45 protein-coding genes and 1 tRNA gene (2 of these 46 only partly in view) are annotated in these 57671 nt (G+C 61.3%); 13 read left to right on the forward strand and 33 right to left on the reverse strand.

Translation table 11 applies throughout. The features are described 5' to 3' along the window. From HG800_RS14570 to HG800_RS14580, 3 genes are all read left to right on the forward strand, one after another. Positions 1–1359, forward strand: partial view of a right-handed parallel beta-helix repeat-containing protein gene (locus HG800_RS14570; RefSeq protein WP_169977359.1) — the 3' portion only. The gene continues 9 nt to the left of window position 1, outside the view; 1359 of the gene's 1368 nt are visible here — the last part of the coding sequence; its start codon lies beyond the left edge, outside the window; it ends in the stop codon at positions 1357–1359. Between the two features lie 63 nt (positions 1360–1422). Beyond that, on the forward strand, positions 1423–2628 hold the full coding sequence (locus HG800_RS14575) for a M20 family metallopeptidase (protein WP_169977360.1): 1206 nt from the start codon (positions 1423–1425) through the stop codon (positions 2626–2628). Between the two features lie 6 nt (positions 2629–2634). Continuing rightward, positions 2635–4020, forward strand: coding sequence for an aminotransferase family protein (locus HG800_RS14580; protein WP_235963694.1), 1386 nt, complete (start codon positions 2635–2637; stop codon positions 4018–4020). 59 nt (positions 4021–4079) lie between these two features. On the opposite strand, the gene HG800_RS14585 is transcribed toward HG800_RS14580, so the two are convergent. The 10 genes from HG800_RS14585 to HG800_RS14630 form a co-directional block, all read right to left on the reverse strand. Next, positions 4080–5555: a DUF1501 domain-containing protein gene (locus HG800_RS14585; protein ID WP_169977361.1), complete on the reverse strand. Its 1476-nt coding sequence runs from the start codon at positions 5553–5555 to the stop codon at positions 4080–4082. A 30-nt stretch (positions 5556–5585) separates the two neighbouring features. Then, positions 5586–8276, reverse strand: a complete 2691-nt coding sequence (locus tag HG800_RS14590; RefSeq protein WP_169977362.1) for a PSD1 and planctomycete cytochrome C domain-containing protein — start codon at positions 8274–8276, stop codon at positions 5586–5588. Positions 8277–8728: 452 nt separating this feature from the next. Further along, positions 8729–9547, reverse strand: a complete 819-nt coding sequence (locus tag HG800_RS14595; protein WP_169977363.1) for a DUF4198 domain-containing protein — start codon at positions 9545–9547, stop codon at positions 8729–8731. Between the two features lie 76 nt (positions 9548–9623). After that, positions 9624–10760, reverse strand: a complete 1137-nt coding sequence (locus HG800_RS14600) for a tetratricopeptide repeat protein (RefSeq protein ID WP_169977364.1) — start codon at positions 10758–10760, stop codon at positions 9624–9626. Between the two features lie 35 nt (positions 10761–10795). Then, the gene (locus HG800_RS14605; protein ID WP_169977365.1) at positions 10796–12205 is read right to left on the reverse strand and encodes an ABC transporter permease; all 1410 of its coding nucleotides are present in this window, start codon (positions 12203–12205) and stop codon (positions 10796–10798) included. A gap of 20 nt (positions 12206–12225) precedes the next feature. Continuing rightward, positions 12226–13641 carry a DUF3526 domain-containing protein gene (locus tag HG800_RS14610; RefSeq protein WP_169977366.1) on the reverse strand — a complete coding sequence of 472 codons (1416 nt, stop codon included), beginning with the start codon at positions 13639–13641 and terminating at the stop codon, positions 12226–12228. 33 nt (positions 13642–13674) lie between these two features. Then, a complete protein-coding gene (locus HG800_RS14615; protein ID WP_169977367.1) occupies positions 13675–14379 on the reverse strand; it encodes an ABC transporter ATP-binding protein in 705 nt (234 codons plus the stop codon). A gap of 861 nt (positions 14380–15240) precedes the next feature. Continuing rightward, positions 15241–16302, reverse strand: coding sequence for a WD40 repeat domain-containing protein (locus HG800_RS14620; protein WP_169977368.1), 1062 nt, complete (start codon positions 16300–16302; stop codon positions 15241–15243). Then, on the reverse strand, positions 16290–17639 hold the full coding sequence (locus HG800_RS14625) for a CobW family GTP-binding protein (protein WP_169977369.1): 1350 nt from the start codon (positions 17637–17639) through the stop codon (positions 16290–16292). The genes HG800_RS14620 and HG800_RS14625 overlap by 13 nt, the downstream gene beginning before the upstream one ends. Positions 17640–18477: 838 nt before the next feature. Beyond that, positions 18478–18759: a hypothetical protein gene (locus HG800_RS14630; protein ID WP_169977370.1), complete on the reverse strand. Its 282-nt coding sequence runs from the start codon at positions 18757–18759 to the stop codon at positions 18478–18480. 53 nt (positions 18760–18812) lie between these two features. Between HG800_RS14630 and HG800_RS14635 the strand changes: the two genes are divergently transcribed. Beyond that, positions 18813–19208, forward strand: a complete 396-nt coding sequence (locus HG800_RS14635) for a Fur family transcriptional regulator (RefSeq protein WP_169977371.1) — start codon at positions 18813–18815, stop codon at positions 19206–19208. 145 nt (positions 19209–19353) lie between these two features. Here HG800_RS14635 and HG800_RS14640 read toward each other — a convergent pair whose 3' ends face one another. The 3 genes from HG800_RS14640 to HG800_RS14650 form a co-directional block, all read right to left on the reverse strand. After that, positions 19354–23094: a prepilin peptidase gene (locus HG800_RS14640; RefSeq protein ID WP_169977372.1), complete on the reverse strand. Its 3741-nt coding sequence runs from the start codon at positions 23092–23094 to the stop codon at positions 19354–19356. After that, the gene (locus tag HG800_RS14645) at positions 23084–24412 is read right to left on the reverse strand and encodes a DUF58 domain-containing protein (protein WP_169977373.1); all 1329 of its coding nucleotides are present in this window, start codon (positions 24410–24412) and stop codon (positions 23084–23086) included. Before HG800_RS14645 ends, HG800_RS14640 begins: the two co-directional genes overlap by 11 nt. 306 nt (positions 24413–24718) lie before the next feature. After that, positions 24719–25060, reverse strand: a complete 342-nt coding sequence (locus tag HG800_RS14650) for a hypothetical protein (protein ID WP_169977374.1) — start codon at positions 25058–25060, stop codon at positions 24719–24721. A 329-nt stretch (positions 25061–25389) separates the two neighbouring features. Here HG800_RS14650 and HG800_RS14655 point away from each other — a divergent pair, with 329 nt between their 5' ends. Beyond that, positions 25390–26262 (forward strand): SDR family oxidoreductase, encoded by an 873-nt coding sequence (locus HG800_RS14655; protein WP_206352272.1) that lies wholly within the window; start codon positions 25390–25392, stop codon positions 26260–26262. A 517-nt stretch (positions 26263–26779) separates the two neighbouring features. Here the strand turns inward: HG800_RS14655 and HG800_RS14660 are convergent. From HG800_RS14660 to HG800_RS14705, 10 genes are all read right to left on the reverse strand, one after another. Continuing rightward, positions 26780–27433 carry a GAP1-N2 domain-containing protein gene (locus HG800_RS14660; RefSeq protein WP_169977375.1) on the reverse strand — a complete coding sequence of 218 codons (654 nt, stop codon included), beginning with the start codon at positions 27431–27433 and terminating at the stop codon, positions 26780–26782. A gap of 40 nt (positions 27434–27473) precedes the next feature. Continuing rightward, a complete protein-coding gene (locus HG800_RS14665; protein WP_169977376.1) occupies positions 27474–28361 on the reverse strand; it encodes a TRAFAC clade GTPase domain-containing protein in 888 nt (295 codons plus the stop codon). A 96-nt stretch (positions 28362–28457) separates the two neighbouring features. After that, the gene (locus tag HG800_RS14670; protein ID WP_169977377.1) at positions 28458–29453 is read right to left on the reverse strand and encodes a formylglycine-generating enzyme family protein; all 996 of its coding nucleotides are present in this window, start codon (positions 29451–29453) and stop codon (positions 28458–28460) included. Positions 29454–29498: 45 nt separating this feature from the next. Continuing rightward, positions 29499–29906 carry a hypothetical protein gene (locus HG800_RS14675; RefSeq protein WP_169977378.1) on the reverse strand — a complete coding sequence of 136 codons (408 nt, stop codon included), beginning with the start codon at positions 29904–29906 and terminating at the stop codon, positions 29499–29501. 131 nt (positions 29907–30037) lie between these two features. Beyond that, positions 30038–30931 (reverse strand): hypothetical protein, encoded by an 894-nt coding sequence (locus HG800_RS14680; RefSeq protein ID WP_169977379.1) that lies wholly within the window; start codon positions 30929–30931, stop codon positions 30038–30040. A 73-nt stretch (positions 30932–31004) separates the two neighbouring features. Continuing rightward, a complete protein-coding gene (locus HG800_RS14685; protein ID WP_169977380.1) occupies positions 31005–32540 on the reverse strand; it encodes a response regulator in 1536 nt (511 codons plus the stop codon). Positions 32541–32549: 9 nt separating this feature from the next. Beyond that, positions 32550–35483, reverse strand: coding sequence for a hybrid sensor histidine kinase/response regulator (locus HG800_RS14690; protein WP_169977381.1), 2934 nt, complete (start codon positions 35481–35483; stop codon positions 32550–32552). Next, a complete protein-coding gene (locus HG800_RS14695) occupies positions 35480–36658 on the reverse strand; it encodes a methyl-accepting chemotaxis protein (protein ID WP_169977382.1) in 1179 nt (392 codons plus the stop codon). Before HG800_RS14695 ends, HG800_RS14690 begins: the two co-directional genes overlap by 4 nt. A gap of 42 nt (positions 36659–36700) precedes the next feature. Continuing rightward, on the reverse strand, positions 36701–37222 hold the full coding sequence (locus HG800_RS14700; protein WP_169977383.1) for a chemotaxis protein CheW: 522 nt from the start codon (positions 37220–37222) through the stop codon (positions 36701–36703). 15 nt (positions 37223–37237) lie between these two features. Next, the gene (locus HG800_RS14705) at positions 37238–37681 is read right to left on the reverse strand and encodes a hypothetical protein (RefSeq protein WP_169977384.1); all 444 of its coding nucleotides are present in this window, start codon (positions 37679–37681) and stop codon (positions 37238–37240) included. 278 nt (positions 37682–37959) lie between these two features. Between HG800_RS14705 and HG800_RS14710 the strand changes: the two genes are divergently transcribed. The 8 genes from HG800_RS14710 to HG800_RS14745 all read left to right on the forward strand — a co-directional run bounded on the left by HG800_RS14710 (position 37960) and on the right by HG800_RS14745 (position 47509). After that, positions 37960–40617 (forward strand): ATP-binding protein, encoded by a 2658-nt coding sequence (locus HG800_RS14710; protein ID WP_169977385.1) that lies wholly within the window; start codon positions 37960–37962, stop codon positions 40615–40617. Between the two features lie 123 nt (positions 40618–40740). Continuing rightward, positions 40741–41919, forward strand: a complete 1179-nt coding sequence (locus tag HG800_RS14715) for a P1 family peptidase (RefSeq protein WP_206352273.1) — start codon at positions 40741–40743, stop codon at positions 41917–41919. A 163-nt stretch (positions 41920–42082) separates the two neighbouring features. Further along, complete coding sequence (crcB, locus tag HG800_RS14720) at positions 42083–42574, forward strand: fluoride efflux transporter CrcB (protein ID WP_169977386.1); 492 nt, start codon at positions 42083–42085, stop codon at positions 42572–42574. Next, a complete protein-coding gene (locus tag HG800_RS27460; protein ID WP_169977387.1) occupies positions 42574–42933 on the forward strand; it encodes a DUF190 domain-containing protein in 360 nt (119 codons plus the stop codon). Before crcB ends, HG800_RS27460 begins: the two co-directional genes overlap by 1 nt. Beyond that, complete coding sequence (locus HG800_RS27465; protein ID WP_169977388.1) at positions 42933–43265, forward strand: DUF190 domain-containing protein; 333 nt, start codon at positions 42933–42935, stop codon at positions 43263–43265. Before HG800_RS27460 ends, HG800_RS27465 begins: the two co-directional genes overlap by 1 nt. 130 nt (positions 43266–43395) lie before the next feature. After that, complete coding sequence (locus tag HG800_RS14735; RefSeq protein WP_169977389.1) at positions 43396–44925, forward strand: fucose isomerase; 1530 nt, start codon at positions 43396–43398, stop codon at positions 44923–44925. 623 nt (positions 44926–45548) lie between these two features. Beyond that, positions 45549–47378: a DUF1570 domain-containing protein gene (locus HG800_RS14740; protein WP_169977390.1), complete on the forward strand. Its 1830-nt coding sequence runs from the start codon at positions 45549–45551 to the stop codon at positions 47376–47378. Between the two features lie 58 nt (positions 47379–47436). Continuing rightward, a tRNA-Ala gene (locus HG800_RS14745) sits at positions 47437–47509 on the forward strand. A 117-nt stretch (positions 47510–47626) separates the two neighbouring features. Here HG800_RS14745 and HG800_RS14750 read toward each other — a convergent pair. The 10 genes from HG800_RS14750 to HG800_RS14795 form a co-directional block, all read right to left on the reverse strand. Beyond that, on the reverse strand, positions 47627–48601 hold the full coding sequence (locus HG800_RS14750; protein WP_169977391.1) for a sulfite exporter TauE/SafE family protein: 975 nt from the start codon (positions 48599–48601) through the stop codon (positions 47627–47629). 42 nt (positions 48602–48643) lie between these two features. Further along, on the reverse strand, positions 48644–49846 hold the full coding sequence (locus HG800_RS14755) for an NAD(P)/FAD-dependent oxidoreductase (RefSeq protein ID WP_206352284.1): 1203 nt from the start codon (positions 49844–49846) through the stop codon (positions 48644–48646). Between the two features lie 31 nt (positions 49847–49877). Then, the gene (locus HG800_RS14760) at positions 49878–50615 is read right to left on the reverse strand and encodes a DUF1641 domain-containing protein (protein WP_169977393.1); all 738 of its coding nucleotides are present in this window, start codon (positions 50613–50615) and stop codon (positions 49878–49880) included. 60 nt (positions 50616–50675) lie between these two features. Next, positions 50676–52079: an MBL fold metallo-hydrolase gene (locus tag HG800_RS14765; RefSeq protein ID WP_169977394.1), complete on the reverse strand. Its 1404-nt coding sequence runs from the start codon at positions 52077–52079 to the stop codon at positions 50676–50678. Between the two features lie 254 nt (positions 52080–52333). After that, a complete protein-coding gene (locus tag HG800_RS14770; protein ID WP_169977395.1) occupies positions 52334–53728 on the reverse strand; it encodes a sigma-54 interaction domain-containing protein in 1395 nt (464 codons plus the stop codon). Positions 53729–53766: 38 nt separating this feature from the next. Further along, positions 53767–54183, reverse strand: a complete 417-nt coding sequence (mce, locus tag HG800_RS14775; RefSeq protein WP_169977396.1) for a methylmalonyl-CoA epimerase — start codon at positions 54181–54183, stop codon at positions 53767–53769. Between the two features lie 49 nt (positions 54184–54232). Next, positions 54233–54622, reverse strand: coding sequence for an acetyl-CoA carboxylase biotin carboxyl carrier protein subunit (locus HG800_RS14780; protein WP_169977397.1), 390 nt, complete (start codon positions 54620–54622; stop codon positions 54233–54235). Next, entirely contained in the window at positions 54619–54936 is a 318-nt protein-coding gene (locus HG800_RS14785) for a hypothetical protein (RefSeq protein ID WP_169977398.1), read from the reverse strand. The genes HG800_RS14780 and HG800_RS14785 overlap by 4 nt, the downstream gene beginning before the upstream one ends. Positions 54937–54957: 21 nt before the next feature. Next, complete coding sequence (locus tag HG800_RS14790; RefSeq protein ID WP_220487816.1) at positions 54958–56520, reverse strand: acyl-CoA carboxylase subunit beta; 1563 nt, start codon at positions 56518–56520, stop codon at positions 54958–54960. A gap of 21 nt (positions 56521–56541) precedes the next feature. Then, on the reverse strand, positions 56542–57671 hold the 3' portion of the coding sequence (locus HG800_RS14795) for a methylmalonyl-CoA carboxytransferase subunit 5S (protein ID WP_169977399.1). Its footprint extends 385 nt past the window's final position; only the last 1130 of its 1515 coding nucleotides appear in the window; its start codon lies beyond the right edge, outside the window; its stop codon occupies positions 56542–56544.

Genomic DNA, 57671 nt, shown 5'->3' on the forward strand with positions numbered 1-57671 from the left:
TTGAGTCGCGTTAAGAGATGGATCGGAAGGACGGCGGCAGTGGTCGGAGCGGCGCTGGCAGTGACCATCGCCTCGGGAGACGAGGTTGCTCCCGGGCCTGATGAGCAGCAGTTACCCTTTGCGATGCACTCGGAGATGACGGATCGGCCAACGATCACCGTAGGGCGGTCCGACGCCGATCTGATCGGAACCGACAATCGGGTGTTGCAAGCGGCAGTGGACTATGTGGCGGGCCTGGGGGGAGGTGTCGTATCGATCGGGGAAGGGGAGTATCTGATGCACGACTCGCTCCACCTTCGGAGCGGTGTCACCGTGCGAGGGGTGTACGGGAAGACGGTCTTGCGCAAGGCCAGGGCGGCGGTGTCTCCGCTGGTGCTGGATGGAGATTTCGGCGAGCAACAGATCACGGTGGAACAGCCGTCGGGGTTTGGGGTCGGCCACGGAGTGGCGGTCTGGGACAGCCGAGCAGGAGGGTTCCACACCACCGTCGCTCGGATTACGGGAGGACGCGAAAACACGTTTTCGATTGACAAGCCTTTGATGGCGGATTGCATGGTGTCGAACGGTGCGATAGCTGCCACGGTGTTTCCCGTGGTGAGTGGAGTGGAGATCGAGGGGGCTCGGGTCGAGGACTTGGTGATCGAAGGAAATAAAGAAGAAAATCTTTACTTGAATGGTTGCAGAGGTGCGGGAATCTATTTGTATCGAGGGTTTGGAACAGTGCTCCAGGGGTGCATGGTTCGAAATTATCATGGCGATGGCATCAGCTTTCAACAATCGAATGATGTGTCGGTCATCAATTGCATCAGCGAGGAGAACACACATCTCGGCCTTCATCCGGGCAGTGGTTCGCAACGGCCGGAGGTGAGGGGATGCTTGGCCAGGAAGAACGGGACGGACGGCCTGTTTCTGTGCTGGCGGGTGCGACATGGGACGTTTGAGGACAACGTGCTGGAAGAAAACGGCCAGTTCGGGATCTCGATCGGTCATAAAGACTCAGATAATCTGCTGCGAGCGAATCGTGTGGTTCGGAATGCGGAGAATGGCGTGTTCTTCCGGAACGAGTCGGAAGGGATGTCGCCTCACCGAAATCGGCTGGAAGGAAATGTGATCGAGGATAACGGTCGAGAACCTGGGACAGCGGGAATTCGAATTCGTGGAGAGCCGTCGGGACTGATTTTTGAACAGAATGTGATCCGAGACACGCGTCCCGACGCTGAGCGAACCCAGACGGTTGGGATCCTGGTGGAGCCTCAAGTGGGTCCGATTCACGTGGGATCAAATCGGATCGAGGCGGCCACGGTGATTGATGATCGTCGCGATTCGCTCGACGGCACACCGGACCCTTCGGTACCATGATCGCTTGGGATCACGATGAGTGCCGAAGATAAGAATCAGAAACGTTGCGAAAGCCGCCAAGCAATGAATAGTGTGAATGGGATTCCGCTGGAACAATGCACGCGATTGCGCAATCGCGTGAGCGAGGCCGTGATCCGAGATCGGCTGCTGACGATTGCGTCTCGCTTGATCTCGGTTCCAAGCCCGACGGGGGAGGCCGGAGCCGCGGCGGATGTCCTGGCCGAAATCCTGGGGGAGGAAGGCTTCGCCGTGGAACGCCCCGAGGCCGGACATCCGGCGGCCCCGGCGGTGGTCGCTCGGCTCGAAGGAAAGCGGCCGGGCAAGACCCTTCAGTTCGACGGACACCTGGATACGGTGCATCTCCCTTTCGTGCCGTTCGCGGTGGAAGGAGGTCGAATCCGGGGAAGCGGATCGTCGGACATGAAGGGAGGGCTGGCGGCGGCAGTGGAGGGAATGCTCGCCGCCCGGGATGCAGGGGTGCTGGAGGCGGGGACAATTCTGCTGACCGCCCACGATTTACATGAAGCACCCTGGGGATTCGGTCTGCAGTTTGATCGGATGTTAATGGACGGGATCGTGGGAGACGCGGTCCTGATTCCTGAACCACTCTGTGGACACTTGCCGGTGGCGGGTCGAGGTCAGGCCTGCTGGAAGATCACGATTCGGCGTGACGGCTCGCCAGTTCACGAGGTCATGCGCGATCCCGAAGCGCCGAGAGTCATTCCGGTTGGCGCAGAGCTGGTACGGCGGCTTCACGCGCTGGATGATCGCCTTGCTGGTCAGGTGGACGCAGTTGCCGGTCGGTCGAGCGTCTTCGTAGGACAGTTGCACGCAGGGGAGATTTACAATCAAGATCCGGCGATCTGCTGGTTGGAGGGCACCCGGCGCTGGGTTCCCGGTTGTGATCGGCACGAAGTGGAAGCCGAGTTTCGAGGGATGCTGGCCGAACTGGCCGCGGAGACCGGAACGCAGATCGACTCGGAGTTTCAACTAGTTCGGGATGCATACGCGCTCGATCTCAATTCCACGTTTGTGAGTGTGTTTCAAGCAGCACGTGTCGCAATCGATGGCGAACCCCTGCCGACGGGGCCGAAAGCGTTTGTGGATGACGGGAATAGCGTGTCGGCGCTGGCCGGCGTGCCGAGCATTACGCATGGCCCTTTCGCGGGAGGGCAGCACACGGTCGAGGAGTGGGCTTCGATCGAGGATCTGATGCGTGTGGCCACGCTTTACGCGCTCACAGCAGCCTTGTTCTGTCCCCAAGGATGACAACCTATGGCGACCGCGTCTCAGTCAATGCCCGACCTGATCACCGAAGCCCAGGCGTACGAAGAACGCTTCTTGCGGCAGATATTCGTGCGAGACCAGATGGCGGAGTGGTCGAAACATCCCTTGATCATGGCTCGAGCCGAGGATGTTTCGTATTGGGATGTGAATGGAAAGCATTACCATGATGCCTTGTCGGGCATTTACGTGGCCTCGATTGGACACAATAACCGCAAGGTGATTGATGCGATCAAGGAACAGTTTGACCGCTTGACATTCTCTCCCGCCATGCACGGGACAAATCCTGTGGCGGTGCAATTGGCGAACCTGCTGGCCGAACTGGCTCCTGGTGATCTGGAGGCGGTGAAGTTTCAGTGCGGTGGGTCGGAAGTGACGGAGGCGGCGATCAAGCTGGCCCGACAGTATCACCGGCTGACCGGATCACCGGGGAAATACAAAATCATTAGTCGGTATCAGTCGTGGCACGGATCGACGCTGGGGGCACTGTCGGCGTCGGGGCTAAAGGCCCGAAAAACCGTCAACGAGCCGATGGCGCCGGGATTCCTACACGTGTTCCCGCCAACCTGCTACCGATGTCCATTCGGCAAGACTTATCCGAGCTGCGAGCTCACTTGCGCGACGATCATCGAACAGGTGATCGCGATGGAAGATCCGGAGACGGTTGCGGCGATCATGGTTGAGCCGATCGGGCACACGGGGGGCGTGATCGACCCGCCCGAAGAATACTTGCCGATGTTGAGGGAGATCTGCAATCGTCACAACATTCTCTTGATCTTTGACGAAATTATTACCGGATTTGGCCGGACGGGGCATCTGTTTGCGGCGGAGACATTCGGCGTGGTGCCCGACGTGCTGTGCGTGGCCAAGGGAATGAGCGGCGGCTATGCACCTCTGTCGGCGATGATTTGTCGAAGGCCGATTGCCGATGCGTTCTGGGGACCGATCGAGTCAAACCCCGGTTTTGTGGAGGGGCATACGTTTGAGGGGAACCCGATCTCGTGCGCGGCGGGAATCGCAGTGATCCGAGAGATTCTGGATCGTGACCTTTGCGGCAATGCGCGGGAGCAGGGGGCTCGGCTCCGGGCAGGGTTCGAGCGACTGGCGGAACGTCATGGAGTGATTGGGGACATCCGGGGGAAAGGCTTGTTCCAGGCGATCGAGTTTGTTCGAGACTCGGTGACAAAGGAGCCGCTGCCCGACGCGTTTGGCGTGCGGGTGGGGCGTCGAGCGTTGGAGCATGGATTGCTGTGTCGGTTCGACCCGAACTGGATCGCGTTCGGTCCACCGTTGATCGTCACTGCGGAACAGATTGACTCGATGGTGGCGATCCTCGACCGGAGCCTTGGCGAGGTGCTGGCCGAGACCGGAGCATAAGGGAATTGGGAGACCGGGGCCTTGTTGCACGGCAAGGCCCTGGTCGGTGGGTTCGGGGATCAAGCAAGGATCTCGCGGATTGGCTTGCCGTGGTCGATGTCGAGCCGCTTGAAGCCAGGCACTTCAAGCTTGCGAGAGTCGAGGCCGAGCTGGTGCAGGACAGTGGCGTGGATGTCGGTGACGTAGTGGCGGTTCTCGACGGCGTGGAAGCCAAGTTCGTCCGTCGCGCCATGCACGACGCCGCCCTTGACACCGCCGCCAGCCATCCAGGCGGAAAAGCCGAAGGGGTGGTGATCGCGGCCGTCGCCGTTCTGCGAGCCGGGGGTTCGGCCGAACTCGGTCGCCCAGACGACGAGGGTGTCGTCGAGCAGGCCACGACGTTTCAGGTCTTTGAGTAATCCACCGATTGGTTGATCGACCTGGCCGCAGAGCTTCGAATGGCCCGATTTGAGGCTTGAGTGGGCGTCCCAGGCCCCTGCGCCACCGTTGGAGCCGTGGAAGATCTGGACGAAGCGAACACCGCGCTCGACCAGTCGTCGGGCGGTGAGGCACTGCTGGCCGAAGGTGCGGGTTTCGTCGCGGTCAAGGCCGTAGAGTCGTTGCGTCTCGGGTGTCTCGGAGGCGAAATCGACCACTTCAGGAACAGACATCTGCATGCGGAACGCCAATTCATACGACTTGATGCGAGCGCGAAGCTGGGCGTCGTCGGGGTACTGAACGGCGGAGATGCGGTTGAGACGGTCGATGAGGCTGAAGGCGTCGGCCTGTTCCTCGCGGTAGACGTCGGGGCCAGGGGCGGCAAAGGGGAGGGGATTCTTCGGGTCGATTTCAAGCTGGACCCCGTCGTGCTCGGGACCGAGGTAGCTAGCGCCGTGGCCGTTCAGGCCGCCGCAGCAGTCGGCGATGGGAGTTCCGAGGACGACGAATTGAGGGAGTTCCTCGTTGAGCGAACCGAGACCGTAATGAACCCACGAGCCGATGGTCGGGAAGGGGCCTTCGAGGGAGTGGCGGCCGGTGTGGAATTGAAGCTGAGCACCGTGGTTGTCGTTGGTGGTCCAGAGGGAGCGAATGACCGCGAGATCGTCGATGCAGTCCCCGACCTCAGGCCACCAGTCGCTGACCTCGATGCCACTTTCACCTCGCTTGGAATAGCCGACCTGAAGCGGATAGAGTTCGTGGCGGATGTGGCCGTTCGCGTCGTTCTGGATGGCGATTCGGACGTTCTCGGTATAAGGAGATTCGAGCACGTCCTGATAGGGTGTTTCGCTGATAGTTTTGCCCGCGAAGCGATTCAGGGCGGGTTTGGGATCGAAGCTTTCCAGATGGCTCGTGCCGCCGATCATGAAGAGCCAGATGACGCGCTTGGCCTTCGGGGCGAAGTGAGGGAGGCCGTCGGGCGGGGCCCACGAGCCGAACTCGTCGGCCCGGGCAATGCCGTCGCGATAGAGCATTGCACCAAGGGCAAGGCCGGTGAAGCCCATGCCGAGGTCGGCCAGGAAGGCACGTCGAGAGGTGTTCGGGGTGAAGGGGTTCATGATCGGGGCCTCCCGGACCGCGTGGGCGGTTCAGCGGATCGTGAGGAAGTCGGAGTGGTTCATCAGCACATGGACGAGGTTTTGCCGGGCGCGCTGATGGGGGTCGGTCGAGGGGGGTACGGCACTTTCGGGGCCGCTTTCGAAGGGGGTGAGGGCTTCGGCGTCGGCGAGCCGATCGGGCTGCGTCTGGAGGTAGTTCAGGCAGGCGTCGCGTTCCTCGGGGCTTGGGGCGCGGCCGAGAACCTGCTCGAAGGCGAGGGCGATGAAGGAAGGGTCGGTGTTCTCGCTCAACTCCTCCGAGAGCTTGCCGGCGAGGAGCCGGGCCTGGCCGAGGGTCAACGAACTGTTCGAGAGCGCAAGCGCCTGCTGAGGCGCGACGCTCACGTCGCGACGGTAGCAGGAGGTGACGTTGGCCGAGTCGAAGAGTTTTAGGAACGTGGACCGCTTTTCCTTGGCGTGTCGGAAATAGAGACTTCGGCGCGGGGTGTCAAGGGCCGACTCGGGAGCAAGGTCGGGTCCGCCGAGTGTGGGGTCGAGCGATCCGGCAACCCGGAGCACGTTATCGCGGACCAATTCCGATTCCATCCGACGGGGGTTCATGCGCCAGAGGAATCGGTTTTGGGAGTCGATGCGTGTGTTCGGGTGGTCGGGGTCGGACCAGGACTGCATCCGATAGGCTTGCGAGGTGACGATCAGGCGATGCAGATGCTTGAGGCTCCACCCGGATTCGATCAGCTCGACGGCAAGCCAGTCGAGCAGCTCGGGATGCGAGGGGGCAGACCCGTTGATGCCGAAGTCGAAGACGGACTCGACGAGCGGTTCGCCAAAGTGGCGCATCCAGATGTGATTGACCGCAACGCGAGCTGTGAGAGGGTTATGCCGATCGGTGATCCAATGGGCCAGGGCAAGACGCCTGCCGGTGCTGGTCGCGGGTCGTACGGGACCGAATGGGGAGTAAGAGGAGGGCAATGGGCCGTCGAGGGCCCTGGCGGCCTCGTCGGCGGCGTTGATTGCGTTGGTGAGTGTCTTCTCGGCAGCGGTGACGGCCTGGGCGGTCTTGGGGTCGTCTTCGGACAGTGCGGCACGGGCGTCGGCGAGTGCCTTTTCGGCGAGGAACTTGTCGCGTTCGGCCCGAGCCAGGGTGGCTCGACGTTCGGACAGGCCAGCACGGATGGTCAACAGTTCAATCTGGCGAGTGTCGGGGTCGTTTGCGTATCGGGCGTCGTCGGCTGCGAGGCGAGCCTCGACGGCGTCGAGGTCGGCCAGGGCGGCTTTCAGCCCTTGTTCGGAGAGCCGGAGGGGGGAGAGGGGAGCCTCCGAGGTTTCAGGATTCTCTTCGGCAGAATCGGCCTGTACCTGCTCCAGCGCCGTCCGAGCGGTTTCGACGGCAGCTCTCGCGCTGTCGAGCGTTTCGCGGCGCACGTGATCGCGGAGACCAGGATAAAAGGCGGTCGATGGTAACGAAACGGAGGAGATTTCAGGACCCTCGCCAAACATCCGAGGGATGGCGGGTTCGAGGCGGCGGCTCTCGACCGGCATCGATTCCTCGCCACGCTCGAACAGATAGGTGGGGCGGTCAGCGTGAGCGTCGAAGACGCGGACGAGGCCGTCTTTCGAGGTATCAGGCTGGCCGGGGATGGGGTCGGTGGCGATCTCATGAGGTTCGAAGAGGGCTCGAAAACGGTAGTAGTCGACCTGGGGGATGGGGTCGTACTTGTGATCGTGGCACTTGGCGCAATTGATCGTCAGGCCGAGGAAGGCCTTGCCGGTGTGCTCGACGGTGGCGTCGAGCCAGATGTTGCGGTTGAACTTGTACCAATTGCGGACGAGGAAGCCGGTGGCGCGGAGGGTATCGGGGTCGTCGGGGGCGATCTCGTCGGCGGCGAGCATGGCCTGGACCATCTGGTCGTAGCCGAGGTCGTCGTTGAGCGATTCGACGATCCAGTCGCGCCATCGCCAGATGTGCGGCTGGCTTTCGCGGACTTCCTGGCCGTAGCCGTCCCAGTCGCTGTAGCGCCAGACGTCCATCCAGTGACGGCCCCAGCGTTCGCCGTAATGGGGGCTGTCGAGGAGGCGATCGACGGCGCGATCGTAGGCATCGGGGCTCGGGTCGGTGAGGAAGGCGAGCAACTCGTCTCGGGCCGGTGCCAGGCCGGTCAGGTCAAGCGCAAGGCGGCGGAGCAAGAGGGCGGGGTCGGCCTCGGGCAAGGGGGAGAGACCAAGGCGCTGATGCTCTGCGGCAAGAAAGGCGTCAATTGGGTTCGATCCCCATTTTGGGGAGGGGGCGTCGGGCACCTCGGGCCGGACGGGGGCCTGGAAGGCCCAGTGATCCATCGGGTCTTGCTGGGGGGCTTCATCGTCCGGGGCGGGGGCCCCAGAGGCGATCCAGGAACGAAGGTGAGCGATCTGCTCGTCGGTAAGTGGTTCGCCCTCGGGGGGCATCCGGAGACCGTCCTCGGTGGTGAGGACGTGGAGGAGGTAGCTCTCCTCGACGTTGCCCGGTTCAATGACCGGGCCGGCGTTGCTCCCGACCAGCATCAGCGCGACCGTATCGAGCCTTAGCTCGGCTTCTTGCTTCAGGGCACCGTGGCAGGAGTAACACCGTGCGGTCAGCACTGGCTTGATGTCGCGGAGGTAATCAACCTCGACCTCGTCCGCTCCTGCCAGGGGCGGCATCAAGAGCCCGGTCAGAATGACCACAGCCGAGAGACGCAACACCATTCGCTCTGCCTCCGGAGAGGAATTCGGATGGCCAGTGGGCCAGTACCTCCGGTCTGTCCGCATGGGTGGACAACAATTGTTAACATTACCGCACGATCGGCTGGGGGCACAAGTCGCGATCGAGTTGCGCCAAGGAGCGTTCAGGCCGCTTTCGGTTCGTGACAGCCCCGTCCCGAACCGAAAGCCTGTCGATTCGCTCGCTTGAATCGGGTGAACGAGATAGCGTCTTGGGGATGCGCGCCGACGACTCGGTTCCTGGACGGGATTGGGAGGTTCTTGGTGACGGTGTGCGTCCGGAAGCGATGCACGGAGTATCGACGCGGGGTCAGGTCGGTTGAGGGCGAGGAAGGAGAGAGGACAGGACGGGAGGTGCCGCGGCGAAGGGTAGGAGCTGGTGGGGGCACCGACTCCGGACACTCGAAGGGCCGGAGTCGGTGGGCGGATTGCGAGGATTATTCGTCGGCGGCAACTGGGATGGTGAACGAAGCCAGGAAGGATTCGGTGTCGTACGAGTCTCGTTGGTCTTCCGGAGCCTCGGCTCGGTGCGAGGCTTGCAAAACCCACGTACCCGGCTCGAAAAGGTCGAGGGCGACCCGACCTTCCTCATCGGTCACGGCGGAGAGTTCGGGGCTGCCGTCGGGGTTCAGTGAGGTGCTGGCGGCGAAGACGTTCACTCCGGCCAGAGGCTTCCCCTGGAACAGGACCCGGGCCCGTACCGGTTCATCGAGTGAGAACCCCTTCATGCCTGGAGTCGAATCGAGAACGATTTCCAGTGCATGGCCCAGGGGAGGGCATGCTGCAACGCTCTCGGAACTGCCGGAGAGGATCAGGGCCTTGCCGAACTGGCTGCTTCGGGCCGAGAGGTTGATCTGGGCGCCTTCGGGGAGTTTCAGCTCACTTTTGGGGCCGCGAGCATGGACTCGTTTCCCGGAGGCCTCGGTGTACATGGTGAAGACCGACGGGGCTCGCACAACGGTCACCTGATGGAGGCCCGTCTCGTCAAGGACGATCTCGTTGGCTTGAAAGGAACGATCGTCACGCTTGAGCGGAACGACGGTGCCGCTTGGCGAGTGAAGTTGGTACTGCTCCAGATCGTTCCCTGAGACGAGTTCATCGACCGGGAGGCGATGTCCCCAGGCGAGGAAGACGGTGACTTTTCCACCCGGTGTCGTGGCCGGGTTATTGGCGATCACGGCGATGGAATGGGCCTGGGCCGATCCGGAGATCAGAAGAAAGAGGCTCAGGGTGAGCAGGGAACGTCGAGCGTGCATGATTCGGAGTCCTTCATTGAAGTGGGTTGAGACGTTTAGGGAATCATCCGGTAGGAATCATAGGAACAACCCTCGATCATTCTGCGTTTCCGAGGGTGCTCCGACTCATCGGAGAAGCGATCGGGTCGAAGTTGGGGTTGATGGCGAGTGCTTGCTTCAGGAGACGACGGGCGTCGTCGGTCTGACCGCGAGCATGAGCGATCATGCCGGCGTGAAAGAGGATCAACGGGTTCTGGGTGCCGACCTTGAGGGCCTCGTCAAGGATTTCGGCAGCCCGGTCGTGCTCACCCTTGCAGTACAAGATCCAGGCCAGGGTATCGCGGGATTCCGTGTTCGGGCCGTCCGCAAAGGCGGCTTCGGCGATCGCGAGCGCCGTATCGAATTCACGTCCGGCATCGGCTAGTGCGAGCGCGAGGTCTCGGCGATGCTTTGGAGCATTTTCGGCCTGAGCGATCAGCCGATTGAGCAGTGCCTGGGCGGAGCGGTCATCCCCTCGAGCGAGGGCGAACGCAGCCAGATCGCGAAGGGTTGCGGGGTCATTGGCGCGGCCGACAATGGACCGGAAGGTCCGCTCGGCGCGGCGATCGTCACCCTCGGAGGCGAAGAGTTGAGCCATGCCCGCGGTCGCCGGGCCGGCAAACATACGTGGGTCGTTCTCGTCGTGTGGGATGCCCAACTCGTGCATCTTCATGTGAGCGGTTGAAACAAATGTGATCGCCGCTCGAAACTGGTCACGGGCTAGGTCGGTTCGACCGTAACGCAGGGCGAGTCGTCCGTAATCAGAGTGGAGGCGGGCCAGCGTGTTCGCGCCATCGAGCGATTCGGGCGAGGCAATCGTCTTGGTTTCGGCGGCGACTGCCTGGGCCATGAGGTTGAGCGATTGATCGATCTGGCCCCTGGCCTCGGCGATCTTCGCCAGAGCTTCCAGACGAGCGGATTCGTTGCCCGAGGCGTTCGGTGATTCAAGAGCGGCTGCTGCCTCGTCGTACCGGCCGAGACCGATCAAGGCGAGACCCCGCAACAGCGAAGCGTCGGGGGCCTGAAGGTCGATCGCTTCCAGGGCATCGTGAAAGCGGCATTGCTCGATCAAGGTCGCCGGAGTTTCGACCGGAGGCTCTGTGGTTTGGGCGATGATCGGAGCCAGGCAGGCAAGAATCGCCGCCAGGGCAATGGCAATGGAGAGACGAGTTGGAAGGTCGAAGTGCAAGAGCATGAGCGTGATGACTCCTTGTTGAACAAGAACTGAGGTCAGGACACCACCGTGAACCGGCGAAGCAAGGGAACACTGATTGCTGCCAGGGCAGCCGCGGGAATGACAAGTCCGATCAGACCGATCGTCACGCGCTCGGTCACCTGAGAGATTGGTTCTTCTTCGTAGGTGAATGTTGGAATGCGTTCGAGTTCGTCGGCCTGGATGGGTTGGGCTCGAAGAATCAAGGGGTGGAAATACGCACGCCATTGCGCGTGGAACGATTCCACCTGACTCATGAAGTGGCGGTAGCGAGCGGAGCCGGTCCCCGCCGCGTCCTGCAGTGCCTCGAACGCAGCAATGGCCGGCGAAAGGAATCGGAGACGATCGACGAGCGTTTGTTGACGACGGAGCTGATTTTCAAAGTGATCGAGTGTCTCGGCGATGCTGCGCTCGATGGCATTCTGAGTGGCAAGTGACTGAATGGCGAACTCGGAGTAATCGGCCTCGGCACCAACCAGTTCGGGGTGATCTTCGAAGTAGCGGGCTTTCAGCCGGGTCCCTTCAGTCTGAGCCTCGTTCGAGGCATTGCGAATCGCCTGAACCAGCTCGACCCGAGACGGTACCGGATAGGTTGCTCGGACAAGCACGTTCACCAGGGCGGGGACGACCGCGACTAGCAAGAGCCAGGTACCGGCCAGAGCGACCGCGTTAGTTGCCGAGCTTCTCCCGAGCGCATTGATGGCCACAGCGAGGGCAAACCAGAAGGCGCCATACGACACGACGATCGCAAGCCAGAGGGCAAGTCTTGATGTGAAATCGCCTTCCGCCGCGTCTTGCCCTGAGAGAGCTATACTTCCGATCGAAACGACGATTGCCAGCCCAACGACCGCGATGGCTCGGGTCAACACCTTTCCCGCGACCAGAGTTCGCAGTCGGAGCGGCTGGGAAAGCAGCAGGACGAGCGTTCCCTGTTCTTTTTCGTTGGAGAGCAGGTTATAGCTGAGCGCGAGAATGATCAGAGGATATAACGTGATGATCACAAAGCCGAGGTCGAATCGTCCGGTGAGTAAATGCACTGGATTCTCGATCTCGTCTGCGGCGGCGAACGATTGGCGTCCTTCAGTCGAGACCTTCACATATGAAGGGTAAAGGTCAGATTGGCCGATCACAAAGGCCGCCAGCGGTCCGGAGGGCAAGGCAGCGTATCGAGCACCAAGTGAGGTGCCGACCTGATCTGCAGGCACACCAGTACCCGATCCGGGCGAGCCGAGACGCTCGCGGAGTTGCCTGTAACGCTCCTGCTCCTCGGCAGCGATGCCATCGCGGGTCGATTGCTGAAATGCCACCCAGGACGCTCCGTTCGCGACTCCGTAGGCGACAATTGCCACCAGCACAAGGGAAACGGCGATTAGCGTCCGATCGGCGATCAGCAGACGCGCCTCGTGTTGAGCAATGCGAAGAACCATTCAAGCAATCCTCTGATGGGTCAATCAGCGCGGAGCGAACGGGCCGATCGGTTCAGCAGTTCGATCGAGAGAGCAAGCCAGAAGATTAGGGCCAGGCATGCGAATGCCTGTCGAAAGAGGACCGAGCCGATTTCGGGCATCTCGTAACGAAATAAAGGCATGGATTCCCAGAGTTCCGGACCGGCCTGGTACATGAATCCGAGGTCGGCGCCGTTGATTTCCAGGTCCTTGTTCAAGGTTCGGACAATGATGCGTCGATGGGTCTCAGCGGCCTCGCTAAACTCGTGATATTGCGACGTGTCAGTGCCGGCCAGGCCCATGGAAAGTTCGCGAATGGCCAGGGTGGGCAAGACAAATCCAAGCCCCTTCCGAAGTGCGTTCTGCAACCAAAAGCGTTCCCAAAGGGTGTCGTGGTGGCGGTCGAAGACGGCGTTGCCGTACTCCTCGCTGGCCTGGAGGGCGATACCTTGAAAGTTGACGGGCAGGTCTTCCACGAAGTCGACGTCGTATTGCGTAAGGAGATCTTCTTCGAGACGACGAAGACGCTCGTCTGCGGGATCGTGACCGTCGATTCCCTGCCGAATATCTCGATCAATCGCCGCGTGGAATTCGAGCGAGGAGGGAGTTGGGAGCCAGCGGCGAGAGAGGTCGGTTGCCAATCGGGGCGCGATCATCGTATTGACGATCCAGAAGGCGAGCAGAGTGATTAAGGCTGCCCGCGACGATCGAGCCCGAGCCGAGACGGTCAGCGAAAGCAGCAAGAAGATACCCAGATACACGAGATACCCGGTTGCCATCGCCAGAGCATGCGGCCATGTTTTCTCGGCGTCGGGGCCGCTTTGGATGAGGAGGTAGACCCCGATTGCCACGGCGGGCACGGCGATCAATCCCAGGCTGACCGCCAGCCCTAGTGCCTTGCCGGCGACCAGTTGACCGGGCTGGACGCCTAGGCTCAAGACCTGGCGGAGTGTACCTTGCTCGCGTTCGGCGGCGATGCTCGGAAAGGTCAGGACGACGATGAGCAAAGGCATCAAGAACTGAAGCACCGCCGCCGCGGTTAGTTCCCCAAAGCGTTGCAGCGCCGTGGCATCTCGAGCCGGACGATGCTGGAGGTCGTTCCGTTGGTGAGCTTCCAGGTAGACGGAAACACCGGTGTAGGGGTCGATCCCCGGATCAACGAATGCGAGGGGAAGTTTAGGTTTGAAGAGATAGAGCCCGTAGTGGGCCGCAGCATGGGGGTTCTTCTCTTCCTGACACTCGAAGTGCTCTCGGGCCTCGGCCTGGGCGCGGGTGTGCTCCTCGCTGACGTCTCTCCAGGATCGCCAGCCCACAGCCGTGGCGCCGATCAGAAGCACCGCGATGATCGCCGCAGAGGCTCGGAAGCGGCCGTCACGGAGTTGTTCGGTCAGTTCCTTTCGGGCAATTCGGACAATCATTGAGTGAATTCCTTATGATATTTCTATTGAAAATCAATCATGCATATGTTCAAGATAAATTCGTTCCAGGTCTGCGTGGCCGACCTCGGCGGTGTCGAGGGCGGCGACGAGGTGGCCGTGTTTCATAATGCCAACCCGGGTGCCGGTTTCCTTGGCCCGGAACAGGTCGTGAGTGGCCATCAGGATGGCCACTCCCTGTTCGCGGAGCATCAGGAGGAGGTCGGAGAACTCGTTCGACGCCTTGGGATCGAGCCCGGAGGTCGGTTCGTCGAGCAGCAAGCCCCTGGCTCTCTTGGCAATCGCCACGGCGATACCGACTTTCTGCCGCATCCCTTTCGAGTATGTGCGTACCCGGCGTCGAGCGGCATCCTCGGGCAAGCCAGCCTGGCGAAGAAAGCCAAGGAATTCGTCGTTTGAATAAGACGAATGCCCGGCCAGGGCCGCAAAGTAGGAAAGGTTTTCGAGGCCCGTCAGGTTTCCGTAGAGCATGACCTGTTCGGGAATGTAGGCGAGGTGCTTCTTCGTCTCCAGCGGATGTTCGGCCACGTCCAGGCCATTGATTTTCGCCGAGCCGGATGTGCGAGGAATGAAGTCGAGAAAGAGGTTGATCGTCGTGGTTTTCCCTGCGCCGTTGGCGCCGAGCAGACAGTAGACTTCTCCGGGACGCACCGTGAGATTCAGGTGATCCAGGGCTGTGTGAGAGCCATAGGCTTTTGTCAGATCGGACGCCTCAAGCATAGGAAGTGAACCTCTCCGAATCAGAATTGCACGATGGAAAGCAGTCGAACCCATGACCAGTGTGGTCGGGCACGTTTGCTCGGAGTTCTCGAATCAGCTCGGTGGCGAAGCTCAACACGGTTTTTTGGCGAGTGGGCACCTGAACCGTATCAAGGCATCAGTCATCGACATTACCCGTTCTCGACTCTGCGCACGGTCAGAGGTCCTGTCCGGAATCGGAAGGAACCTTGCCCAACGCCTCGACCGAGCGGAGCGTCTGTCGGATGGAATGCAATGGTCCGTCTGGCCGATCGGCTGGGTTCGATCGAATGCGTTCGGAACGCCGATCCCACTCCAATCGCTGCTCCGGGGTGTTCAGGAAGCGTTCGGCGGGCCTCGAGGAGGATGTGGTTGTGAACGCTCGGTCGAGTCAGGTGAGGTGGGGCCAACAGATGAGTGTGGCCGAGTGACCGAGCTCTCGTGTCGAGGGCCCGCTTCGGCGGTCAGTTGGGGTTGGGCGAAGAGTTGGCAGAGGGTGCACTCGTCGTGTGCCGCGGCAAGGCTTCCGTGATCGTTGGTGGAGGTGTCATGGTCGTGTTCGAATCCTGGAAGGAGGTGGAGTCCCGGTCCGCCGGCCAGTAGGGCCGAGGACGCAATCGCTATCCAGGTCAGTCCGATCACGGTCGGGAGCTGATGCATTGGCACGCGGAACGCTCAGAGGAATGATCAGGGAGTATTACGAATTTACCAAGCGACACACCGGATTCCCAAGAGAAAACCCGGTGTTTTGTCAAAATGAGTTGGGTTTTCTTGCAAGGATCGACGGATGCTCACGGAGCAGCGAGGAGGCTCGGTTGGTGTCACGGTGAGGCGATAGATGAATCACCGTTTCTGGTCGGAGAAGCATGCGATGCCGCCTCCTTCGGTGGCGAGTGCCAGTCGACGTCCTTGAGGATCCCAGGAGAGGCAAGAAATTCCACTGTCGATGGCAAACCTGTCCAATTGGGTCGCCTGGCGACCGAGTTTCCAAACCCCGATCGCGCCGTCAGCGAACCCAGCGGCAAGGCGAGCCTCGACTCGAGGTCGAAATGCCAATGACGTAATCCGAGATCCCGAGAGTCCGAATTGAAGCGGCGTGGTGCCTGCAGGGCCCTTTCCGGAGAAGTCCCAGACACACACCTCGGTCCCACCTCCCGTTGCCAGGAAGCGACCGGACTCATCCCAGGCGAGTTCCTGGACCTTGGTCGGATAGCCCCACATCTGAAGGTCGTCTCCGGTACGGAGGTCCCAGAAGTGGACAGTGGAATCCTGGTTGCCGGTGGCAAGGTAGCGTCCACTGGGACTCCAGCAGATGGTCAGCATCGAGCCTTTCCAGAAAAACTGCCGAAGGGGCTCGTCTCGATCGGGAGTCCAGATGGCCAGTTGCCCGTAGGATGCGGAGGCCAGTTGCTGCAGCTTCGGATGCCAGCGGATGTCGGCGATGGTGCTCGGGTGAGCGGGATAGGATCGCATCAGGTCGCCATCGGCATTCCAGAGCCGGAGACTCCGGCCTGCTGACGTTGCGAGCAGTGGAGCCTGAGCGCACCAGGAGAGGCGTTCAACCCAGGCCGCACCCCCGTCGACTGCCGCGATTTGCTGGCCCGAGGCCGCATCCCAGAATCGCACCTTACCGTCTTGTCCGGCACTGGCGAGTCGATCTCCTGTCGGGCTCCAGGAGATGGAGGTGGTCCCGAATCCATGACCGTCGAGCTGGTGCACCCATTCACCGGTCTGACCGTCGATCAGAGCGATCGGTCCGGCAATGGAGGCTCCGGCGAGTCTTCGACCGTCAGGTGACCATTCGATTGCGATGACATGATCATTCATCTCCTCGGCGGCCCAGAGCGGCTCGAAGACGGGAGTCGACGGTCCTCGGTTCCGCGCTCTCGGGTTCAAACGAGACATGCGCGGAACTCCTCGTTCAGTTCCTTTCGGTCGAGGTTACGGCCGATGAAGATCATTCGGTTGTGTCTTGGCTCAGTTCCCCAGTCGCGATCGGGGCGGCCGTCGAAAAGCATATGGACCCCCTGGAAGACAAATCGCCTGGGGTCTCCCGCGATGCTCAGGACTCCTTTCATCCGGAAAATGTCGCTTCCACGATCGCGGAGGAGGGTTGAGAGCCAGGTGTTGAGTTTTGTTCCATCAAGGTCGCCGGGAATGCTGATGCCGACCGAGGAGACCTCCTCATCATGTTCGTGGTCGGGTTTGTACTCGTGCGGTTGACTGGGTGTTATCGGCCCGTCCGGTCCTTCGAGGCGTGCGTTGAACTCGTCGGGATGGTGTTCCGAGAACATTACATAATGTCCGGGCGTTTCGATGCGAACCCCAAAAGAGGTCGTTTCCGACCCAAGTTTCAAGTGGGCCAGGTGGGGGCCAGAGACGAAAGCGTTGCCGGGACTGACCTCGCGGCCATCGTCAGAAAAGGTCAGAACCGCATTCATCAAGACGGTTTCTGAGGGCTCGGTTGCGTCGCCGAGAGGCAAGAGCGCCACGGCCATCGCGGGATCGGGGCCTGGTTCCATGACCCAGCGGTAGTCCCCTCGATCGAGCCGATAAACACCGCTCCATTCGAACGGATATTCCGGCTCCATGAATTTCGGGTCGACCTCCAGGGCCCGCTCGAGGTTGAAACCGCCGATGTTCAGGATGCGGTCCATCTCGACCACCGCGTCCCTCGTCCGGTGGATCTTTGCGGCGGCGTTCATCGCCTTGAGCCGAGACTCCAGTCGCTCCAGTTCCTCGGGTGTCACCAGGTCGACCTTGTTCAACAGGATCACGTCGGCGAAGGCGATCTGCTCTTTCACTTCGTCCGAGTCGTCGATGTGCTGCCAGACATGCTTGGCGTCGACCAAAGTGACGATCCCGTCGAGCATGAGCTTCCCTTGCATCTCGTCGTCGACAAAGAACGTCTGTGCCACGGGTCCCGGATCGGCCAGGCCGGTTGTCTCGATCAGGATGGCATCGAAGCGATCCCGGCGCTTCATTAAGTTGCCGAGAATGCGGATCAGATCGCCGCGAACGGTGCAGCAGATGCATCCGTTGTTCATCTCGAAGATTTCTTCCTCGGCGTCGATGACCAATTCGTTGTCGACGCCGACTTCACCGAACTCGTTCTCGATCACGGCGATTCGTCGGCCGTGCTGTGCGGTGAGAATGTGGTTTAACAGGGTTGTTTTGCCGGCGCCGAGGAAACCGGTCAAGACCGTCACGGGCACGCGTCGCTCATCGGTGGCAGTTGTCACGGCCGAGGCCTCGTCATCGAAGGGAGGAGATGGAATGGAAATACGGCTCGACACAGAACGGGCGTTACCGTCTGGGGTCCGACTGCGGGGAAGGGGCGAGACGTTTTACGTCGGCTTCGGTTACGAGTTCGAGGGGTGAGTGAATCGTGACCTGAACTGTTGGAGTTCGTTCATTGAGGATTGCGATCACCGTCTCCAGCGGAGGGCAGCCTGGCTCTGAGCATCGAAGCTCTGTAACCAAGACGGTGGCCTCTTCAGGGAGTTGAAAGGTGTCCATGACCCATTGTTTGATTTCCGAAACGCGAGCCCGATTCGACGGCTTTGGTGCGAAGTTCACAGGACCCATCATGGTGTGATTGCTCCGGCAGGAGTGTCAGCTGAGACATCTGGCGAGGTGGTCTGGCACCTGGGAGCAATCGTTGGGTCTGGCTCGGAGACGAACCACTCGAATCGTCTCGATTCAAAGGAAGGGGGGAGAGGGATGACACGGCCTTGCGTTCGGCACTCCTCAGCCCAGGAAATTATCGCGTCGTAATCAGCATCTCCTCCGAGTTGGCCATACCAGAACGTGCCGTTTGGGGTCACCACGACGGCGACATTGGTCACGTCACAAGGGCCGACACATCCAGAAATGGTCAGTTGAACGGATTTGTTCAAGGCCCCGGCTTTCCAGGCAGCCTTCAATCGATCGACAGGAACCTCTGGGTGTCCTCGGTCCGTGCGGCCGCAGCAGCAGCCCTTGCAGAGAATTAATTGCGCAAACGCCCGGCGGCGGGAGATGACCGGGCCTGGATCGGTCAGGGGCTGGTCCATCGTCCGGTTCCTCATGGCCGACAGTTCAGGAGGTTTTGGGATCGACACCCCGATTCGTCGCTCGACCGCGACGGGCCAAGAGCTTGGTGCCGAAACCGGCACCGACGAGAACCGAGAACAGCAACCCGTACGCTCCGAAGGCGAGGACATGGTCAAGCGTCGACTCCGGCTCCAGGCCCAGGAAGTCGATTTTCTCCAGCAGATGACCGGTGTGGTGGGCAAGGAGGTAGACCACGAATCTCTCTTTGGCATGATGGTGAGTGAAAAACCGCCCCAGATGGCGGTCGATCTGATAATGAGTTATCATTACCATTGCGGGTCGTCAAGGGACTACCCCCGCGACATTGTGAGGTGAGAACGATGAATTTGCGCAAAACACGACAGGGGCAAGCGATTCGTCGCGTGATTGCCGAGTCGGGTCGGCCGCTCAGTCCGGCCGAGATTCAGGAGGCGGCGAAACACGACATTCCGTCACTGGGGCTTGCGACGGTTTACCGGGTCATCAAGCGAATGGCTGAGGATGGGGAAGTGGCCGCGGTTCAGCTTCCGGGAGAGCCGCCGCGTTATGAAGATCAGCGTGTGGCGGCGAAGCACCATCATCATTTTCACTGCAATGACTGCGGACGGGTCTTCGACGTGCCTGGATGTCCGGGTGGGCTCGATGCGCTGACGCCGCCGGGATTCCAGGTGGACCATCATGAACTGGTGCTGTATGGGCAGTGTGCTTTGTGTCGACGAGAGCCGACGACCTCGTGACCGAAGTGAGAATTCCTCACCTGATTCAATCGAGATTGGATCGATCAATTAGCAGAAAGGGTACGCGTCGGTTGCCTTGGTGAGTTGGGCTGAAGGGATGTCGCAAATGCAATAAACCGGAGCCGTCAACGACCGGGGTCGGGCTTCAGAAACGGCTGGGAGGCTGGTACGGGATCGGACTCAACCGTTCGGTTTCCTTAAGTTCGCCCGGGGAGATGGAATGCTGAGGGTCATGGGGAGCGAGGCTTTCGGGTGCGAGGAAGTGATTGGTGCCGAACTGTTGCCGTTGTTGCATGACACGAGTGAGGGACGAGAGTCCGGCGATGATCGTGACGGCACCAATCATTGCGATCGGCGACGACAGGTGCGACGGCCAGAAGGCGAGTCCGGAAAACCACCTCCAGCAGAGCGTCTGAACCAGAATCGCCATTGCTGCCGTGAAGGCCGGAGGAATGGCTCGCAGGCCGGGCAAAACAGTTGAGGAACCAAACTGGACCATGAGCATGGCCAGCGCTGTGAGCAAGGCGATCGAGATGGCGGCCTGCCAGCCAAGGAAGATTCCGGCCAGCATCAGCACGGCGACCAGGCTGGCGCGTTGATCGGTGGCCAGGCAAAGGATTCCGCCCAGGAGCAGACCGGTGAGCTGCCCGAGTCCACTGTTGAGCAGTTCAGCGGGTGAGAATCCGGATCTCGGAAGCCAATCGGGTCGGGGGAGTCGGAAGGGAACCGGGTGCAGTTCGGCCATGAGGATCGGGCCGAGGAAGCCCACGAGAATCGTCATGATGAGGAGTCGCCTCGGAATCCGGTGTCCATCGAAGGCGATCAGGGCAAGGCAGAGGGTCGTACAGAGCAAGATGAGATGATAGGCATAGAGGCTGATCAAATCCCACTTTGGATACCAGAGGATCCAGACGACTCCTGCGTAAAAATTGGGTTCACGAACCGGGACCGAGCCTCCTCCGGAAAGCAATTGCACTTCAAGTAGGGCCAGAAAGATGGCTCCCGTGACGGTTTCGACGATCGGGTAACGTGGCGAAATGGGTGTCTGACAGGATCGGCACCGTCCCCGCAGCCGGAGCCATCCGAGAATCGGAATGTTTTCCCGGAAGGTCAGGGCGGTGTGACAGGATGGACAGTGGGAACTCCTTCCCCAGATCGGCAACCCCTTCGGCATACGATACACCACGACATTGAGGAAGCTCCCGACCGAGGCCCCCAGGACGAAGAACCAGCAGGCGGTCATTCCCTTCAAGATCGCCATGGTTTGCTGATCGGACTGAGACAGATCCTCAATGGTCTCGATCCCGAGCGACCGCATGGTCAATTCGGAAGGGGAAGAGGCGGCCTGGGTTTCCTCGGAACGTTCCGAGTCGCTCGGTTTCATGCCCGCGAAGATTTCCGGGTAGGGTGGCAGTGTGGGCAACGCGTTCCCGTCGGCCTGAGCCGTTGAGCTTTCCAATCCGAGCGTGGCAAACAGAATCATCGCCGCACCGACCCAGGAGACGCGGCGATTGCCCTTGCTGGCTCGCTGCTTCGACGAGACGGAGACGGGCCGGAAGGCCGATTGGGTGCAGAGGCGAACCGCGTCGCGGCACTGAGATCGGATGACCTCGGTCTCGCCTTCTCCCGGATTCGCGATCGAGCTGGGTGCGTAGATGGCCCAGTCGGCCAGGGGGATGAGACGGCGGATCGCCTCCCGGGCTGAGGGATCCTCGAGCCGGTCGGCGGCGAAGCGATACCAGTCTCGGAGGGTCGTGGAACCGGCACGGCCGATTCCGGAGAGCTGGGCGCGACGCTCCAGAAGTCGAACCGTGACGATCACCGAGTGTCGAGCCCCGCCGTGGAACGTGAGCCGCCAGATGAGCGTGGCGATGACCCCGGCCAGCCAGGAGCGAAACCCGACCAGAAGCCCGACCACAGCGAGAGTGCCCAGCGTTCGGACGGGGTGTTGGACGATCCAGTAGAAGACTCTGCTCACCGCCTCACCCAACCGGGCGAGCAGCGCCGGTTCCGGCCCAAGGACCTCAAAACCGGGAGTAGCCTCGACGACGATCCATTCCTGAGTCGGCAATTGCACCTCGACCCAGGTATGCAGATCGGCGGGCCAGAAGACCGGCGTCCAGCGTGAATCGGGATCGTACCGATCGGGATTCGCGTAGAGCCCCTGGACGAATCGAGCCGGGTATCCGAGGCTTCGTAACAGGAGGCAAGCGGTGCTGGCGAAAATGTAGTCGTCGCCACGGCGTTGCTCGAAGAGAAAATGGGCGATTGGGTCGTCGACCTCGGAGGGGATGACGGCGTTCTCATCCCATTCGTAATCGGTCCGCAGGTGGTCGGTAATCGCCTCGACTTGCGACCAACCGCGGTCAAGGCCTTTGGTCCATTGCTCGGCGAGGGCTCGGATGCGCGGGTCGAGTGGGCGGTGGTCGGGAGCGTCGGGGGAGCCGACAGTCATGCTGGTTCGGAGGTATTTCGGCAGGGAGTAAGATCGGCCTGGCGGCATCGAGCAAGCTCGGAGCCGAACGGGGTCGATCGTAGGGGTGTGCGTTTCGAGCTTTGTTTGCTTGGGCAAGGCATCGGCGCGGTATCGGAGGATGCCTTCCTGGGCCAGGGCGAAGAAATTCGGTCGGTCGATCCGGTCGATCCGAAACCGGTCGCAACCGGGGGGGAGGGGGAGCTGTGGAGCCTCGATCTCTCCGACCACAATTTCGTGGGAGATTGCCCCGGCGTTGATCGACTGGTCGGTCCGGGGCAGCTCGATCCATCCTGCGAAGCCGAGTTGAAGCTCGATGGAATCGGCCCCCAGGGTCGGCTCGACCCAGGATCGGCCGTCGAACTCGTCGAAGGCCAGCATTCGGAGATGAAGCGGGGTCTTCCCCCGAACCGAATAGGCTTCGCCGGCCGATTGATCGGGGCGTTTGGAATCGCGTCGAGGACCTCCCCGGACCACCGAGAACTCTCGGGTCGGGTTTGACTGGCGCGATTGTTCCTCCTGAAGCTCGCCCGACTGGTTCTGGATGGCCACAGCCAGACTGCGGCGATTGTTGAATTCTTCGGGATCGCCGTAGCGTTCGGTGCTGGCGTCGTAGAGGGAGGTGTCCTTAGTTTCGAGGAAGATGTCGGAATCGACGGGACCGGAGGTGGTCGGGTCGTTGATCCCCTGGGCGAGGTTCGGGCCATCTCCCACGCCAGATTGAGCGGAGGCATCGGCGATGGTGGTTCCGCCGGAGGTCGGCATCAATTCACCCAGCACGCCGATCGTTCGACGGGGACCGACCACGAGCACGGTCATCGCTCCGACGAGCAACCCCCAGACGAGGATAGCAAGAACCGGGGGGCGATGGTTCGTTCCCTCCAGCAGCTTGATCTGGATAAAGCTCCAGTAGAGCAGGATCAACCAGTAGCTGCCGAGCAGGGCATAGGCCGTCGCCAGGACGTAGAGCAGGCGGTGCTCTCCCAGAACCGAGCTGAATAGCATGAGCGCCAGAGACAGGCCGCCGGAAAGTCTCAGGCAGATGGGATTGCCCGCCAGCGCGATGACCGAGAGGGCGGCGTCTCGCAGCAAGAGGACCAGCATGGTTTCGTAGGCAAGCGCGGGCATCCCTGCGATGGTCACGCCGAGGTCCACCCCCCAAAGCACAGCGACCATGGCGCAGGAGAGGAGCATGGTGGCAACCGAGGGAACGTCTTCCGATTGCCTCCTGCGGGAGAGAAAGGCATGGACGATCACCGCCCAGCCGGTCAGCAAGGCGACCTGAAGGACCCGAAAGGCACCATGCACGCCGGGACGATCGAGCGTGTATTCGGCCGTGAGCACGGAGATCGCCACCAGAACGAAGCCGAGCCGGACGAGTTGCCGACCGGCCCGTGTTTCCTCAGTTCGCATTGAGGACCTCCCGCCAGCCGCGCCGGAATTGTCCGGCAACGTTGTTCGCATCGGTAATCTCGATCCAGGGGCGGACAAGCAAGGGCCGATCGTGGCGTTCCGGTTCGGCCACGGCGCCGAAGGAGGCGGCGCGGAGGATGATTGCTTTGCCTCCATGCGGCCAGGCATCTGCCCGCTGGAGCCCTCGATCGGTGGTGATCACGACCTGCAACCCATCACGGAAGCGTCGGACAGGAGAGGAGGAGAGGACCTCGCCGATCGTTTTTGACGTTTTCGGCGGAATCTTCGCGAGCGTATCGAGCAGGCGTTCGCGATGCGAGGTGCCCGATCCGGTCGCGACCGAACGGTCGTCGACGACGAGATGAACCAGGGCTCCTCGGTTCAGGAAGGCTTCGATCAAAGTTGCTGCGATCCGGATGGCCCATTCCCGAGAGCTGTACGGTCCGTTTCCGCCGTGAACCGAAGGGAGGACGTCAAGCACGACCTGAAGATGCAGGTTCGCGCTGGCCTGTCGCTCGCAGACGATCAGGCGATCGTAACGGGCCGACTGTGGCCAGTGAATCCGGCGGAGTGAGTCGCCTCGGACATAGGGACGCACACCGAAGAAGTCTCCAGAGTGGCCCGCACGGTTCTGGAAGACGAGTCCTTCGCGGGTCCGATCACTCGCTGCGGCCTCGGGAATGTCGTCGAGTGGCAGGGATCGGGGCCAGACAAGCAGGCTCCCAGTGGTTGCGAGTGATCGCTCGGCCTCCCAGAGGCCAAAGGGAAAACCGGTTCGGAGGGCTGCCGAACCGCGCGGATACTCGCCTCGCAAGGGAGGGACGTACGGAAATTCGAACTCGGTGGTCCTCCATCCAGGGACGACCGCGAGATTGACGACCGAGCCAGAACCGGCATCTTCGTGTCCCCCCCGGAGGCGAAGCCCCCAGGAGCCGATCGGCAGGTAGTTTGATACGACCAGGCGGGCTCTCGTGCCTTTGCCCTCAACAGTCCGGCGGTCCTCGAACTTCAGGTGACCCCGGATCGCCAAGAGGCTGACCTTTGGCCAGATTACCCCGAGGACGATGACCGAGCCCACCCCGATCAGGAGTAAGTATGCCCTGGCATGGACGAACCAGCCGCAGAGAGCCGCCGCCACTGCCGCCATCGCCAGACTTCCCAGCGGATAGCGCCAGGGAAGATACGCATTGACGAAGGAGAAATGATCGGCCTCGACCAGGAGATGACGCATCCCGAGCAGCCAGCGCTGCAACCGAGAATCGCCATCGTGATGGTGAACCCGTTCAGCGTTCAGTTCGCGATCGTCGAGGATCATCATTTCGGACACTCCCTGCTCCCATCGACCTGGAAATCGCGTGAGGGATTGGCCGTGGCGCGGCGCTTGAATTCCCAGTGTCGAGAAGCGGTCCCCCTCGTTGGAGGAGCCAATTCAGGGCGATGTCGCCGCCTTGCCGGGATGAGTTCCGGGGCGGCTCAGCCTGGGAAGGGTTCACGCAAGTCCCCGAAAACACCGGTCGTCCAGCAACGGAGTCGGCGAATTCGTGGCAGCGTTGATCAAGAGCAACGCGCGAACGGGCAACTGGCGATTGAGCCCTTCGCGGTACGAAGCCCGAGGCTTCGGTGATCAGCAGGAGGTGCCAGGAGGGGCGCGAGGCTCACCCGTCTTGAAGTACGGGGTCCGGATGGAGAGAGGAGCCGACACGATCGAGAAGGAATGAACCTGGAACCCGAGCGAGACGCCCTGGTGCAGCAAATCGAGCTGAGCCTGCCCGGAGAATTCGCAGACGGGACAATTAGACTCGGCGTCGAGCGGCGGAGAGGAGGGAATCTCCGAGCCGTCTGAAGAGCACGTGGAGTGTCCTCCATCGTGAATCAACTCGTGGACGAACGGCCCAAGGGTGGGCAGCCACCCGTAGGTCAGCAGGAGAAGCGTCGCGATTGACTGAAGGAACGGTCGCGACATCATCAATGACGAATCGAGTGAAACGAGGTTGGGACGAGTGGTTGATGCGATCGGAGATTCCAATCTCATTTACGCTACGCGGTGTTGGCCCCCCTCGTCAATGGTAAGTTGGGCATTCGTGGTCCTTCCTTTGCGTTCGAAATGGATCTCGACAATCAAGGCAGACCGCCAGATCGACAACTTCGCCTACAATCGCAACGAGGACGACAATCGATCGAGCATTGCCCTGGTGCGGCATTGGTAAGATGCCCGATGCTTATCCCCTGGCTCTCGGTTGATGAAGCATCGTTTTCGGACTGATAGCGAAGAGGACGGACAGGAGTTTTCTGGCGATGGCGGACAATCTGGGTCGCATGGATGGGAAACGTTGCCTGGTGACCGGGGCGACTTCGGGAATTGGGGCGGTGACAGCCGAAGAGCTTGCCCGACTGGGGGCTGAGGTGATTCTCGTCGGACGCGATCCGAAGAAGTGCGAGGAGATGCTTGAGCGTCTCCGACGGCAAACGGGCAACACTGCGATTCATTCAATGGTTGCGGATCTCTCGTCACAGGCGGAGGTGCGTCGCCTGGCCGAGGACGTTCGAGTGCGGTTTGATCGGCTCGACGTGCTGATCAACAACGCCGGTGCGTTGTTCATGGATCGTCGCGAAAGCGTTGACGGAATCGAGATGACCTTCGCTCTCAATCATCTGGCTTATTTCTTGCTCACACACTTGTTGCTTGATTGTTTGAAGGCTGCGGCTCCGAGCCGGATTGTCGTCGTGGCGTCTGACGCTCATCGTGGAGCGTCAATCAACTTTGATGATCTTCAGGCCCAAACGCGATTCAAGGGGCTTCGGACGTACAGTCAGTCGAAGCTTGCCAACGTCTTATTTGCCAGAGAGTTGGCCAGGAGACTCGAAGGCACTCGGGTAAGCGTCAATGCCCTCCATCCGGGAGTGGTCAACTCGTCCTTCTTTTCCTCGGGAGAGGGGCCGGCCTGGTGGGTCATGCGCCGGCTGGCGGGGCTCATTGCCATCTCGTCAGAGCAAGGTGCGAAAACGTCGGTCTACCTGGCCACTTCTCCCGAGGTCGAGGGGGTGTCGGGAACCTACTTCGTCAAGCAACGCCAGGTGAAACCTGCTCCCGCGGCCCAGAACGACGAGGTAGCCCGACGGTTGTGGCGTGTGAGCGAGGAGATGACGGGGCTGGTTTCTTCGGAGTGAGTGTGTCCGGAACAAACGCTGAAGGTGGTGCTTCGAGGTTGGTCTCGATGCACAACGCGTTCAGCGTCTGAGCCGTTTCAAGATCTCGATCATTTGGGATTCCGGTACAATGAAATGAAACCGTTCCATCCTGCGACGGTCTCGACGATTGCGAGAGGCTGATCCTCCTCTGAGCGAAGGAGAATCGAATAGTGTTGGAGCAGTACCTCAGAAAGCGCTCCAGGAGCCATTCGTGATGAATGATGTGTTGCTGATTGTCGGCGTCATGTCGGTCTGGTTTGTCGTAGCTCGTTGGGTGCTCCCCGCGCTCGGAGTTCCGAGCTGAATGGGCGGGTCGTGTGCGGTGTTACCGCACGAGGACGTGGAGCAGGCGGCATCGTCAAAGGACTCCCTTATTGCCGACCAGGAAACGACTCAACCGGGCGAACAGACGTCAATGCGATAAGATAAGTTTGAGCCTCAGCCTTGTTACGTGGATGGTCGAGCGATCGAGCCGAACAGCGATGAGTGTCGTGCCTCAGGGAATCAGACACAAGGCAAAGGGGCGAGCCGTCGAAGGCTTCAAGCTTGTCGAGAAGCTGATCGTCGTTGTCAGTCCGATCGGCAGGAACCCAAGAAAGTGCTCGACAAATCGGAACCGGTCTCCGGGGTGATGCAGTTCGATCGGTTTTCCTGTCGCAAGCGATTCACGGATTGCCCTCAGCTCTGTCGGACTGATCAGCGCCGGTTGACGACTCTCGCGGCAGAGGTGGAGCGGTCGATGACAATGCCCCAGTTCGACCTCTTCGAGCACGGCATCAGGTTCGGGACGATACTGAAACAGACCGAGCGCGAGCGCATCCAGATAGAGGGAAATCGGTACAATCCCGGTACGTTCAAGTGACTGTATCTCGAAGATCAAGGCGTGTGTGTAAATCTGTTTTCCGCCCCTCCCGCTATATTCCGGGCGGCCTTCGCAAGAACGAGAAACCACCATTCGCCCTTCAAGCAAGGGGTGAATGTTGACGCTTGCCCGGTTGGCCTCATCGACCACGAGCGCACCGTGTGAAGGACACCAGGAGGCCAGGGTCCGTGCGTCCGTTTCTGAGACGCCTCGCGAGCGGCTCACCACGTGGTAGCCTTCCCGGCCGCTCCGAGGCAATGAGGTGTAAATGGCCTGATCTACCCACATAGCCGCGTATCCTGGAAAGGGCCGCTCACGGGAAGTCCCGTCAGCGCAGGAGGCCGGAAAGCCAGGCAAACGGCTCAACCACGCCACGAGGTTCAACACGCAGAGGAATGAGCAACTCTCCACCGTCTCGATCAACGAGTCGACCGCAGGAGCCGGCCACGCTGGAGCAGAAAAACTTGAAGTGACGCAGTCTCGCGTCGCACATGCGCCAAAGTGCCGAGGCATGGGCTCGGGCAAATGCGAGGGGGTCGTCGATCGGCTCTTCGCACAAATCGACCTTGGTGAAGACGAGCGCCACGGGAATATCCATCTTCCGACGCCGCTGGCCGTGCATGGATTCCAGATACGAGATGAGCTGCATGGCGAACATTTCTTGAGCCTGCCCCTCGGCAATCACGCCAACCGTGTCGATCAAGACGACCAGTCCGCCGCATCGTTCAATGAGTGTGCGTACGGTGGTATGAGTTCCCGGGCTTTCCAACTCGCTGGCGACGGCCTCGCCGGCAACGTCGGGTGTGACCACGTCGAAGCCGTGGCGCTTGCCGGTCGAGACCTCGCAATGAACCCATTGCCAACGATCGGCTTCGACCGGAGTTTTGTCCGGAAAGCGTTGCCGTTCCAGTGCGAGCATCACCTGGCGTTGCAATGCCAGGGAGAAAGGTCCTCGGGCCATTCCATGGAACGGACCAACACCATGCGAGAGCAGGTCGAGCAGCATCCCGAGGTAAACCGTCTTGCCGACACCGCTCGGGCCGAGGATTCCGACGATACGCGGGAAGGTTGGTCGTCCGAGGATCGATTCGATCACTTCCGCCGGAGCGAAGCATTCAATACAAGATTCTCCCCGCAGACTCCCTCCACAAAGCGGGCAGGGGACCTGACCCCCGAGCCGTGTGCTCCGATCGAGATAGCGGACACCGGTACTCATTGAAGGGGGCTCCTTTAGTCGTTGCCGGGGCAGATCGGTTGTCGGAGACACTCGGTCTCACAGGATGTTCGGCGGATGGCGAGGTCGTCGTTGGACTCAGTTGCCGGGTTGCTCTCGGAGTCGATCGGCCGAAAGCGCGCATCGGAAGCCAATGTTTGCACGACGATCGAGCGTGCCCTGACCGGTTACGAAGTGGCAGGTTGCCTCGCCCGGCAGGTAGGTGTCGAAGCTGCCACCGACAATCCGACGCATTGGCTTCCAGGGATGAAATTCTTCTCCTGAGTCGCAGGGGACGGCGTCGAGCAGGTCCTCGATCCATTCCCAGACATTGCCGCTCATCTGGAAAATTCCGTTTGGAGTCGCCCCGTTGCGGTAGGCATCGACGGGTACGGTGTCGCCGATCCCGCTGGAGCGGAGATTGGCTCGGGCTGGGTCAAACAGGTCGCCCCACGGATACCGGGTGCATCGGCCTCCGCCAAGGTGTTCGGGCCAACCGCCAGCCTTTTGCCATTCGGCGGCGGTGGGCAGGCGCTTGCCGACCCATCGGGCATAGGCTGACGCTTCATACCAACAGATGCCGACAACCGGATGATTGGCCCGGTCGCTCGGATAGGTGCGATTTGACCAGTCGGCGGGTCCTGGCTGGCCGGTGCGATCCGTGAATTGCAGGAGGCTGGGCCAGACTTCCCGCGGCCAGAGTTCCAGGCAGTCGTAACAGCCGGAGGCCACAAACCGTTGAAACATCTGGTTCGAAACCACATGTCGGTCAAGATAGAAGGCGGGGACCTCGACCAGTTCTTCGCCTCCGTCGCTACGGCCCAGAACGAGCCTTCCAAAGGGAATGAGGGCCATCCGTTGTTCGAGGGATTCCCAGGCACGTCGGGCATCTTCCTCAGTGACATGATCCGCGGCTGATTTGAGCAAGGCGAAGGCGTCTCGCCCATCGCTGATCAACTCGTCAATGAAGTGGCCGACCGATTCAGCCTCGGGAGAAGGGCCCGCGGCCGGAGCGGGACTTGAACGACCACCGAGCCATCGGAACGCCCAGCCTCGGCGGGGTGACTCAAGTGAGTGTCGGACCTGAACTGACATCGAAATTCCTTTGAACCCCGGGGGCCGCTTGGTAATCGTGATTCGTCAAGGGGACGCGTGCCCTCGGGATTCCGCCGTCCGACGGACGTCGCGGCGCAGGGCTTCAAACTGTCGTAAGATGGCCCGGTCCACCATGTCGTCACGTTCAACCGAAGGGCTGGCGACCGGGGCCGGAGTGGGAGCACGGGTCGGACGCGACTGTTCGACAGGTGATCGAGCCACGGAGAGCGCGGCGATCTGTTCGTGTTCGAGTCGTTCCCAGGCTTCAGCGAGTAACCGTCGATCGTGGTCAAGGGCCTCGACCTGGGCCTCCCACTCCCGTTGATGACGTTCGATCTCTGCTTGCAAGGCGGCCCGTTCCTGCTCGGTTGCGTGGTCGAGTTCCGACGTGGCATCGGCCAGTTCTTCGAGGCGATCAAGCCAGTGATGAACATGGCTGCGAATGCGATCCATTGCCGCGGTGATCGATGCAGGATCGATCGAGATCCTCGGGCCATTTCGTTCAATGAACCGGTGAGATTGGACTTCGCTGGTCGAGGATTGCATCGGGGAGCCTCCGAGGGGGATGCGGAATCGGGCCGGTTTCAATGATGAGACCCGACTCGCCCGAGCAACCGAGCGATCCGGTTGGAGAGTTGACGTTCCTTCCGTTCTTCCTCTTCCTTGGCATGAACCTCGCTCAGATGTTCGCGGAGGGCTCGGACCCGTTCGCTCGGACTCAGGTCGGAGGCCGAGATGCGAGGGCCGCCCCGACTCGATCGAAGCTCGGCCAGTTCCGCCTGGTGGCGAAGTCGCTCGGTTTGCATCTCGTGCCGAGATATTTGCAATTCCTCTCGGGTTGAATCGAGTTGAGCCTGGAGCAGTGTCACCCGATCGTTGAGTCGCTCGGCTTCGTCTTCGAAGACGGAGAGGCGTCGGCATTCGTCGCGCAACTGATGGTTTTCCTGCTGCAGATCATTGAGGGCGGTGTCCCCCGGCGCGTTTTGCTCGGTCTCAAGGCGAAGGCGGACTCTAGCAAGTTCCGCCTCGAGCTGGTGCCGCTCTCGGTCCCAAGCCTGACGCTGGGCCTCAAGTTCCTCCTGGAAGAATCCGGCCGTCTGGCCATTCGAACCAGGCTCCGAGAGGAGATGGTCCGATTCGACGAGGCGATGTTCTAGCTCCTCGACCCAGTGATGCAGTTGGTCCCACTCGGCCGATCGAGCCGCCTGGGATTCCTCGACGGCCGTAAGATGTTCCCAGAGCAGGGCGATGGTTTCATCGCGCTCCTCGAGCAATTGGGTCATCTCTTCCAGCCGAAGACTCGTTTCCGCATCGATCGGTGGATTGGAAAGCTTGGGTTCCGGATTCGCAGAGGCATCAATCGCTGCGTGAAGTTCTGCTTCGAGCCGCTCGATCTCTTCCTGGAGCAGTGCGATTGTATCGAGATAGGCATCTCCAGGGGTCTGGTCCTGAGGATCGAAGGTGCTGGTCGGGTCCATGAGGAGGCCTCTCGAAGCGGGAAACGTCGATGATTCGGTGATCAAGCTCGGATTTTGGTTCGGGCCTGGGGGGTCAGGCGAGCACGGCACCTCCCGATGGGGAGAGCAGGTGGTCGAGAGTGGCCTTCAAATCCGACTCGGCGAGCGGCCGGTGAAGGATGCCGTCAAGGCCCATCGCATCGAGTCGATTCAGCTCCTCCTCATCAGAAAGGCCGACCAGACCGATGAACCGGGTTGTCTCGGAGGCTTGCTCGCGACAGGCGTTGAGGATCGGTTCCTGGTTGGGGCGATCAAGGGCGATGAACACCAGGTCAAACCGTTGACGACGCATCAAGAGCTGTGCTCCGACGCGATCTCGAACCATCTTGAGTTGACAGCCGCAGCCCTCAGGACCAAGCGCAGCCTGGATCATCCGGGCCGATTCGGGCTCGTCATCAATGAGCAGCACGGAGGCTCCGGGGATGGCCGCTCGACGCTCCAGGAGACCGACAAGCTCGAGCCCTCGGGCGATATCGGCCACTGCCTCAAGCGGCATGCCGGACTGTTCGGCCAGGGCCGAAGTGGTTTGGGCCCCATCGAACATCGACGCGAGCTTGAGTTCGAGGGGGGAAAGCCCGGATCGATCGAGGTTGCCTCCCCTGGGGGTCTGTCGGGCGAAGAGAATTGAGGCGAAGGCGTCGAGGTCGGTCGTGGGATCGCAGCGACGAACGCCCTCGACGGCCAGGGCAGGCAGGCTGAGCTGTAACGGAAACGCCTGGAACATCGGAGGCATGGTTGCGTCCGGTTCGAAGAGGAACCGTCCAGGATCGGCCGAGAGTGCCCAGTACGTCAGAATCGACGCCTGAGAGCGGAGCAAGGCGCGCAGTTTTCGTGGGTCGGTCAGGCTCTTTTCGAGCATTCGAACCAGGCCCGACATCGACGGATCGACCCGTTCTCCCAGGGTGGCGGTCAGCAAGGGAGCCAGTTCGGCCATCTCGGCCGGCAATGCGTCGAAGAGTCGGTCGGGGCTGATTGTCGGGGAGCATACGGCCTGGATGCGGCCGCTGCTCAGGTTAAATCGGATCCGGTCCTTGTCCAGTTCAAGGGTGAGTCTGCCCGAGCAGAGGGAGTTGTTCAGGAAGTCGATGACGGATCGCAAGGGGAAGGCGGCCGTCTTGCCTTCGAGCGAGGCATCATGCACGTCCCCGACCGTTTCCGGCATCGCGCAGCCGGTCTGTTGCGCCCGGACAACCATGGCGCCGACCTGAAGTGCGTTGGCCACGCCGGTCTTGAGCAGATCAGGGGTAAACGGCTTGGGGATCTGATCGACCACGTTGGGCAGATCAGTGTAAGACGCAAAGGCGCGATTGCGCATGGCAGAGCTGATGACGACCGGAATCTGAGCCGTGACCTCGTTTCGCAGCAAGGCTCGACAGACTTCGTCGCCGGTGGTTCCGGGAAGCTGATGGTCCAGGACGATCAAGTCAGGACGAATCGCAGCGGCCGCTTCGATGCCGGCCTCGGCGTTCGGCGCGGTTGCGACACGATAGCCGGCCTGCGAGAGGTGGCATTCGACCATTTTGAGAATGGTCGGGCTGTCGTCGATGACCAGAATTTGCGGGCTCTCCATGATGGCCCCTCAGGCAGTCAGGTTGGGCGATTCAGTGACGACGCCGGGCGAGACAGTGCCGAGCGTTCGATGATCGATCACAGGACCAACGGCAGTAGCCAACTCCTCAGGATCAACCGGCTTGGGAACAAAGGCGGCGGCTCCGAGCTCGAAGACCCTGCGACGGGTGGCCGGATCGGAGAGTGTGCTGGTCACAATGACCCGGCTCGTCTCCAGCACCCCGGTCCGTCGCAGTTCGGCCAGCAAGGCAAAGCCGTCCATCCGAGGCATTTCCAGATCGGTCATGACCAGGTCGAAACGGCGGGTTCGCAGCTTTCCGAGCGCCTCCTCTCCGTCGGACGCCTCCTCCAGGTCGAAGCCGAGGGCTCGAAGGTGGCGAGAGGCAATCCGACGAACACTGAGCGAGTCATCTACGACCAGGGCGACCGGCTGTTGGCCAACCGGTTCCGGATCGAAGACAATCGGCGCGTCGCCTTCGCGAGCCAGACGCAGCAGGCCCGCGACATCAAGCGCGGGGATGACCTCCCCCCCCGTCGAGAGTCCGGCTCCAGAGATCGCCGGGTTGCCGACCAGCAACGAGCCAAGCGGCTTGAGGACCAACTCTTGAGGACTGTCAATCCCATCGACCTGGAGCGCCACGGCTCCCATCTCAGAGGTCACCACAAGAACGATAGGACATGATTCTCGGGATGGTCCTGAGAACCCCATGACCGGCGCCAGGTCGATCAGGGGGAGCCATCGGTCGTCGATCCGGGCGCTCGGACCGTTCCCAAGACTCCCCGGCTCGACCGCCGAAGCCCGATGGACGGCGTTGATCGCGGAGGTTGGCACCGCGAACGCCTGACCTCGGACGCGGACGACCATCATATGTTCGAGCGCGATACGAGCTGGCAATCGGATGGCCAGCCGGGTTCCTCGGCCAGGGTGCGAGGTTAATTCAACCCTTCCGCGAAGGGCTTCGACTTCCCCGGCGACCACGTCCATACCGACTCCTCGTCCGGAGACGGCATTGGCCTGGCCTCGGGTCGAGAAACCGGAATGAAAGATTAAGGCGCTGAGGCGCTCGATGCTCGGTTGCTCGTGCGGGCCGATCAACCCGAGCCGTCGTCCTTTCTCGGCAATGGCTTCGTAATCAAGGCCTCGACCGTCGTCCTTGACTTCGAGGACCACGGTGTTTCCCTCGCGACGGGCTTCGAGCGTGATTCGGCCTTCCGGCGGTTTACCCGCCTTTCGACGATCGTCGGGAGCCTCGATTCCGTGGCCGACGGCATTGCGGACGATGTGCAAAAGTGGTTCGTAGGCTTTATCGAGCAAGACGCGATCGGCGCCGGTGTCTTCACCAATCAAGGTCACGTCAATCGTTCGCCCCTCGATGCGAGCAGCGTCTCGGGCGACGCGAATCAGTCGTTGAAACACGCCTCGAACGGGCACGATCCGGATCGATTGCAATCCGTCCCAAAGACGTAAACTGAGGCGAGAAAGGTCTTCGGCTTCACTGGCCATGGGAACTGCGGCCTCGCGGGCCGTGGCAGCCAGGACGGCCAGATCCTCGGCTTGCTCGATCATCCTCCGAACCTGGGCGGCCAGTTCATCGTCAAGGGGGTCGCGACTCGAGGTGCATCGGATCGTGTCGATCGGCAACGCTTCCTCCAGTCGATCGACGCTTCCCCGGAGTCGCTGACTGCATTGCCGACCCGAGAGGGCGAGCTGCTTCATCCGGTCGGCCTGTTCTGACCAGACGCGACGTCGGGTGAGCAGCTCGGAGCAGAGATCCATCAGCTCCTCGAATCGCGCCACGGGCATGCGGATCAGGCCATCTCCGTCGGTCAACGCCTCGTTCGAGGTGATCGGCTCTGAGGAGGTGTTCTGATTGCCTGGTGTGTCAGAGGTTTCCTGGTCGATCGCTCCGATCGGCTCCGGTTGCGAGGTGCTGCTGGAGCCTCGCAATGCGTCGAGGGTTCCCTCGATCCAGGAGAGAGATTCCTCCATACGGCCGATCAGCGGCCCCTCGGCCGAGCCGCTGCCTGCCTCGATCGCATCCTCCAGCTCATGAATGCGCTGGGCGAGTGAGGTGAGTCCGACACTTCCCGAGGCCCCTTTCAGGGTGTGGTAACACCGGCCGAGTTCGTGGAGTGTTTGTGCGTTGTCACCGGGTCCGAGTCGAAGAACAAGGTCTTGAATCCTGGCGAGCAGGTCCGCCAGGTCCGCGATGAGGATGGCCTGGAGTTCGGGATCAAGCTCCAGCCCTGCGACCTCAGCCTCTGGGTGAGGAGATGAGTCTGGGGCGGCCGGTCTGGGCTGATCGTGGATGCGAGGCTCAGGAGCCTGGATCGTTGGGGGTTCGGTGGGGATGGTGGGGGAGGCCATCTCGGTGGTTTGGTTCGGTTCCGGTTCGGGAATGGGTTCCGGTTCCGGAGACGTCTCGTCGATCATTCCCGTGAGCGATCGGATCAACGCTGCGGCATCAATGCCTCCGTGATCAGCGAATGTCAGAGACTCAGGTTCCGGGAGTGATTCCGGTTCGGGGTCGAACGCGGACCCACTGGCCACCACCGAGGGATCGATGATGGCAAGATATGCTCCCCAGTGAGTGTCCGATTCCTGAACGATCCAGGCCATGGCCTCGCTCGGATTTCCGAGGGTCAAGCTCTCGGTCAGTCGATCAACGGCCTCCAGGAAGAACGTTCGCAAGGTCTTGATCCCTTCGGAGTCCTCGGGGTCGAGACAATCGCCGACCTCTGCAATTAGAACGAGCCTGCCAAGGGCTTCGGCGAGATCGGGTTCTTCGGAGAGGGCTTCGTTCGCAAGAAGCGGTTCGAGCGCGCTTCGAACGGCGGCGGGCCAGCCTTCGTGAGGTGCCTCCGCCGCTGCGAGCTGGGCACGGAAGTGATTGAGCCGATCGGCCACGTCGGCGTGTTCCGGCCGGTTCGGTCCGGGCATCATGAGGTCGCCTCGATCGAAAGCGGTCGCAGCGACGATCCCGGCCGTCGATTCGAGAGCCGGCGGGCCTGTCCATTGGCCGCCCCTTCGCCTGGATGCCAGGGTTCTACCAGGCTCTGCAAGGTCTGCAATCGGAGTGATAGGCTCTGGGCTTCCTGGCGCAGCTGCTTGGTCTCGCCCAGAATGAGCTTCGAGACATCCGACACTCGCAGCATTCCCGAAACCAGATCACGAGCAGCAAGCACCTGATCGTTGGCCGAGTGGGAGATGCCGTCAACCAGTCGGGCCGAGTCTTCGGCCATCCGACTGATCCGCTCCAGAGCCGAACCGGCTTCTTTGACGCTCCGGGCTTCCTGTTCCATTTCGGCCTGTTCCTCGGCCAGGCAACGAATACTTTCATGCGTATCGGCCTGAATCGCCTCGACGAGCGTGCCGATCTCGCGGGTCGCGCCTGCCGTCCGTTCGGCCAGCTTGCGAATTTCCTCGGCGACCACGGCAAAGCCCCGGCCGTGCTCGCCGGCCCGAACAGACTCGATCGTTGCATTGAGGGCGAGCATGTCCGTGCGGTTCGAGACCTCGCCAATCAACTCGACGATGGTGCCGATCTCGACCGATCGCTCTCCCAACCGCCTAGCCTTCCTCGCGTTCGACTCGACCTGAGACCGAAGACGGTCCATGCCTGCGATGACCCCCTGGATCTGCTCCAGGCCCAGACTGGCTTGCTGGCGTGTCCGGTCGGTCGCGTCGGCCGCTTCCTCGGCGTTCTGCGAGATCCGGTCGATGCGGTCAGACAGGGCCTCGACGCTCTGCGTGGTACGGGGGACGGCATTGGTCTGCTCGATGGCCCCTTCGGCCATCCGACCGGCCGCTTCGTTGAGTCCGGAAAGTGCCGACAGGATTTCCGAGACCGAAGCACGAAGATCCTCGAACCGGTCGGGCTTTGCCTCCAGGCCGAATCGGGAAGTGAGGCGGAGGTCGCCGTCGGGTTTTCCGACGGGATGGGCGATTCCGTCGAGGATTGCGGCCCCGGCCATTCCGACCAGCGCACCGAGAAGGACGCCGATCACCAGACCGGCGTTTCCCGCGACCACTGCACTGATTCCCAGTCCCAGGCTGACCGAAGTCAGACCGACCAGCCCACCGATGCCGAGGATTCTTCCCAACCGTGCCGTGACCATGATGCGAACTCGCCCGGTCTGAGACCGCTCTTGATAATCGACTTACCCCGCAGGAGACGCCTGCGGGGAGTTCAGGTGATGCTGGTCAAGGACCAGGCCGTACCAGCGTTCGATCTCGGACTTCACTCCGCGCCAGGATCGCTCGAGATCCAGAATCGCATAGGTCACTCCCCCCGACTCGATCTCACCGGCGGTCATAAACCCTCCCGGGAGTTCTGCGCGATCGGCTGATTGAAGGGGCTCTGTGACCTCGACCTGCACGCCTTCGCGATCGATCGTCAATCCCCAGAGGCCCTGATGAGTTCTGAGGATTAAAAAAGCTCGTCTTGTCTCGTTTTCTCCGCCAGTCTGGTTCCTCTGCTGAGCACCGAGGCCAAGGATGGGCACGATCTTCCCCCGGTAGGTCCAGAGCCCGAGGACCTGTCGAGGACAAAGGGGTAGCTGGACCAATCGACCGGACGCGACCACCTCGACCACCGTCTCCAGGTCCACGCCCAGTGGCCTGGAGGCGATGGAGAACAGACAAAGGGCCCGAGAGGAGGAGGGATCGGGTCCGGGATTCATGTCCAGGTCTCCCGTTCAGGAGCGGTTCGGGTCGGGGGAACTGCCGTCATCGGATCGAGGGCGATGCGGGTCTCGATCGCGGGTTCGTCGCAACCGTCCTTCGAGACGATGCGCCAGCGCATCGAGCCGTCGTTCGACCGTCTCGGAATCGTCTGCATTTGGTGAGTCGGGTGTGACGGTGTTCGAGGTTTCAGGGCGATCTGTTGCACTGGAAGCTGGGCTCTGCGTCCTTGGCGGAAACGGGGGTGAAGGATCAACACCGTCTCGAACGGGCGAGGCTCTCCAGGACGAGGGCTCCCGAGGCCCCACGACGCGATCCGGGGAATCTCCCTCGGGCAGAGGCTGGGAATGGCCGCCCAGGAGGCGGCCAAGTTCTTCGCCGATCGCGGTGTCCAGGGCGGTGCGCATGGCGGAGATCGCCAGCTTCAAGGGGCGATCCTCAGCGGTCTCGTCCGGCACGAGTCGTCTCCCGTCCTTCGTGGATGTTCCGTTTGCCCTCGTTGGCGGGCGGAGCAACACCCAAGCCTAGGTCGCGATTGCATCGTTGGCGCGAGAGTCAGGAGGATCGGCAGGTTGAGGCCCGTCCTGAAATCCATTGACATTTGTCCTGATGTGTCTGATTCGGCTTGAGGATCAGAGGGAGAATCGGCAATAATAAGAAGATCGCGTTGCGCGAGACGGTCCCTAAAGACCGGGAGGGTGGCTGTGGCAATCCCTCAAGGAGCTCGAACCTTCTCATGACGTCGGAGCAGGTGGGAACCCTGGCGTTGCTCAAGCTCGGGAACGCCGACGCCGATCTCGTCTATGCGCTCGATGCTGATGAAGTCTTCCTTGGCCGCGACCCTTCCTCGGACATTGTGCTTCGGAGCCGGATGGTTTCGCGGCGACATGCCCGAATCGTCCGGCAAGGACGTGAGTACCGCATCGAGGATCTTGCCAGCACGGGGGGGACCTGGCTGAACGGCAACCGGATCGAGCGGCCGGCTCGCCTTCGCGATGGGGATCGCATTCGGGTGGGAGATTGCCTGATCGGGTTTTCGGCCGCCCCTGCCGACCACCCGGCTGACTGGGATGCGAGCGAGGCCACGATCCTCGGCGAACGCGATGCTTCGGGCACGGCCGAGCGCGATCTGATTGACGTCCGGGCCGAGGAAAAGCTCTCGGCAATCCTTGACATTGGCCGAGCCCTGACCGGGACGCTCGATCTTCAGGACGTGCTCGACCGCACCCTGGAAACCCTGTTCCGCATCTTTCCCCAGGCACAACGCGGGTTTGTGTTGATGCGCGTTGACGACGAGCCGGAGCCGAGACCCCGGGCGATGCTCGTTCGGGGCGATGCTCCTCCGGAATTTTCCTTCAGCCGAACCGTCTTCGACCATGTCGTTGGACACGGCAAAGCGGTACTCTGCACCGATGTGCTTGAGGACGCTCGGTTCTCAGGAAGTGCCAGCATTGACGACGCACAAGTCCGCACAATGATCTGCGTAGCCTTGCGCGATCATCGCAACAGGCCTGTGGGGCTCTTGCAACTCGACACGAGTGGCGCGGGCGAACGGTTCCAGCGAGAAGACCTGGATTTGCTGGCCGCTGTGGCCGGTCCGGTGGGTGTGGCGATTGACAATGCTCGCCTTCTGAGAGAAGCGGGCCGCCGACAGCGGCGTCTGGAGTTTCTCGCCGAGGTGGGAGCGGTACTTTCGTCGTCGCTGAAACACGAAACGATGCTCAACGGGCTCGCCCGGCTCATGGTTCCGTATCTTGCTGATCTCTGCCTGATCGATTTAATGGCGGAGGACGGTACGGTTCACCGCATCGCATCGAGGCACGCCGAGCCGAGCCGTCAGTCGCTCGCGGATCAGCTGCTTCAGGGGGGAGCCAGGCGCGAAGGCGACCGCTCCTGGTGGGTCCCGTTGGTGAACGAGGCCCGGCCCGGAGCCAAGGAGATCGACGAGTCAACGCTCCATGCGCTCTTTCCCAACCCTCAGCAGCGAGCGATTGCCGATCGTTTGAAAGTCCGTTCGCACCTGGGGATTCCACTGGCCGTTCACGGTCGGATGCTGGGAGTTCTTTCGTTGATCGGCCTCGGAGCCCCTCGACGATACGATTCGGCCGATCGGGCGTTGGCCGAAGAAGTCGCTGTCCGGGCCGCACTGGCGATCGACCATGCCCGGATTTTTGAGGTCGCACGCGTGGCCCGCGAAGAGGCCGAATCGGCGAACCAGGCCAAGGATCGTTTTCTTGCGGTCCTGAGCCACGAGCTAAGAACACCACTGACCCCGGTGCTGGTGACGGTCTCCTCGCTGCTCGAGAGCGAACTGGATCCGAGGCTTCGATCGTTGCTCCTGATGGTCCGTCGGAATATCGAGCTGGAAGCCCGATTGATTGACGACCTGCTGGACCTGACCCGGATTTCCCGAGGAGAACTTCGCATCGAGCGGCGACCGATCGATGCGCACGAGGTCGTTCGTCAGTCGATCGAGATCTGTAAAGAGGCCATCGCGGCCGCTCAGTTGACCCTGAGCGTCGACCTGGAGGCCGAGTCTCATCAGATTGAAGGTGATTCCGACCGGGTCCAGCAAGTTATCTGGAACCTCTTGCAAAACGCCGTCCGGTTCACCCCGTCGAATGGAACAATCACGATCCGATCTTCCAATGCTCCGGTTCCGAATGGGAAGGACGGCACCTCTTCGCTGGTGATCGAGATTCGGGACAGCGGGATCGGGATCGAACCCGATCGGCTCGAGCGGATTTTCGAACCCTTTCAGCAAGGTAAGAATCCTCCACAGCGGCGCTCACCGGGGCTCGGGTTGGGCCTCGCGATCAGTCGATCGCTGGCCGAGGTGCATGGTGGCACCTTGATGGTTTCCAGCAACGGTCCTGGTCATGGATCGACATTCACGGTCGTGTTGCCCACGCTCGGCACTCCAGCAATCCTCGAACCGTTGTTGACCCCCGTCCCAACCTCCAATCCGTCCGCCCCGCTCCATATCCTTCTCGTGGAAGACAATCGAGACACGCTCAGCTCACTGGCCCGAGCGCTCCGAGCCAAGGGCCACCGCGTGCTGACCGCTTCGGACTGTACCGGGGCTCGGCTTGCGATTCAGAAACATCAGCCAGACCTCTTACTCAGCGACATCGAACTGCCCGATGGTTCCGGCCTTGAACTGATGCGCGAGCTTGTTCGATCAACGCGCATTCCCGGCATTGCCATGAGCGGTTACGGCAGTGAAGAGGATATTCGGAGAAGCGTTTCGGCGGGATTCGCCGAACATTTGATTAAACCGATCACGGTGTCCAGAGTCGAGCATGCGATCCGTCGCTCGCTCCTGGCACGTGATGCCGCATCCGGGCCCGGGCCAGACCCTTCTCCAATGGGTTCGCCGTCCTCGGCTCCGTGAGGGATGAAGGGATTGCTGAGACTTGTCTTGCCATCTGACGAGCTCGCGACGGCTTGACTTCAGCAGCCTGGACAGGGAAAGAGCTCGGCTCCTCTCGTCTGTTTGAACGCGGAAGATATTGAAATGAACGCAATTTCGGGGTCCGTGCTGGGTTTGCTTGCGATGGTTTTGCCCTTGATACCGATGGATTTTCCCGATGAGGCGCGGCCGAGGGCCCGAGACATGGGCCTTCGTCCTGGTGTCTTCCCGACCGGTCCTCACAATGCCATCACCGACGTCTCAGGCGTTCTTGTGGGTCAGGTGACACTCGTTGAGGGAGACGACGTTCGCACAGGAGTGACTGCTGTCTTGCCGCATGGAGGGAATCTGTTCGCAGAGAAAGTACCCGGTGCCGTCTTTGTCGGTAACGCATTCGGTAAGCTGGCAGGATCGACTCAGGTCGAAGAGCTGGGCACGATCGAAACCCCGATCGTTCTGACCAATACGCTCTCAGTGGGTACAGCCGTCGAGGCGGTGGTGCGTGACACGATCCGACACCCGGACAACGTCTCGGTCCGATCAGTGAATGCGCTGGTCGGCGAAACCAACGACGGCGGATTGAACGACATCCGAACCAGCCACATCACCATCGACCATGTGCAGCGCGCCCTTCGGGAGGCAACCGATGGACCTGTGCAAGAGGGGAGCGTCGGGGCCGGAACCGGTTGCGAGTGCTTCGGCTGGAAAGGGGGGATCGGCACCTCGTCTCGCGTGTTGCCCGATCCGTTCGGGGGCTGGCGGCTTGGTGTACTCGTTCAGGCGAATTACGGCGGCGTCCTGTCGATCGGCGGGGTGCCGGTGGGCCAGCGGCTTGGTCGTCACCCGTTCCAGGAACCCGAAGCAGAGCAGGGGGGGCGATCCGGCTCCTCGGCAGATGGCTCTTGCATGATCATTGTGGCGACCGATGCGCCGCTCGACGCCCGCGATCTGAAACGGCTGGCTGCTCGGGCCGTGTTCGGTCTGGCCCGAACCGGGTCGTCGTTTAGTCACGGCAGCGGCGACTATGCCATTGCCTTCTCAACCGCTCCTGCACTCCGTGTGAGACCCGGCGATCGGGAGGTGCAGGTTCGTGAGGTGCTCCCCTCCGAGGGACTCTCTCCGCTTTTTCAAGCCGTGCTTGAAGCGACTGAGGAGGCCGTTTACAACGCCTTGCTCCAGGCGACCACCACGACCGGCCGGAATGGTCGAACGGTCGAGGCGATTCCGATTGAACCGCTTCGGGCTCTTTTGCGCGAACACCACGTGCTTGACGAACAGCCCTGATTCGAGGCGGTCGTCCGGGGTCATTGTGACGAGGACGACCCATCGACTGGGACGAGGAGGGTTCTCCCAGGGTGATCCTCCTCTTGACGAATCCGTGGAGGGTGCGTCAGCCTTGGGCGTTCATGCCATCCGATAACGGTCGAGTCGCAGGCGGAGTCAACCTGTGGAGAAGCTGATTCAGGTTGGGCTCTTGTCTCTGGGAGGTGCCTGCGGGGTCAACATGCGGTTCTGGTTCGGTCTCTGGATCTCGAGATGGTCTGGGCATCAGTTCCCCTGGGCTACGTTGCTTATCAACCTGACCGGGTCGTTTGCTATCGGCTTTCTCACGGTTATTCTCGCTCGTTGGCTGCCTCATCCAAATCATAGGATTATGCTCATAACAGGATTTATCGGAGGCTACACGACCTATTCCTCCTTCGCTTTGGAGTCGCTGATGCTCTGGGAACGAGGAGAACGACTGCAAGGGGTCCTGTACGTTGGCTCCACGGTGCTTGCCGGTTTTCTTGCCGTGATTCTGGGAGTGGCCCTGGCTCGCGGGTTGACCGTCTCGGCTCCGGAACGGGCCGCGCGAAGCGATCCACTTCCACCGAACAACGCTGTAGGAACGGACCAAGCCCCTGTTGAGATCGAAGACGATGCGAGGAAGACGTCGTGATGCTCCCGGTCGATGCCACTTTGCTACGGCTCTACATTCACAACGACGATCGCGCCCTCGGTCGACCACTCTACGAGGCGATTGTTGAGAAGGCCCGATCGATGGGGCTGGCCGGGGCCTCGGTCTTTCCCGCCGAGGTGGGCTTCGGCTCGGATCGCATCGTGCGCGACTCGTTGAGCGAGTACACCTTCCTGGGTGCTCCGGTCGTGGTCGAGGTGGTGGATGTGTCGGATCGCATCGAGTTCTTTCTCGTGGAACTGGCAAAGATTACCCGCCCTTGCGTTGCCATGTTGAAGACCCTGAATTCGGTTCGGGTCATTCGAGACGTTTCTGCGTCGCAGCAATCAGGAGCCCTCTGATGCCCCTCGAAGGCGATGCGCAACGCGTGAGCGTTTACGTTGGAAGCTCAGACACCTGGCACGGCGCCAACCTGGCGGTCGCCATCGTCGAACGCTGCCGGGCCCTGGGAATGGCCGGGGCGACGGTCACGCGGGGGGTCATGGGCTATGGCCGGAATTCCCGAATCCACCGCGCCCACGTGCTCGGTTTCTCCCAAGATCTTCCCGAGCGGGTCGAAATCATCGACCATCCCGATCGGATCGCCACCCTGTTGCCGATTCTCGATGAAATGGTTTCCGGAGGACTGGTGATCGTCGAAGACCTGCGTGTTGTTCGAGATCACCCCCTCTGAACGAACCGGACTGAGCCAGGGATGGCGGCGATCGCCTTGCTGTGGCAAGATCGGTCAGAGATGGCTCCGCCTCGTCTCTTGCTACATCGGTTTGCCGCACGATCGGCATGCTTCGGGGAGTGACGGTTCAATGTCGCGCAAGGTCGCTGTGTTTTGGCCAGGGGATTATCGGGCCAAGCCGAACGAATGGGCAACACCGCAATTCGAGGAAGCCCGCAATCGGCTCGAAGCCGCCCTGCGCAAGCTCGGTCGCGAGCCTTATTGTGTTGAGGGACCGATCACACGCCCTCACGAGGCGATCGAACGGCTTGGGCCGATCGACGATCCGATGATCGGCCTGTTCGTTCACTGGGCCTATGCGCCTCATACGGTCGATGGGGTGGTGGGTAAAGGGAACCCGCTCCTGCTGGCCTCGAACTTCTCGGGCACCTGGCCGGGCCTGGTGGCGTTGCTCAACACGGCGGCCTCGCTGGAAAGTGTCGGCCGACATGCCTCACGGATCTGGTCCGACGCCGACGACTGGACCGCCGATTCTGTCTTTATGGATCGCCTGGCGCAGTGGTGCGAGACCGGCCGGATTGACCACGACACCTCTGAGATCCACGACCAATGCTCTGTCTCCGAGCAGGCAAGCTCGACCTCCCGGACCGTCCTTGAACAGATCCGACGCCGACGGATCCTCGCCCTCATGCTCGGCGACACATCGATGGGGATGATCAACGGCTATTTTGGTCCGCGTGTTCTCGCGCCGCTGGGGTTTAGCGAGCACAAGGTGGACCAGGCATGGCTCATCGACCGCGTGAGCCTGATTGATGACCACCGTGTGGACGACGCCTTCCGATTCGTCCGCGATCGCGGTGTCACGTTCCACTGGGGGGAACCCGACGCGCTCGACTTCACTGAGGACTCGACCCGCGAGCAGCTTCGCGGTTACCTCGCGGTGCTTGATCTCGCTGCCGAGTTCCGGGCCGACTGCATCGGCTGGCAGTATCAGCTTGGGCTCCTGAATCTGCTTCCTCCCAGCGACTTTGCCGAAGGATTGCTCAACTCTCACGCCCGTCCCGAGGGGAACGGTCATCCCTTGATCACGGCCACCGAGGCCGATCAAGGGAGCCTCGTCCCCATGGAGTTGATGAAGCGTCTGTTGGAAGCCAAGGGACTGCCCGGCGCGGTCATGTTCCACGACGTGCGATGGGGGGCCAAGCATGAGGGGCGGTTCCTCTGGGTCCTACTCAATTCCGGTAGTTGCTCGGCCTTTGCGTTCAATCACAACGTGAATTCCCTCGCCGGTGTGCATAGCTACCGCCAGCCGAGCGGTTATTTCCCGGTTCCCGGGGGGACGTTCGCAGGGGTGAGCCAGCCGGGGAAGATCACCTGGTCGCGGGCCTGGCTCGACCGCTTTGGCCAGCCGGTCCTCGACGTCGGTCGGGGAGAATCGGTGACCTTACCCAACGACGTCCGAGAGTCGTGGTGGCAGGGAACAACCCGTCAGTGGCCCTTCATGGCCGCCGACCTGGGGTGCTCGATGGAAACCATCATGGCGCACTACATGAGCAACCATGTCGCCGTCGCCTATGGCGACATTTTCGGTGAGCTGATTGCGCTGGGCCACGCGCTCGGTTTCCGGGTTCGCGTTCTGTCGAGCGGGTTGCCGACCTGAGATCCTGCGGCTTTCCGGAACACCGGTCCGCCTCTCAACCGCCCGAGGATTCGTGACCCCTGGTGGTTGAGAGGCAACCATGCTCCTGTGGGATCCGAGCAAGACCTGCGGGCGATTCGGACCTTCCAGACACCCCGAGCCCGCCTTGATTTCTCCTTCAAGATCGATCCCAATGACGTTTCGCGTCGAATGAGAACAACGGGGAATCACCACCTCGGGTTTCCATCTCCGCGCTACGAGCGGTAAGCTGGAGAATCTCGGAGAGCAGATCGGACCATACTTCGTCAGGTCATCAGGAGGGTCCCGCGTCGATGAGCGACGCCACCGCCACCCGCTGCGATCTCTGCGCGAGCCGGCTATCCACGAGCCGGCCGGGAGCGTTGACCCCGTCCGTCTGTCCCCAGTGTGGTTCCGTTATTGCATCGACAGCGACCGTAGCATGTGCCGAGCGTCTCCGAGGCGAGCATGGGTTCGTTTCGTCAACGGCACGATTCGAAGCCCCACGCCTTACCGGTAGGACACCTGATAGCCTTCGGGACCCGGCTGCCCCAATCCGAAATCAGCCGATACGTTCCCATCAACCGGATTCGTTCGACCCCGTCTCGCTCCGGCGATCCGCGCGGTTGCGAGGTCTTCGAGAAGCGGGCCTGCTTCTCTCGCTGGTCGCGGTCATGGCCGTGACGGCGTATTACAGCTGGCTTGGGACGGTTGATACCAGCCGCGTTGTTGTGGCAATGATGCAGGAGAGTGTCCCGTCCTCAGAGGAGCGTACGAGATCGCAGGTCGGAATCGCGGGAACGCAGGCTCGCAAACCTCATCTGGGTTTAGGGCGAACACCATCGATCGATCCTGGGGTCTGGTCTGACGCTCCTGAAACCGCTTCAGTCGACGAGTCTTCGGTGTTGCCAGATGAGCAGGTCGAGGCATCCTCGACCCACAAGGCACCGATGCGTCCGCCCTCGGTTCAGGCGCCAGACGATGGGCCGCGGTTTCCGATCCGATCGCCTCTGCCCGAGGCCCCTCTGGAACCGGCACAGATCGAGGACTTGCCGATTCTGAGGCTGCCGAGCGATCTTTCTGGCTATTCCCCGGCCTTGACTTCGTCCCCTTCCACCCCGGCACCCTTACCCAGGAGCCCTTCTCCTCCGGCCGAGCCTGTCCGGATGCTGGTCGGCGATGCATCCGGGAGAGTCCTGGTCAGTCGCCTTTATGCCCGAGGTCCCGGTGGCCCCGTCGTGCAACTTCCTGACGGCTCGCTTGGCTGGCCCGAAGGCGAAGTGCTTACCGATCGCCCCTTTCAGCCCTGGACCGCGCGACAGGTCATCAATGCCTTTCGCAATGACCGCAATCGGCATTTCCGGGTCATCGAACGCTCGCCGTTTGTCGTCCTGACCGAAGGAACTCAGGCGTTTGCCGAGCAGGCCGCCGACCTCCTGCAGGCGCTCTACCACGACCTCTCGGCCTGTTTCGAAGACGGTGGGATTCCCGTCACCGAGCCCGAGTTTCCGCTCGTGGCCGTCATCTACAAAGACGAGGCCGCCTTCCGCCGCTACCGCCCCGTCGATCCCGATGTGCGAGCGTATTATGAGGTGGCCTCGAACCGGATTATCCTCTACGAATCGTCCGCGCAAGACCTTCGCGCTCCGGAGCTGGCTGCCCTGAGCCGCCCCCAGACGATTGCTCACGAAGGGATTCACCAGATCCTGCAGAACATCGGCGTTCAGCCGCGCCTGGCGGATTGGCCATCATGGTTCATCGAGGGCCTGGCCGAGTATTACTCGCCGACAGCCCTTCCTGATCCCTCCGCGGATTCCCAAGCTGGCTGGGGAGCGTATGGTCGGGGCAACTTCGGTAGGGTCAACCCGTTGCACATGGCAACCCTCATCGACCTGCAGGATCCCTCCACCCTGCTTTCCCACCTTCGAGGTCCCGGACCCGGCAAGGTTTCCCCCGCCTGGACTCGTCTCGGCCCTGACGAGCCCTGGATCACGCACCTGATGCTTCGCGAGGAGCTCTCACCGACCGACTATGCGCTGGCCTGGGGCCTGACCCACTACCTCGCCCGCTACCACCCCGACGCCCTCCGATCGTACCTGCTTACCCTCGGACAGCGCTTGCCTCTACAACCCCATAGCCCCGAACAAGAGTTCAAGGAGTTCATGACCGCCTTCGGCGTGCCTCCCTCGACCCTCGCTCGCCGTATTGATCGCCACCTTGCGTCGCTTCGGTACGATCGCGTTCCCTATTACGCGGTCCGATTCGAACAGATGATGCCTTCTGGCCTCACTCGTCGCGGGACCCTTGTCAGTCCCTCCCCGACCATCATCACTCAATGGCTTCAGGCCCAGACACTTCCCGACGGCGCCCCTCTGCTCTGGTGGGCCGCCCCCTTCGCCTCACGCAACCTCGCTCGCCTCTCCTGCGAGTCCTGGCTCCTGCATGCCTTCCCTTGACGCGCTCAATCCCCCTTGTCAATCGGCCGCCCTTTCGTCACAATTAATCAAGCCTTTTGGGGACGTAGCTCAACTGGGAGAGCGCCTGCCTTGCACGCAGGAGGTTGCCGGTTCGACCCCGGTCGTCTCCACTGTCAGTCATTTGGATTCTTGGATTGAATCCGATACGCCTTCTGTTTTGAGAGCCAAGGAACGGCCCTGAAGGCGGGTGGAAGCTGATTTGATCGATCGCCAAGCATCCCGTCGGTTCAGATCAGGCTTTGCAGGACGATGTAAGCTGCGACGGCAAGGATTGCCCCAGCAAACACTTTCTGAAGCAGAGGGCCGGAAAGGTGACGGCCAAGTCGGGTGCCGAGCACCATGCCGATCAATCCTCCCACGATAAATTGAGCGGTGATGCCAAGGGGTAACGGCCGACCGGCCATTAGCAGGGAGAAAACTCCTGATGCCCCGATCAGGGCAATGACCAGAAGCGAGGTGGCTACGGCACGGTGCACCCCCATGCCGCTAAACAGAACCAGTGCCGGGACGATAACGAACCCGCCGCCAACCCCAAACAGGCCGGACAGGACCCCCGTCATCAGGCCGACCGCGGCAAGGAGCAAGGCACATTGGGTGCTCATCGTGAGACGACCCGAAGGATCGCGGCGACAAGTGGGACCGGGTTCGTCAGTCGGGATCGGTTCGATGGGGGCCCGGACCGCGAGCGAATCGGCTGGTTTGGAACTTGCCTTGTACCACATGCGGGTCGCGACCAGAATCATCAACCCAGAAAACAAGAGCAGTAAGAGCGGACCCGGCAATTGCCCATTGATCCAGGAACCGATTGGCGCGCCCGCCATCCCTGCCACCGCGAAGATCAAGCCGGTGTGGACCTCGACCTCACCCGAGCGAAGTCGTTGCACGAAGCCGAACAGGGCGGTGGCTCCTACTGCCGCGAGCGAAATGCCGACCGCCTCATTCGGGCGAATTCCCAGGCCGTAGACCAGGAGCGGCACGGCGAAGATCGAACCTCCGCCACCTGTCAGCCCCAGAGAGAAGCCGACAATCGCACCGAAGATGAGGCTCAGCACAACCTGGCTCGGGTCGCTCACATCAGGGACCAATCCCGGTGCAACGGATGCCAACGCCGCAGCCGCGACGATCGAACGCACGACGATCACAGGACGATCTCCTTGCGAACACGGGAACAAGACCGTCACGACCGGTGAGACATCGGGCATTCCGATTGAATCCCCCCGGGCTGCCCGATCCCGTATCGACACTCAGACCCTCCCCTTGAGCATCCCGTGCCAGTAAAGCGAGGGTAGACCTGCCTTCTTGAGGAAGAACATGCTGAATCGTTCTTGCGACTGGTCAAACGGAAATGTCTCGGCAGGATTCTTGTCGTAATCGAACTCGGCCATGATCAAACTGTTGTATCCTGTTACGACCGGGCAGGAGGTATAGCCGTCGTAGGAGGCGCTTGGAACCTGGTCGTTCATGCAGCGGAACAGGTTTTCGACAAGCACAGGGGCCTGCTTGCGAATGGCAGCTCCTGTCTTGGAGGTCGGTAAGCTCGACGCATCACCAATGCCAAAAACGTTGGAATAGCGAAGATGGCGAAGTGAAAACTTGTCAACATTCACCCAACCTTCGGCATCGGCCAGGGGGCTCTGGGCGATGAAGTCGGGGGGACCCATCGGTGGGGTGACGTGGATCATGTCGTAGTGCAAGACGACCTCGTCTTCCGAATCGACCTTTCGGAAAACGGCTTCTTTGCGATCGGCTCGGATCTCGATCAGGTTGTGCTTGAACAGTGTCTCGATGCCCTTGCGGGCGACGACTTTTTCCAGTGACGAGGCGTACGGTTCGACGGCGAATATCCGCGGAGTCCCGGTCGCAAAGATCAGCCGAGACTGCTTGCGAACCCCTGAGCGTTCGAAGGCTTCCTCTGCCAGATACATAATTTTCTGCGGACCTCCTCCACACTTCACTGGCCCGGTGGGCTGTGTGAAGATGGCGGTGCCGCCCCGGAATTCCTGGATGCTTCGCCAGGTGCTTGGTACGGTCTTGATGTCGTAATTACTGCAAACGGCATCATGTCCAACAGCGTCACGAAGTCCTTTCACCTTGTCCCAGTTGATCTGGATTCCCGCGGCGACGATCAGCCAGTCGTACGTGATGACGTCTCCATTCTTGGTGGTGACCTGGCTGGTGTCAGGGTCAAACGTGGAGACGGCGTCCTTGATCCAGGTTGTTCCTGGTGGAATCAGGTCGGCTTCCTCACGTTCCGAGTCTTCGGGTTTGTAGATTCCGCCGCCGACCAGGGTCCAGAGGGGCTGATAGTAGTGTTTCGTCGAAGGCTCGACGATCGCCACATCCAGCGACGGAACTTGCTGACGCAACCGGGCGGCGACGGTGATGCCAGCTGTCCCACCACCGACGATGAGAATCTGATGATGTCGTTCCACGATCCGATCTCCCATCATGGATACGTATTGCGGGGCGAGGCAGGATTTAGTGGTTGGACGGGGTGGCGACGTTCTGGCCGAAGCAGCGAGCAACCTTCACCAAGAAGCCCATCGACCGCCGTACGTCGGGATCACTGAGTGTTCGAAGCAGACCGATCGGACCGATCTGATCAGGAGTCTCGGTCGAGCATGTGTACTCATGGCAGGTTGCGAGCGCACGCCCTGTCTTCCCAACGACCGCCAGGGCGTGCGGTTCGAGTACATCAGACCGGAGCAAGATCCCCAATCGTTCCAGCTCGGCTTCACTCACACGTTGACCAAGCCAGAGCAGGGCATGTATCCCCTGCCGCACGCTTTTCTCAACATCGATTCCCTGAGCGGCAAGCATCGCGGCGTACTCGTCGAACGTATCAACGACCACCGCGAGCAGCCCAGGAAGCTTGTCGAGTGCCGCCATTGCTCCTTCGAGCTGACTGGCTCGGTCAAGGAGTCGGTCAAGGGCCTGCGAGGTGTCGTCATCGGTCAGCCGCTTGGCCATTTGCAGCAGGCGAGCGAGTCGTTCATCCGGCCCAGCACCAGTTGCAATCAGCGTTCGGCACGATTCGTCGAAGGCATCGACCGCCGTGGCCACGAGCGGGGGAGCCTCATCGGCGAGCCGCTCCAGGCGGGAGACGACCCGGTCGATATGCTCAACCCGCTCCAGTAGGCGGGTCATCACATCGACCACCGCCTCGCTGTTGGCTTCATGCAGCCCTCGTCCCCCAGATAGTTCATGTGGGTTCATGGTACAGACTCGTTCGTGTAATGGGTCGAGGATGAACGGTGCCGTGAAGCCTGGAGGAAATTAGTTATTGACCGGTTCAGTCTGCGCGTTCGAGGCGGCCCATGCCTTGTAGCCGCCGACGAGGTCGGTCACTCGATCGCGGCCATGCTTACGGAGCAGGCTGGCGGCGATCGACGAGCGGTAGCCCCCCTGACAGTGGACCACAACGTCACGATCGGTCGGGACTTCGTCGATCCGTTCGACCAGATGGCCGAGCGGAATGTGCATCGATCCTTCGATCCGTCCGGCGTCTCGTTCTTTCTCGGATCGTACATCGAGCACGACCGGGGCAGCAGGCGTCCCGAGCTGTTCGGCCAGAGCCGGAGCGGTGATGCGAGGGGTCGATCGGATCAGGTCGTCCCGGCCGTCAAGGGCACCCATACCCCCCTTGAGGTAGCCGGCGGCGTTGTCGAAGCCGATCCGGCCGAGCCGCATGATGGCCTCCTCCTCGTCCCCGGTTTCGGCAATGACCACGATCGGTCGATCATGGCTCAGGACGGTGCCGCTCCAGGTCGCATATTGCCCCTTCAATCCGACATTGATGGCCCCGGCCAGGTGAGCCCCTTCGAAGTCGGCAGCTTCTCGGACATCGAGCACCTGGGCCCCTTCGTTCCGGATGCGGAGGAATTCGTCGAGGTCGAGTGGCCGGAGTGCCTGTTTCATTGTTTCGTCGAGACTGGACCGCTCCTTGCGGTTCAGGATCGCGTCGTGGACGAAGTAGTCGGGGGCATCAGGCTGATCGACTTCAACGAGCTTGATGAATTGCTCCTTGCTCATCGGTTGCAACGCATAATTGTATTTTTTTTGCTCGCCGATGGTCGAGACCCGCTCGGTACTGAGCTGCTTGCCGCAGAGCGATCCCGCGCCATGGGCCGGATAGACGAGTGTTTCGTCGGGCAGCTTGACAAGCTTGTTCGTGATCGAGTCGTAAAGCATCTCGGCCAACTCATCTGCCGTCACGCCGATGGAGGCAAGCAGATCGGGGCGTCCCACGTCGCCGATAAAGAGCGTATCACCGGTCAGGACAGCGTGCGGTTGTGCGTCGCTTTTGGTCAGGTCGTAGACGAGGATCGAGATCCCTTCAGGCGTGTGACCAGGGGTCTCCATAATCTCCAGGCGAACGTCACCAAATTCAACCACGTCACCATGCTTGACGGGGGTGAATTCGTATTCGGCCTCAGCGCGAGCGCCAAGGTAGATGTGAGCCCCCGTACGGTTTCGGAGCTCAATGTGCCCGGCGAGGAAGTCGGCGTGGAAGTGGGTCAGGAACACATAGCGAATGGTCCATCCGTTCGCTTCGGCATCGCGAACGTATTGATCGATGTCGCGCTGAGGGTCGACCACCGCGGCGATTCCCGTTCGCTCGTCCACAATCATGTACGAGGCATGAGCCAGGCAGCCCAGGTAATATTGCTCGATTTTCATGGTCGGACGCTCCCTGTTGACGCCCACTCCCTGAGGGGCGTCCCGATTGTTCGGGCAACAAGATCCGCAGTCTCACACGACGAAAATCGAGCAGAGCAAGGTATGGGCCAATATGCCGCCTTCTGTCTGCGACTCCAACGTAAGTCCAATCAAAGTAGTGAGATAAAAAATCAACGAATTGCCGGATGTCCTCAAGGGGAAAGAGCTCATTCCGGGCGTTAAGGGGGATGGTGTTAAGGTGTTAAGTTGGCGCGCTAACCCGACGTTGATGGGGTCTCAATCGCGTACTTGCGGATTTTTTTCCAGAGGGTGACCCGGCTGGTGCCGAGGAGACGGGCGGCTTCAGTGCGGTTGCCACCGGTCTGATCCAGGGCTTCGAGGATGCGGCGTCGTTCTGCTTGATCTGCGGCACTCAGGGGGTGCGAATCGGAAAGGGCCGCCCGATCCGAGGTTCGTTGAGTGCGGAGCTCGACCGGCAAGTCGAGCAGGGTGATGGTGTCGCCGACGACGGTCACAAACGCATGCTCCAGGGCGTTGCGAAGTTCTCGGACGTTTCCTGGCCACGGGTAATTCATCAGGGCTTGAAGCGCATCGCGGGCGATGCCGCGGACGGAGCGATGATATTCGCGCGAAAGTTGATCGATGAAGTGGCGGACCAAGAGGGGGAGATCCTCGCGCCGCTCGCGGAGCGGAGGTAATCGGATTTCAAAGACATGAATCCGATAATAAAAATCTTCGCGGAATCCCCCAGAGGCGACCAGTTCTTTCAGGTGCTTGTTGGTTGCCGTGATCAGACGGACGTTGACTCGGGTTGGGGTGTCGGCCCCGACGCGACGGATCTCCCGTTCTTGTAAAACCCGAAGGAGCTTCAACTGGAGCAGAGGGGAGACATCGCCAATTTCATCGAGGAACAAAGTTCCGCCGTCGGCAGCCTGAAACAGGCCGATCTTATCGCGGTCGGCGCTGGTGAAGGCCCCTTTGACATGGCCGAAGAGTTCCGATTCGAGCAGCGTTTCAGGGATCGCCGAGCAATTGATTGCCAGGAAGGGGCGGTCCTTGCGGTTGCTCAGTGAATGAATGGCACCGGCGGCCAGTTCCTTGCCGGTGCCAGACTCACCGGAAACGAAGACGGTCACGTCGCTGTGAGCGGCCAGTCGGATGCGTCGGAAGACCTCTTGCATCGGAGCGCTGGAGCCGACAAGCTTGCCAAAGGCGTCTCGGTTTCGGGTCTGCTCCTCCAGCAACGCAATGCGTTCGTTGGCCTGAAGAAACGGAGTGAGGTCCGAGAAGTTGCAGACGGCCCCGGCCACCTCACCATCCGCATCGTGAATCAGGCGAACGCTCCCATGAATCGAGACTTCTCGACCATCCTTGGCCGAGAGTTTACATTCCTGATGGCAGGTGCCGGTGGTCGAGTCGCACGAGCCCTGGAGCAACTCGGTCAGGGCGGCGAATCCCTTGCAGTGAGCTCCTTCAAACAAGCGGCTTGATTGTCCAACCACGTCTTCACTGGTATACCCAGTGATTCGTTCAGCCCCCCGGCTCCAGGCCACGATGCGGCCCGAGGCATCGACGGTGAAGACGCCGTCGGCCATCTCATCGACGATGGTGCTCAGGAGGCTCGGATCGCGTCGGAAGTCGAGGTCCATGGCCTTGCTCGGAGAGAGGGCGGCCGATCGATTGAGGGTCAGGGGTTGCTCGGCGGCTCGCAGAGTTCGGTAAGCACGCCGTGGGTGCTCTTGGGGTGGGCGAAGGCAATCCTCATGTGGTGGGCCCCGGCACGGGGAGTCTCGTCAATCATGCGGAGCCCGGCAGCTTTCCACTCGGCGATCCGGTCTTCGATCCGATCGACCGTGAACGCGACGTGGTGCATTCCCTCCCCTCGTTTTTCGAGAAAGGCGGCGATGGTACTGGTCGGGTCGGTCGGTTCGAGCAGTTCGAAGCGGACGTCACCGATCCGAAAGAAGCCGACGCGGACTTTTTGGTCGGCGACTTCCTCGATTCCTTCGAACTCGGCACCGAGGGTTTCTTCATAATAGGCTCGGTGATCGTCGATGGACTTCACGGCGATCCCGAGATGATTGAGGGCTTTGACAGGGGCCATGACAAGGGTTCCTGTTCGGGAGTTCGGTAAGTTAAGGGCGAGGCCTGGGTTATTCGAACTCAATGAGGACCTGACCCTGCTGCACACCATCCCCCTCACCGGCATTGATCTTGGCAATGGTACCGGCGATCGGAGCAGTGATGACCGTCTCCATCTTCATCGCTTCAAGGACGATGAGGATATCGTTCACCTGGATTGCCTGTCCGGGTTGCACGGCAACCCGAGAGACGACCCCCGCAAGTGGGCTGCGGCAGACCTTGCTTTCGTCGGCCACAAGAGCCTGGCCCGCCGAGGCCGGGGCGGGCGTTGCGGGGGTTGGTGCCCCGGATACCCGAGCATGCCCCAAGGGGGGCACATAGCTGTGCCGGGGAGTCTCCGGTTCGGCCACCTCGACTTCGACCTCGTACACGTTCCCATCAACGGTGATTTTGAGTTTCAACGCTCGCTCCTACCATGCGGGATCGCCAGGGTGTGCGAGGCCTGGACCGTGACGCGCCCCTGACGGGCCCAGGCGTCTGAGCCGAGGAGCCGGATCTGTCGCACATGGGCCCGCTTGCCGAGAAAGGCCGCGACTGCGGCGGCGATGACAAAGACGAGTTCCTGGTTGATCGGCGCAGCTGCCGAGGTGCCTGTTACGGTGGAGGCCCCCTTGGCTTCGATGGCCGAGACGCGATCGGTGAGTTGCGCGACCTCGCGGCGGAGGGCGTCTACCGCCTCGACGAGCCTGATCAGGTCAGTCGGCTCGGGGTTCATGAGTGTGGTCCTCCGTTCGGGTTAAAGCGGGATGAGACCGTGCTTCTTCGGGGGCCGAACTTCTCGCTTGGCGTGAAGATACTCCAAGGCCTGGGCGAGATGCCGGCGAGTGTCGGCAGGTTCAATAATGTCGTCGACGAGGCCGCGACCAGCGGAAACATACGGGCTTGAGAAGGTTGATCGGTATTGATCGATCAGCTCGGCGCGGCGGGCGACCTTGTCTTGAGCCTCCTGCATCTCCTTGCGGAAAACGATCTCAACGGCTCCCTCAGCCCCCATGACGGCGACCTCGGCCGTGGGCCAGGCAAAGACGCGGTCGGCGCCGAGGTCCTTCGAGCACATGGCCAGGTGGGCACCACCATAAGACTTGCGAAGGATCACCTGGATCTTCGGGACTGTGGCCGCCGAGTAGGCAAAGAGCATCTTCGCGCCGTGCCGAATGATGCCGTCGTGCTCTTGCTTGACGCCGGGCAGGAAGCCGGGAACATCCACAAAGGTGACCAGAGGAACATTGAACGCATTGCAGAAGCGGATAAACCGGCTTGCCTTGGTCGACGCGTTTACATCGAGGACGCCCGAGAGGACCGACGGTTGGTTGGCGATTACACCCACCGATCGGCCCAGAATGCGGGCGAAACCGACCACGATGTTGCGGGCATATCCTTCCTGAACTTCGAGGAAATCTCCCTGGTCCACGATCCCGCAGATCACGTTGCGGATATCGTAGCCTTGCTTTGGTTCGACTGGGACGATCCGAGCCAGCTCGGGGTTCGGATCGACGTTGTTCTCTGAAGGGATTCGAGGCGGATCCTCTAGATTATTCGCAGGCAGGAAGCTGAGCAGACGACGGCAGAGGTAGAGCGCATCCTCGTCGTTCTCGGCGATGAAGTGGGTGACACCGGAGAGGCTCATGTGGGCGTCGGGACCGCCGAGGGCCTCGGAGGTGATCTGCTCGCCGGTCACCTGTTTGATGACTTGCGGGCCGGTGATAAACATTTGCGATTGTCGCGTCTGGATAATGAAGTCGGTCAGCGCGGGTGAGTAGGCCGCTCCTCCCGCACAGGGACCACAGATCAAGGAGATCTGAGGGACCGCTCCAGACAATTGGACATTTGTGTAAAAAACTCGTCCATAGCCGGAGAGGGAATCGATCCCTTCCTGCACCCGGGCTCCACCGGAGTCATTGATGAAGATGAAGGGGCTGCCGGTATGCAGCGCTTGCTCCATCACATCGGCGACCTTGTTCGAATGCGTCTCGCCGGCTGAGCCTCCGAGAACGGTGAAGTCCTGGCTGGCGAGGTGGACGAGTCTGCCGTCGATCGAGCCGGCCCCGGTGACGACGCCATCGGCGGGAACCTCCTTCCCCGCCATGCCGAAGTGGACCTGGCGATGCTGGGCGAAGAGGCCGAACTCCTCGAAGCTGTCGGGGTCGAGCAGGGTGCTGACACGCTCTCGGGCCGTCAGCTTGCCTTGATCCTTCTGCTTGGCCAGGCGATCGGGACCGCCTCCCTGACGGAGATGTTCCTTTCGGGCGCGGAGTTCCGCGACCAAATCGTCCATCGTTTTCTTCGCATTGCCGCTCATCGCTTCCTGTCCTTTCTCGGATCACGAGGGCTCGACGGTCACCGCGTGGCTCGTGTTGCCGATGCGGACCTGGTAGGTGATGGGGCTCGTGACGGGGCCTTTCGCGTCGATGGCCTTGGCGGCCGGGCTGGCGGCGGCAGCCGCAGCAGCCGCCGTGACCGGATCCCTGCCCAGATTTTTCGGGCCTTCGCTGCGGTGGGCAAAGAACTTGGGAGCGACTTGCGGGAACATCGCGTAGGTCAAGACGTCTTCATCCGATCCGTTGCAACCTTCGAGGGCAAGGGCCTTCCCTCGTAATTCTTCCCACTCGGGCTTGAGCAGGTCAGCGGGTCGGGTGGTGATCGGCTCTTTCTTGGCATGTGCGGCCGCAAGGGCGATGACCTCAGGGTCGCGATCGCCGATGGTCTCGCCGTAATACCCGAGCATCAGATCGGCGAACTCTCCGGTAAGGACCTTGTAGGGACCCATCATCACATTGAACACTGCCTGAGTGCCAACGATCTGGCTCGACGGCGTGACCAACGGCGGATAGCCGGCCGCCTTGCGGACGTTGGGTACCTCGTTCAGCACGTCCTTCACACGGTCGCCTGCCCCTTGCTGCTTGAGCTGGCTTTCCATGTTGGAAATCATGCCGCCAGGAATCTGGCTGTCGAAAATCTCGGTCTCGACCCCGACGAACTTCGACTCGAACTCGGCATATCGGGGGCGAATCTTGGCGAAGTGATCCTTGATCTTTAGTAGGCGAGCCTTGTCGAGCCGGGTCGTGTAGTCAGTCGCCTGGAGCATCTCGACAAGCGCTTCGGTCGGATTATGGCCGGGGCCGAGGCTCAGGGAGGAGATGCAGGTGTCCACAATGTCAGCGCCGGCCTCGATCGCCTTCATCAGGCTGACGAGCGTGACGCCGGTGGTGGCGTGAACATGGACATGGACCAGCGTATCCTCGCCGCAGGCCTCCTTGATCCCTTTGACGATCTCGAAAGCCGGCTGTGGGCGCAAGAGCGCGGCCATGTCCTTGATGCAAATGGAGTCGCAGCCGAGATCCTGCAACTGCTTGGCCATTTCGATGAACTTGTCGACCGTGTGCAAAGGGGAGGTCGTGTAGCAGATCGTTCCCTCGGCGTGCTTGCCGGTGCGTCGGACGGCTTCGAGAG

The sequence above is a fragment of the Tautonia rosea genome (genome assembly GCF_012958305.1).
GTDB classification, from domain to species: domain Bacteria; phylum Planctomycetota; class Planctomycetia; order Isosphaerales; family Isosphaeraceae; genus Tautonia; species Tautonia rosea.

Coding starts and splice junctions, on each gene's coding strand:
- HG800_RS14675 (WP_169977378.1), bottom strand. CDS start 29,906: ATGGATCGCATTCGCAGCCATGTTCATCACTGGCTTGATCGCCTCGAA.
- HG800_RS27465 (WP_169977388.1), top strand. CDS start 42,933: ATGCCCCTCGAAGGCGATGCGCAACGCGTGAGCGTTTACGTTGGAAGC.
- HG800_RS14575 (WP_169977360.1), top strand. CDS start 1,423: ATGAATAGTGTGAATGGGATTCCGCTGGAACAATGCACGCGATTGCGC.
- HG800_RS14685 (WP_169977380.1), bottom strand. CDS start 32,540: ATGGAGAGCCCGCAAATTCTGGTCATCGACGACAGCCCGACCATTCTC.
- HG800_RS14590 (WP_169977362.1), bottom strand. CDS start 8,276: ATGGTGTTGCGTCTCTCGGCTGTGGTCATTCTGACCGGGCTCTTGATG.
- HG800_RS14655 (WP_206352272.1), top strand. CDS start 25,390: ATGGCGGACAATCTGGGTCGCATGGATGGGAAACGTTGCCTGGTGACC.
- HG800_RS14670 (WP_169977377.1), bottom strand. CDS start 29,453: ATGTCAGTTCAGGTCCGACACTCACTTGAGTCACCCCGCCGAGGCTGG.
- HG800_RS14690 (WP_169977381.1), bottom strand. CDS start 35,483: ATGATGCCCGGACCGAACCGGCCGGAACACGCCGACGTGGCCGATCGG.
- HG800_RS14770 (WP_169977395.1), bottom strand. CDS start 53,728: ATGGACCTCGACTTCCGACGCGATCCGAGCCTCCTGAGCACCATCGTC.
- HG800_RS14615 (WP_169977367.1), bottom strand. CDS start 14,379: ATGCTTGAGGCGTCCGATCTGACAAAAGCCTATGGCTCTCACACAGCC.
- HG800_RS14700 (WP_169977383.1), bottom strand. CDS start 37,222: ATGAATCCCGGACCCGATCCCTCCTCCTCTCGGGCCCTTTGTCTGTTC.
- HG800_RS14665 (WP_169977376.1), bottom strand. CDS start 28,361: ATGAGTACCGGTGTCCGCTATCTCGATCGGAGCACACGGCTCGGGGGT.
- HG800_RS14710 (WP_169977385.1), top strand. CDS start 37,960: ATGACGTCGGAGCAGGTGGGAACCCTGGCGTTGCTCAAGCTCGGGAAC.
- HG800_RS14760 (WP_169977393.1), bottom strand. CDS start 50,615: ATGAACCCACATGAACTATCTGGGGGACGAGGGCTGCATGAAGCCAAC.
- HG800_RS14785 (WP_169977398.1), bottom strand. CDS start 54,936: ATGAACCCCGAGCCGACTGACCTGATCAGGCTCGTCGAGGCGGTAGAC.
- HG800_RS14790 (WP_220487816.1), bottom strand. CDS start 56,520: ATGAGCGGCAATGCGAAGAAAACGATGGACGATTTGGTCGCGGAACTC.
- HG800_RS14595 (WP_169977363.1), bottom strand. CDS start 9,547: ATGCACGCTCGACGTTCCCTGCTCACCCTGAGCCTCTTTCTTCTGATC.
- HG800_RS14750 (WP_169977391.1), bottom strand. CDS start 48,601: ATGCCCGATGTCTCACCGGTCGTGACGGTCTTGTTCCCGTGTTCGCAA.
- HG800_RS14585 (WP_169977361.1), bottom strand. CDS start 5,555: ATGAACCCCTTCACCCCGAACACCTCTCGACGTGCCTTCCTGGCCGAC.
- HG800_RS14695 (WP_169977382.1), bottom strand. CDS start 36,658: ATGGTCACGGCACGGTTGGGAAGAATCCTCGGCATCGGTGGGCTGGTC.
- HG800_RS14635 (WP_169977371.1), top strand. CDS start 18,813: ATGAATTTGCGCAAAACACGACAGGGGCAAGCGATTCGTCGCGTGATT.
- HG800_RS14715 (WP_206352273.1), top strand. CDS start 40,741: ATGAACGCAATTTCGGGGTCCGTGCTGGGTTTGCTTGCGATGGTTTTG.
- mce (WP_169977396.1), bottom strand. CDS start 54,183: ATGGCCCCTGTCAAAGCCCTCAATCATCTCGGGATCGCCGTGAAGTCC.
- HG800_RS14630 (WP_169977370.1), bottom strand. CDS start 18,759: ATGATAACTCATTATCAGATCGACCGCCATCTGGGGCGGTTTTTCACT.
- HG800_RS14640 (WP_169977372.1), bottom strand. CDS start 23,094: ATGCGAACTGAGGAAACACGGGCCGGTCGGCAACTCGTCCGGCTCGGC.
- HG800_RS14660 (WP_169977375.1), bottom strand. CDS start 27,433: ATGTGGGTAGATCAGGCCATTTACACCTCATTGCCTCGGAGCGGCCGG.
- HG800_RS27460 (WP_169977387.1), top strand. CDS start 42,574: ATGCTCCCGGTCGATGCCACTTTGCTACGGCTCTACATTCACAACGAC.
- HG800_RS14735 (WP_169977389.1), top strand. CDS start 43,396: ATGTCGCGCAAGGTCGCTGTGTTTTGGCCAGGGGATTATCGGGCCAAG.
- HG800_RS14645 (WP_169977373.1), bottom strand. CDS start 24,412: ATGATGATCCTCGACGATCGCGAACTGAACGCTGAACGGGTTCACCAT.
- HG800_RS14620 (WP_169977368.1), bottom strand. CDS start 16,302: ATGTCTCGTTTGAACCCGAGAGCGCGGAACCGAGGACCGTCGACTCCC.
- HG800_RS14600 (WP_169977364.1), bottom strand. CDS start 10,760: ATGCTCTTGCACTTCGACCTTCCAACTCGTCTCTCCATTGCCATTGCC.
- HG800_RS14605 (WP_169977365.1), bottom strand. CDS start 12,205: ATGGTTCTTCGCATTGCTCAACACGAGGCGCGTCTGCTGATCGCCGAT.
- HG800_RS14650 (WP_169977374.1), bottom strand. CDS start 25,060: ATGATGTCGCGACCGTTCCTTCAGTCAATCGCGACGCTTCTCCTGCTG.
- HG800_RS14610 (WP_169977366.1), bottom strand. CDS start 13,641: ATGATTGTCCGAATTGCCCGAAAGGAACTGACCGAACAACTCCGTGAC.
- HG800_RS14680 (WP_169977379.1), bottom strand. CDS start 30,931: ATGGACCCGACCAGCACCTTCGATCCTCAGGACCAGACCCCTGGAGAT.
- HG800_RS14580 (WP_235963694.1), top strand. CDS start 2,635: ATGGCGACCGCGTCTCAGTCAATGCCCGACCTGATCACCGAAGCCCAG.
- HG800_RS14755 (WP_206352284.1), bottom strand. CDS start 49,846: ATGGGAGATCGGATCGTGGAACGACATCATCAGATTCTCATCGTCGGT.
- HG800_RS14765 (WP_169977394.1), bottom strand. CDS start 52,079: ATGAAAATCGAGCAATATTACCTGGGCTGCCTGGCTCATGCCTCGTAC.